29 protein-coding genes and 2 rRNA genes are annotated in these 41153 nt (G+C 63.6%); 13 read left to right on the forward strand and 18 right to left on the reverse strand.

The window, feature by feature from the left end; translation table 11 throughout:
* Window positions 1-110 precede the first annotated feature (110 nt).
* Window positions 111-1775: an ATP-dependent RNA helicase RhlB gene (gene rhlB / locus ACVOLL_RS17705; RefSeq protein WP_481514079.1), complete on the reverse strand. Its 1665-nt coding sequence runs from the start codon at window positions 1773-1775 to the stop codon at window positions 111-113.
* A 196-nt stretch (window positions 1776-1971) separates the two neighbouring features.
* On the opposite strand from rhlB, the gene trxA reads away from it, so the two are divergent.
* Complete coding sequence (gene trxA, locus ACVOLL_RS17710) at window positions 1972-2301, forward strand: thioredoxin TrxA (RefSeq protein ID WP_057628040.1); 330 nt, start codon at window positions 1972-1974, stop codon at window positions 2299-2301.
* A 255-nt stretch (window positions 2302-2556) separates the two neighbouring features.
* Window positions 2557-4317, forward strand: a complete 1761-nt coding sequence (gene rho / locus ACVOLL_RS17715) for a transcription termination factor Rho (RefSeq protein WP_481514080.1) — start codon at window positions 2557-2559, stop codon at window positions 4315-4317.
* A 178-nt stretch (window positions 4318-4495) separates the two neighbouring features.
* Here rho and ACVOLL_RS17720 read toward each other — a convergent pair whose 3' ends face one another.
* From ACVOLL_RS17720 to ACVOLL_RS17770, 11 genes are all read right to left on the reverse strand, one after another.
* Window positions 4496-5377 carry an energy transducer TonB gene (locus ACVOLL_RS17720; protein WP_481514081.1) on the reverse strand — a complete coding sequence of 294 codons (882 nt, stop codon included), beginning with the start codon at window positions 5375-5377 and terminating at the stop codon, window positions 4496-4498.
* Between the two features lie 60 nt (window positions 5378-5437).
* Complete coding sequence (aceK, locus tag ACVOLL_RS17725) at window positions 5438-7168, reverse strand: bifunctional isocitrate dehydrogenase kinase/phosphatase (RefSeq protein ID WP_481514082.1); 1731 nt, start codon at window positions 7166-7168, stop codon at window positions 5438-5440.
* Window positions 7169-7710: 542 nt separating this feature from the next.
* Window positions 7711-8127: a roadblock/LC7 domain-containing protein gene (locus ACVOLL_RS17730; protein ID WP_481514083.1), complete on the reverse strand. Its 417-nt coding sequence runs from the start codon at window positions 8125-8127 to the stop codon at window positions 7711-7713.
* Window positions 8120-8668: a GTP-binding protein gene (locus tag ACVOLL_RS17735; protein ID WP_481514084.1), complete on the reverse strand. Its 549-nt coding sequence runs from the start codon at window positions 8666-8668 to the stop codon at window positions 8120-8122. The genes ACVOLL_RS17730 and ACVOLL_RS17735 overlap by 8 nt, the downstream gene beginning before the upstream one ends.
* Complete coding sequence (locus ACVOLL_RS17740) at window positions 8665-9633, reverse strand: hypothetical protein (protein ID WP_481514085.1); 969 nt, start codon at window positions 9631-9633, stop codon at window positions 8665-8667. The genes ACVOLL_RS17735 and ACVOLL_RS17740 overlap by 4 nt, the downstream gene beginning before the upstream one ends.
* 305 nt (window positions 9634-9938) lie before the next feature.
* Window positions 9939-12170, reverse strand: a complete 2232-nt coding sequence (locus ACVOLL_RS17745; RefSeq protein WP_481514086.1) for an NADP-dependent isocitrate dehydrogenase — start codon at window positions 12168-12170, stop codon at window positions 9939-9941.
* Between the two features lie 571 nt (window positions 12171-12741).
* A complete protein-coding gene (locus ACVOLL_RS17750; protein WP_481514087.1) occupies window positions 12742-13224 on the reverse strand; it encodes a hypothetical protein in 483 nt (160 codons plus the stop codon).
* A 48-nt stretch (window positions 13225-13272) separates the two neighbouring features.
* Window positions 13273-13575: a LysM peptidoglycan-binding domain-containing protein gene (locus ACVOLL_RS17755; protein WP_481514088.1), complete on the reverse strand. Its 303-nt coding sequence runs from the start codon at window positions 13573-13575 to the stop codon at window positions 13273-13275.
* Window positions 13576-13674: 99 nt separating this feature from the next.
* Window positions 13675-14484: an NADPH-dependent 7-cyano-7-deazaguanine reductase QueF gene (gene queF, locus ACVOLL_RS17760; RefSeq protein ID WP_481514089.1), complete on the reverse strand. Its 810-nt coding sequence runs from the start codon at window positions 14482-14484 to the stop codon at window positions 13675-13677.
* Between the two features lie 82 nt (window positions 14485-14566).
* Window positions 14567-15427 carry a DUF4261 domain-containing protein gene (locus tag ACVOLL_RS17765; protein ID WP_481514090.1) on the reverse strand — a complete coding sequence of 287 codons (861 nt, stop codon included), beginning with the start codon at window positions 15425-15427 and terminating at the stop codon, window positions 14567-14569.
* 45 nt (window positions 15428-15472) lie between these two features.
* Window positions 15473-16792: an amidohydrolase gene (locus tag ACVOLL_RS17770; protein WP_481514091.1), complete on the reverse strand. Its 1320-nt coding sequence runs from the start codon at window positions 16790-16792 to the stop codon at window positions 15473-15475.
* A 471-nt stretch (window positions 16793-17263) separates the two neighbouring features.
* On the opposite strand from ACVOLL_RS17770, the gene ACVOLL_RS17775 reads away from it, so the two are divergent.
* From ACVOLL_RS17775 to ACVOLL_RS17795, 5 genes are all read left to right on the forward strand, one after another.
* Window positions 17264-18523 carry an efflux RND transporter periplasmic adaptor subunit gene (locus tag ACVOLL_RS17775; RefSeq protein ID WP_481514092.1) on the forward strand — a complete coding sequence of 420 codons (1260 nt, stop codon included), beginning with the start codon at window positions 17264-17266 and terminating at the stop codon, window positions 18521-18523.
* Window positions 18524-18570: 47 nt separating this feature from the next.
* Window positions 18571-21795, forward strand: coding sequence for an efflux RND transporter permease subunit (locus ACVOLL_RS17780; RefSeq protein WP_481514093.1), 3225 nt, complete (start codon window positions 18571-18573; stop codon window positions 21793-21795).
* Window positions 21796-21801: 6 nt separating this feature from the next.
* A complete protein-coding gene (locus ACVOLL_RS17785) occupies window positions 21802-24921 on the forward strand; it encodes an efflux RND transporter permease subunit (protein WP_481514094.1) in 3120 nt (1039 codons plus the stop codon).
* Window positions 24922-25338: 417 nt separating this feature from the next.
* Entirely contained in the window at window positions 25339-26448 is a 1110-nt protein-coding gene (locus ACVOLL_RS17790; protein WP_481514095.1) for a catalase family peroxidase, read from the forward strand.
* The gene (locus tag ACVOLL_RS17795) at window positions 26445-26975 is read left to right on the forward strand and encodes a cytochrome b (RefSeq protein ID WP_481514096.1); all 531 of its coding nucleotides are present in this window, start codon (window positions 26445-26447) and stop codon (window positions 26973-26975) included. Before ACVOLL_RS17790 ends, ACVOLL_RS17795 begins: the two co-directional genes overlap by 4 nt.
* A gap of 167 nt (window positions 26976-27142) precedes the next feature.
* Here ACVOLL_RS17795 and ACVOLL_RS17800 read toward each other — a convergent pair whose 3' ends face one another.
* The 4 genes from ACVOLL_RS17800 to ACVOLL_RS17815 are packed head-to-tail and all read right to left on the reverse strand — an operon-like array spanning window position 27143 to window position 30682.
* The gene (locus ACVOLL_RS17800) at window positions 27143-27745 is read right to left on the reverse strand and encodes a response regulator transcription factor (protein WP_481514097.1); all 603 of its coding nucleotides are present in this window, start codon (window positions 27743-27745) and stop codon (window positions 27143-27145) included.
* Window positions 27742-28947 (reverse strand): sensor histidine kinase, encoded by a 1206-nt coding sequence (locus ACVOLL_RS17805; protein ID WP_481514098.1) that lies wholly within the window; start codon window positions 28945-28947, stop codon window positions 27742-27744. The genes ACVOLL_RS17800 and ACVOLL_RS17805 overlap by 4 nt, the downstream gene beginning before the upstream one ends.
* 35 nt (window positions 28948-28982) lie before the next feature.
* Window positions 28983-29762 (reverse strand): ABC transporter permease, encoded by a 780-nt coding sequence (locus ACVOLL_RS17810; protein ID WP_481514099.1) that lies wholly within the window; start codon window positions 29760-29762, stop codon window positions 28983-28985.
* Window positions 29762-30682, reverse strand: coding sequence for an ABC transporter ATP-binding protein (locus ACVOLL_RS17815; protein ID WP_481514100.1), 921 nt, complete (start codon window positions 30680-30682; stop codon window positions 29762-29764). Before ACVOLL_RS17815 ends, ACVOLL_RS17810 begins: the two co-directional genes overlap by 1 nt.
* A 211-nt stretch (window positions 30683-30893) precedes the next feature.
* Here ACVOLL_RS17815 and ACVOLL_RS17820 point away from each other — a divergent pair, with 211 nt between their 5' ends.
* The 6 genes from ACVOLL_RS17820 (at window position 30894) to ACVOLL_RS17845 (ending at window position 40396) form a co-directional block, all read left to right on the forward strand.
* Window positions 30894-32144 (forward strand): efflux RND transporter periplasmic adaptor subunit, encoded by a 1251-nt coding sequence (locus ACVOLL_RS17820; protein WP_481514101.1) that lies wholly within the window; start codon window positions 30894-30896, stop codon window positions 32142-32144.
* 499 nt (window positions 32145-32643) lie between these two features.
* On the forward strand, window positions 32644-33330 hold the full coding sequence (locus tag ACVOLL_RS17825) for an ABC transporter ATP-binding protein (RefSeq protein ID WP_481508318.1): 687 nt from the start codon (window positions 32644-32646) through the stop codon (window positions 33328-33330).
* An 11-nt stretch (window positions 33331-33341) separates the two neighbouring features.
* Window positions 33342-34502, forward strand: coding sequence for an ABC transporter permease (locus tag ACVOLL_RS17830; RefSeq protein ID WP_481514102.1), 1161 nt, complete (start codon window positions 33342-33344; stop codon window positions 34500-34502).
* A gap of 10 nt (window positions 34503-34512) precedes the next feature.
* Window positions 34513-35820 carry an ABC transporter permease gene (locus ACVOLL_RS17835; protein WP_481514103.1) on the forward strand — a complete coding sequence of 436 codons (1308 nt, stop codon included), beginning with the start codon at window positions 34513-34515 and terminating at the stop codon, window positions 35818-35820.
* Between the two features lie 238 nt (window positions 35821-36058).
* Window positions 36059-38911 (forward strand): TonB-dependent receptor plug domain-containing protein, encoded by a 2853-nt coding sequence (locus tag ACVOLL_RS17840; protein ID WP_481514104.1) that lies wholly within the window; start codon window positions 36059-36061, stop codon window positions 38909-38911.
* Window positions 38912-39319: 408 nt separating this feature from the next.
* On the forward strand, window positions 39320-40396 hold the full coding sequence (locus tag ACVOLL_RS17845) for an alpha/beta fold hydrolase (RefSeq protein ID WP_481514105.1): 1077 nt from the start codon (window positions 39320-39322) through the stop codon (window positions 40394-40396).
* A 350-nt stretch (window positions 40397-40746) separates the two neighbouring features.
* Here ACVOLL_RS17845 and rrf (ACVOLL_RS17850) read toward each other — a convergent pair.
* A 5S ribosomal RNA gene (gene rrf, locus ACVOLL_RS17850) occupies window positions 40747-40861 on the reverse strand.
* 185 nt (window positions 40862-41046) lie between these two features.
* Window positions 41047-41153: ribosomal RNA gene (rrf, locus tag ACVOLL_RS17855) — 5S ribosomal RNA — on the reverse strand; the annotation flags it as partial.

Raw genomic sequence — 41153 nt, forward strand, 5'->3', positions numbered from 1 at the left:
GGGCGCCTGCCCCGCCCGCCGCGCGCCCCGCCCCCGCCCAGATTCTCGTGCGTCGCCGCCCGGCGGCCGCCGCCCCCCCCCCCCCCCCCCCCACTACAGGCTCGCGGCGATCAGCTACCGGACAGCATCCGGCGGATCTTGCGGCCCAGGCGGGTCAGGAACGAGTCGCTGTCGTTGCCAGCACGCATCGGCTTGGCCTGTACCTGCACCGGGCCGTTGTTGTTGGCCACTGCCGGTGCTGCACCCTCGGCACCCTCGACCGGGCGACCGTGACGACGGCGACGACGCTTGCGCGGTGCGCGCTCGCCTTCCACTGCCGGGCTGTTGGCGGCATTCGGCGCGCCTTCGGCGGCCGGACGCGGCGGCTTGGGCGTGCCTTCGGCATTGGCCGGGGTGCCTTCGACGCGCGGCTTGCGCGGCGGACGCGGCTTGCCGTCGGCGCTGCGCTCGCCACGGCGTTCACCGGGCTTGCCACCACTGCGGCCACCACCACGACGGGCTTCGTCAGCGGCCTTCTGCTCGCGGGCTTCGCGGAAGATGGCGCCAACGCTTTCACCTTCTTCGCCTTCCGGCAGCGGCGCACGTTCGGGACGCGGCAGCGCGGTCATCAGTTCGGTAGTGACGGCTTCGACCGGGATCTTCTGCTCGATGTAGGCCTCGATATCCGGCAGGCTCATCGCATAGCGCTCGCAGGCGAAGCTGATCGCATCGCCCTCTTCGCCCAGGCGTGCGGTGCGGCCGATGCGGTGCACGTAGTCTTCGGCGTCGAACGGCAGGTCGTAGTTGTAGACGTACTTGATGCCGTCGATGTGCAGGCCGCGCGCGGCCACGTCGGTGGCCACCAGGATTTCCAGCTGGCCCTTCTGGAAGCGGTTGAGCAGGCTCTCACGCTTCTTCTGCGGCACGTCGCCGGACAGCACGCCCACGCGGTAACCGGCACGTTCCAGCGCGCGCGCAACGCGTTCGACGAATACCTTGGTATTGACGAACACCATGGTGCGCGCGCCTTCGCTGCGCGACAGCAGGCCGATCAGCAGTGGCAGCTTCTCTTCGTCGGCCGGGAAGTAGATGCGCTGGCGGACGCGGTCGGCGGTGATGCTTTCGGTTTCCACCACCAGCTTCTGCGGCTCGTTCATGTGCTCATATGCCAGCTCCAGCACGCGGTGGCTGAGGGTGGCGCTGAACAGCAGGGTCTGGCGCGTGGTGCGCTCCGGCATACGCCGCAGCAGGAAGCGGATGTCCTTGATGAAGCCCAGGTCGAACATGCGGTCGGCTTCGTCCAGCACGCAGATTTCGCAGGCGTGCAGCGAAACCACCTTGTGCTGCTTGACGTAGTCGATCAGGCGGCCGGGGGTGGCGATGATCACGTCCACGCCCTGCTGCAGCAGTTCGCGCTGCTTGTCGTAGTCCACGCCGCCGTAGACCAGCGCGAAGCGCAGGCCGGTGTCGGCGGCGAACTTCATCGCGTCCTTGTGGATCTGGATGGCCAGCTCGCGGGTCGGTGCCAGGATCAGCGCGCGCGGATCTTCCGGCTTGCGGTCGGCCAGCGCCGGACGGGTCAACAGGCGGTTGGCGACGGCGACCAGGAAGGCCAACGTCTTGCCGGTGCCGGTCTGTGCCTGGCCGGCGACGTCGCCGCCCGGCAGAGCCACAGGCAGGGTCAGTGCCTGAATGGGGGTGCAGCGGGTGAAACCCGCGCCTTCGAGGCCCGCCAGCAACGCCGGCTGCAGGTCGAAGGAGGAAAATGTCACGTCGGTTAGCGGTTTGTCGCTCATTGGTTTCGTCTTTGTAGTGCCAGCCGGTCAGTGTGGCCGGGCAGCTTGCATCGATTCGGGCACCGTCGCACACTGCGGCCCCTGCGCCGGGTCGCGCGACACCTGGGCCCTGCCCACTGTCCGCGCAATGCCCCAGTTTACCGCAATGCGACCGCCAACCCGGCATGGGCAGTCGCATTGCACCAGGAGACTCCAAGTGAGCGATAAGGTTTTACACGTCGGCGACGCCGACTTCGACAGCGCCGTCCTGCAATCGAGCGAACCGGTCCTGGTGGATTTCTGGGCTGAATGGTGCGGCCCGTGCAAGATGATTTCCCCGGTTCTGGACGAATTGGCTGATGCCTATGACGGCAAGCTGAAGATCGCCAAGGTCAATGTGGACGAGAACCGCGCCACCGCGATCAAGTACCACGTGCGCTCGATCCCGATGCTGCTGCTGTTCAAGGATGGCCAGATCCAGGCCACCCAGATCGGCGCAGTCGGCAAGGGCCAGCTGAGCCAGATGATCGACAAGGCACTGGTCTGATCAAGCAAGGCCCGGCGGCGTCCTGCCGCCGGCCATTGCGCCGCCAGGCGCGGCCAGCCCAGGGTATTTGGCCGCCATACCGCGGCCCAACAGGGTTTTGCGGGCGCTTGCACCGCCGCGCTTGGCGGTGTTAGTGTCGCTACATCCGGCAGCATTCGCGTGCCGCACCCTCTGGACGGGTTCTCGTCCGGACCATCCCAACCAATTCGCAGCCCCGCAGGGCGCTCGCACATCCAAGCGAGAGGAATCAAGCACTTGTCCGAGAACACTCCTTCCGAAACCGGGAGCACCGACGCTCCTGTCGAGAAGCGCGTGCGCAAGCCGCGTGTTGCCAAAGCAGTTGAAAGCGCCGACAGCGGTGCCTCTGCCCCCGCCCAGCCGGCCCTGCCGTTGCCAGCTGCTCCGGCCGCCCCGGCGCCGGTAGCCGCCGCACCGGCACCTGCCCCGGTTGCTCCGCCCCCCGCGCCCGCCGCGACGGCGTCCAGCAATGAAGGCCAGGCCCCGGCCGCGACCTCTGCCGGTGACAACGCCGCGCAGGGTGGCCAGGACGGCGGCGAAGGCAACAACCAGCAGCGCTACGGCCAGAACAATCAGCAGGGCCAGGGCCAAGGTCAGGGCAACCGCCGCGACCGCTTCCGCAACCGTCGCGACCGTGACCGCAACCGTCCGCGTGACGACAACGGCATGGGCAACGAAGGCGGCAATGACAATTTCGTGCCGCGCTCGATGCCGAGCGTGCCGGAAGGCTTCCCGGTCTATTCGCTCAGCGACCTGAAGCGGATGCCGGCGCAGAAGCTGCTGGAAATCGCCGAGCAACTGCAGATCTCCGAAGGCGTCGCCCGTGCCCGCAAGCAGGATGTGATCTTCGCCCTGCTCAAGGTGCTGACCCGCCATGGCGACGGCGTTGCCGCCGACGGCGTGCTGGAAATCCTGCCGGACGGCTTCGGCTTCCTGCGCGCGGCCGAAGCCAGCTATCTGGCCGGCCCGGACGACACCTACATTTCGCCCAGCCAGATCCGTCGTTTCAACCTGCGTACCGGCGACCACCTGTCGGGCCGCATCCGCTTCCCGAAGGACGGCGAGCGCTACTTCGCGCTGTCGATCGTCGACACCATCAACGGTGAGCCGATCGAAGCCTCGAAGAACAAGGTGCTGTTCGAGAACCTGACCCCGCTGTTCCCGCGCAAGCGTTTCACGCTTGAGCGCGGCAACGGTTCCTCGGAAGACATCACCGGTCGCATCCTCGACCTGATGGCACCGCAGGGCAAGGGCCAGCGCGCCCTGATCGTCTCGCCGCCGAAGGCCGGCAAGACGATGATGATGCAGCAGATCGCCACCGCCATCACCACCAACCACCCGGAAGTGCACATGATCGTGCTGCTGGTGGATGAGCGCCCGGAAGAAGTGACCGAAATGCAGCGCACCGTGCGCGGCGAAGTGGTCTCCTCGACCTTCGACGAGCCGGCCGCGCGCCACGTGCAGGTTGCCGAAATGGTGATCGAGCGCGCCAAGCGCCTGGTCGAACACAAGAAGGACGTGGTGATCCTGCTCGACTCGATCACCCGTCTGGCCCGCGCCTACAACAACGTCGTGCCCAGCTCCGGCAAGGTGCTGACCGGCGGCGTGGACGCCAACGCCCTGCACCGCCCGAAGCGTTTCTTCGGTGCCGCACGTAACGTTGAAGAAGGCGGCTCGCTGACCATCATCGCCACCGCGCTGGTTGAAACCGGCTCGAAGATGGACGAAGTGATCTACGAAGAGTTCAAGGGCACCGGCAACAGCGAAGTGCATTTGAACCGTCGCATCACCGAGAAGCGCGTCTACCCGGCCATCGACATCAACCGTTCCGGCACCCGCCGCGAAGACCTGTTGATCGAGCCGGAGCTGCTGCAGAAGATCTGGATCCTGCGCAAGCTGCTGCACCCGATGGACGAAATCGCCGCGATGGAATTCCTGCTGGACAAGATGAAGAACACCAAGTCCAACGACGAGTTCTTCGGTTCGATGAAGCGCTGATTCCGGTTGGAGTTGGCCGCAGGCAAAAACCCCGCGAAAGCGGGGTTTTTGTTGTGTTTTGATTGGGACGACGATGCCAGCTTCGGGGTGTCAGCCCTACCTGTAGAGCCGAGCCATGCTCGGCTGGGGCTTTACCGGTGAAGCCCTGCCGAGCATGGCTCGGCACTACCCGTAAGGGTCAGCTGCCTTGCAGCGGGGTCAGCAGGTGCGGGCCATTGTTGTCGACCAGATTGACGCTGCCATCGACAAGCGCATCCGGTGAGAAGCCAAGCTGCTCGCTACCCTCGCGCCACGGTGCACGCTCACGCGGGCCGGGCACATAGCTCACCCAGCGTCCCTGCTCCTGGCCCTCGGCACCACCGTTGTCCAGCGAATAGCTGACCGGCACGCGCACGTTCCAGAACGGTTGAGCGGCACCAGGACCTTGCGTCGGAACCCGGAAGGTCCACTGCCGGGCGCCGGCCAGCGCACTCTTGGCCAACAGCTCGCGGGCACGTCGCTGATCGTTCTCCCTGCTGAGGAAGGTAAGGTTCACCTGTTCGGCAAAAGCATCTTCGACCTTGCCGTCCCTGCCGACCTTGACCAGTAGATAGACGCTGCCGGAAACCCCTGCACGGAAGGCTTGCTCGGGATAGCGCGGCGGTTTCAGCGAAATACGCGCGATGTTCTCCGGATCGTCGGCGTCGAGCCGCGCGAAATTGATGCCGCGCAGACTGATTTCATAGCGATCACCATCCAGTTTGCGGGCGATGACACGCAGGCTCATCGGCGCCAGCGCGCGGACTGCGACGCCATCCCTGAGCACAGGCTCGAAGCGCCATTTCAACCCCGCTTCGCGCACCATGCTCACCACGCCAGCGGGCAGCTTGTCCTCTTTGTCCAACTGCACTGCAGATACCGACCCGTCGGTTTCGATGCTGACGTCGCCGCGGACCACCAAACTGCTTTCAATCCGCTCGCGTACCGCCGCGATACCGCCACCACTCTCTGCCCTGGCAATCACCGGCATCGTAGTCATAAGCACCGCGCCAAACGCCATGGCCGCAAATACCTGTCGCATCCCACTTCTCCTTGTGTCCGGAAAGCGGATTAAAGCGTAGCCCGAGGGCCGCGACAAGGCTCACGCCAGTCGCAGCCCACGCGGATACGGCGGAGTGTCCGGGTACAGCCCTTGCTGGAATCCAGCCTGCAGCCCCCGCCACCAGTTCGGATCAAACAGCTCGCCGAATTTCTCCTGCACCACCTCCAGCGACGAACGCGGCAAACCCATGAACAATCCGAAACGCTCAGGGAATACATCGTTCGCCGCGACATGGAACCACGGCTCAGCGGCCATCGCTTCTTCCTCGCTGCGCGGCTGTGGCCACTGGCGGAAGTTGCACTCGGTCACCAGGCACAGTTCGTCATAGTCGTAGAACACCGCGCGACCATGCCGCGACACGCCGAAATTCTTCAGCAGCATGTCGCCAGGGAAGATGTTGTTGCAGGCCATGTCGCGGATCGCCTGCGCGTAATCCAGCGCGGCAGCGCGCGCTGCCTCTGTCCCCTGCTCGCGTAGATAGAGATTCAATGGCCGGAAGCGCCGCTGCACATAACAAAGCGCGATCTCGACCTCATCGCCATCGACACGCACGCTCTGGCTGCACCCATTTACCAGCTCCTGCAGCAAGGCCGGCGCGAAACGCTGGCGTGGGAAGCGCAGATGGCGATACGGCTGTGCATCCAACAGGCGACCGATGCGATCCAGGTTGAACACCAGCGCGTACTTGTCCTCCACGTCCTGCCTGCTCATCGTCTTGGGCCAGGCAAAACGATCACGGATCAGCTTGAACACCAGCGGATAGCTGGGCAGGGTGAATACCGTCATCACCATGCCGGGCGTGCCATCAGCGTGTACCAGCTGCTCGTTGTCGTGCTGCTGGAAATGACTGAAGAAGGTGCGGTAACGCTCGGTCTTGCCCTGTTTGGCCCGGCCCAGCACCGTATATATCTCATCCACCGGTTTGCCCGGCAGAATGCTGCGCAGGAACACCACCGCATCGGCCACGGTTGGCAGATCGGCCTGGAAGTAGCTGCGCGAGACGCCGAACAGATGCGCCACATCGCGGCGGCGACTCAGCACCGCCTCCACGCGGATGCCGTTCTCATCATTGACCAGCGCAATCACACACGGCGAGAACCGATGCTCGCCGAACACACGGCCAACCAGATAGGCACGGCGCTCGCGGTAGAACACCGTCTGCAACAACTCGATCGCGCGTACCGGGTACGGCCCCCAATGGGCGAGATCATCCTGCAGCCGCACCGCGATGGCGGCTGCACAACGCAGCTGATGCGCGTACGCAAGGTCGAACGCATAGTCAGCCAACAAGCGCGAGAACGCTTCGGCCGGACGCGCCTCGGACACCGCGTACACGTGCCGCGCGACCGGATGGGTGATGGCATCGGACGGCTCGATATCCAGTGCCATGAACTCGATGCTGTCATCCACACCGTGGGTGGAAAACAGGCGGCGGGTGAGCGTGTTGTAGAAGGTCTTGTAGAGCTCGCCGTCGATGCGACCTTCGATCAATGCGGCGAAGCCCTGTTTGACCTGCCGCCACAACAGCTGCAACTCGCTACTGCCCTGCAGCAGCTGATCCAGCTGAGCGCGACACTGCGCGACACAGACGTCATACAGCTCGATGCGCTCTACCGCATCTGCTTTTGCTGCAGGCCAATCACGACTCTGGAAGCGCTCGCGTGCACGCCGGCTGATCTGCGCGAAGTCGCGATGGTAGTCCTCGAAACCCTGCGCGATGCAGCTGGCGATGCTGGCGGCCAACGTGCTGTCGGTAGCCGACTCGGTCATGAAGGCATGACCTGACGTTGCCGAGGTGCTGGGTCAATGCAGATACGGGGCAATCGCATGCGGATGAACACCGGGGAGTTGCGCTGACCATACGCCACTGGCCGCTGTTCGGGACAGGCTTGGGCGCTGGGTTGGTTCTGGATTGTGGGTTTGGGCCAATCCTGGATCGTGAGTTTCGCGCCAAAGGCACCCCTCCCCAACCCTCCCCTTTGCTACGCAAAAGGGAGGGAGTGAAGCAGGCGCCCGCGCCCAGTTAGCTGCTAGCTGTTGGTAGACGGCCATGAGCCCCCTCCCTTGCGCGCAGCACAGGGGAGGGTTGGGGAGGGGTGCTTTGGCTTTGGCTTTGGCTTTGGCTTTTGATTTAGCCCTTCTCCCGCCCGCGGGAGAAGGGTTGGGATGAGGGTAGCTTTGGCTTTGGCTTTGGCTTTTGATTTAGCCCTTCTCCCGCCCGCGGGAGAAGGGTTGGGATGAGGGTAGCTTTGGCTTTGGCTTTGGCTTTGGCTTTGGCTTTGGCTCCAATGCAGCCACAGCTACCGCCACCCTCACTCCCCAGACAACTCTGCCTGGATCTTGCGCCCGCACTCGCGCGCGCTCCACAGCACATGGCCGATCACGCTGCGCTGGCCGCAAGCAGCCATCAGCAGCAGCGAACCACGCGGCAGCTGGATCGATTGCATCAACACCTTGCCTTCGCTGGCCTCCAGCATCAGCACGTCCATCGTGCCCAACGCCAATTCACGGCCAACCGCAGAGGCCAGCGCCAGCATTGCGCTGGTCATCGCCGCCAGTCGCTCACCGCTGGACGTCTCCGCGGCCGTCTGCGCCAATACAAAACCGTCCACACTGGCAACCACCGCTGCGCGCACGCCATCCACCGAGCTGGTGAACTCCTGCAGTCGTTGATCAATCGCGGCAACTTCCCAGTCTTCCAACAGTGCTATCGCCTTGGCCTCAGTCATGAGCATCCACCAACGCCGCGGCCTCGACTTCGCCCATCAGCACGTCCATCAACAGCATCACCCCATCTTCCGAGCGCGCGTCGAATGGCACCAATGGCAACGGCCTGCCAGCGGTCTTCTGTGCCTGCAACACGCAGGCATCAAGATCAACATCCGGTACAAGATCAAATTTGGATACGCCAATCACCGCTGGAACCGTCGCGGCGTGTTCGCGCAGCGCCAGCAGATAACGCTCCATTTCCTGCGCCACGTCGGGGCTGGAGGCATCCGCCAGAATTACCACGCCACGCGCGCCCTGCAGCAGCACTGGCCAGATGAAGGAAAAGCGCTCTTGGCCTGGGGTGCCATACAGCCGCAGGCGATCGCCATTTGGCAGATTCACATCGGCGTAGTCCATCGCCACCGTGGTCGCCAGCTTGGGCGAATTGACATCGGTGTTGAGCACATCGGTATCAATCACGGTGCCGCCCGCAACAGCGCGCACCAAGGTCGACTTACCCGCCCCCATGGCACCCAGAATCACTACCTTGTGCTCGATCATGCATGGGTACCCGTGCGTTGACGGACGCTGCGCCACATCCGTGCCAGCAATGCACTGGCACCAACCTTGGCCGGCGCAGGTGGCGGTCCAGCCAAGGGCTCCGGCACCTGCACCCTGGCATAGCCGCACAGGTAGGCCGAGCGCATGAAGGCACGGGTCGCGTTGCTATCAAGCTCCAGCAACTCGGTGCACTCGGCCAGGGTGCAGGGCTTTTTCAACAGCAGTGAGCACAGCCGGAAACCATCGTGTTGATGGGCAAGCACGCGGAAGTCCGGCCAGCGCAACAGGCTTACCCGTGCGTTCTGTTGCAGGCGGCGATCGAAATCGGTCCAGTTGTCGCCAAACTGCGCCATCTGCCAGAGCAGCGGCCGCAGCGGTTGCCGCGACAGGTTCTCCGCCAAGGCCTGGAAGCGCACCAGCGACAGCTCCTGCAAGGCAAGCAACTCAAATACGTCACCCAGCTGCTGGGCCAGGCTGGGCCCCTGCACTGGGTGCACGTAGAGCGGCACCATCTGGTCGTGCTCGAAATCAATCAACAGTTGCGGCTGGCCCTGCAGTGACAGCACTGCGCGGCCTTGCTTTTCCTGCAAGCGTTGCCGTAGCAGGCGGGTGACCTGCTTGGCGCCGCTGGCCAGATACAGGCCATCAGTGGTTGTGGTGGCAGGAGGCGGTGCCAGCGCGTGCTGGATTTGCTTCTGATCCAGATGCAGCTCGCCGCTGCTGCGCCCATCGTGCACCGCACCGGCGTCATCATGCAGCCACAGTCGCATCGCCGGCCGCTTGCTGGCCATGTGCTGGGCGGCACTGCGCAGCGCCGGGGTATCGCGGACCAACAGCAGATCACACTGGTCCAGATCGACACAGCGTTGCAGACCTTCCGGTGGTAGTCCTGCAATCTCCCTCAATCGCCCGAGGAGCGTCTGCTCCTCCCGGGTGTCCGAGCCCACTACCAGCACCCTGGTCATGCCTCTTCCCCTTTTTGACGCGCTCGCGCCGTGCGATTCCCTGCGTGTCGAATGAGGCTATTCCAGATGCTGCATGTGAAAGGGTGATTGGACCCACAGTTCGATTTTTCAGTGGACCTTTCAGCACGCGACCTTGGTCGTATGTACACACCGTCATCACACCGAAACAAAAAAAAACTGCGCTTCGGCCGTACGTATACGCCGTCATCACACGGAAACAAAAAAGCCTGCGTCCATGGAGGACGCAGGCTTTCAATGTGTAACACCGACCATCAATAAAGCAGCGGTCGCTTTCCTCGTATCACTCAGCCCTTGAGGCTGGCGATGGCAGCATTGAGCGTAGCACTCGGACGCATTGCCGGGCCGGCCTTGGCCAGGTCCGGACGGTAGTAACCGCCGATGTCGACGGCCTTGCCCTGCACCGCTGCCAACTCGTCGACGATCTTCTGCTCGTTGCTGGTCAGCACCTCGGCCAGCGGTGCGAACTTTGCCTTCAACGCGGCATCCTCGTTCTGCTCGGCCAGCGCCTGTGCCCAGTACATGGCCAGGTAGAAGTGGCTGCCGCGGTTGTCGATGCCACCGAGCTTGCGCGAGGGCGACTTGTCGTTGTCGAGGAACTTGCCGTTGGCAGCATCCAGTGCGTTGGCCAGCACGGCAGCGCCCTTGTTGTCGTAACGCTGGCCCAGGTGTTCCAGCGACGCGGCAAGCGCCAGGAACTCACCCAACGAATCCCAACGCAGGTAATCCTCTTCGACGAACTGCTGCACGTGCTTGGGTGCCGAACCGCCGGCACCGGTTTCGAACAAGCCGCCACCGGCCATCAGCGGCACGATCGACAGCATCTTGGCGCTGGTGCCCAGCTCCAGGATCGGGAACAGGTCGGTGAGGTAGTCACGCAGCACGTTGCCGGTCACCGAGATGGTGTCCTCGCCCTTGCGGATGCGCTCCAGCGACACGGCGGTGGCTTCTTCCGGCGACAGGATGCGGATGTCCAGGCCGTTGGTGTCGTGGTCCTTGAGGTAGGTCTCGACCTTGGCGATGACCTGCGCATCGTGGGCGCGCTTGGCATCCAGCCAGAACAGCGCCGGGGTGCTGCTCAGGCGGGCGCGGCTGACGGCCAGCTTCACCCAGTCCTGGATCGGCGCGTCCTTGGTCTGGCACATGCGCCAGATGTCACCGGCTTCGACGGCGTGTTCGAACACCACGTTGCCGGCTTCGTCGGTGACCTTGACCACGCCATCGGCGGCAATCTGGAAGGTCTTGTCATGCGAGCCGTATTCCTCGGCCTTCTGCGCCATCAGGCCGACGTTCGGCACCGAGCCCATGGTCGCCGGGTTGAACGCGCCATGCGCCTTGCAGTCTTCGATAACGGCCTGATACACGCCGGCGTAGCAGCGGTCGGGGATGACCGCCTTGGTGTCCTGCAGCTTGCCTTCGGCGTTCCACATCTTGCCGGAGTCGCGGATCATCGCCGGCATCGAGGCGTCGACGATCACGTCCGACGGCACGTGCAGGTTGGTGATGCCCTTGTCCGAGTTGACCATGGCCACGGCCGGACGCTTGGCGTATTCGGCGGCGATGTCGGCCTTGATCGCGGTCTGCTCGGCTTCCGGCAGCTGCGCCAGGCGCGCGTACAGGTCACCGATGCCGTTGTTGGAATCGAAGCCAATCTGCGCGAGGCTGGCGGCGTGCTTGCTCAGCACGTCCTTGTAGAACTCATCGACCACGACACCGAACATGATCGGGTCGGAGACCTTCATCATCGTCGCCTTCAGGTGCAGCGAGAACAGCACGCCCTGCTCCTTGGCATCGGCAATCTGTGCATCAACGAACGCAGCCAGCGCCTTGCGGTTCATCACCGAGGCGTCGACGATTTCGCCGGCCTTGACTGCGGTCTTGGCCTTCAGCACAACGGTGTTGCCGTCGTTCTGCACCAGCTCGATCTTCAGGCTGCCGGCGGTGGCGACGGTGGCCGACTTTTCGCTACCGTAGAAATCACCGCCGTCCATGTGCGCGACGTGCGACTTGGAGTCGGCCGTCCAGGCGCCCATGCGGTGCGGGTGCTTGCGGGCGTAGTTCTTCACCGACAGCGGTGCACGGCGATCGGAGTTGCCTTCGCGCAGCACCGGGTTGACCGCACTGCCCTTGATCTTGTCGTAGCGCGCCTGGATGTCGCGCGACACTTCATCGGTCGGCGCGTCCGGGTAGTTCGGCAGGATGAAACCCTGGTCCTGCAGTTCCTTGATCGCGGCCTTGAGCTGCGGCACCGAGGCCGACACGTTCGGCAGCTTGATGATGTTGGCTTCCGGCTTGGTGGCCAGCTCGCCCAGTTCGGCCAGATCATCGCTGATCTTCTGCTCGTCCTTCAGGAAATCCGGGAACTGCGACAGGATGCGGCCGGACAGCGAGATGTCGCGGGTTTCGACGGCAATGCCGGCGGTCGCGGTAAAGGCATCGACGATGGGCAGCAGCGACTGCGTGGCCAGGAACGGAGCTTCGTCGGTGAGCGTGTAGATGATCTTCGGCGTATTCGACATGGGGGCAAAAACTCTCTTGCTGACGGATGCGGTGCGTGGAATGGCAGCGGCGATGAGGCGGGCGCACGGCCATCCAGTGGGCCTGCGCGCAATCCCTACCCGGCTGCCGGATGAGGAAACCCTCGCATTGTCGCGTTTTCGACCGGAGCGGGCAAAGCAAACCCATACGCCAAGGTAGGGAGCGGCTCGCCATCTGCACTGCGAGGTGGCGCAGGCCTTGTGCCGTCTTGGCTCGCACTGATTGCGGCGGTGGTGGTCTCAGCTGCAACCACCCGGGCTATACATGGACAGCGGCAGACAGTGCGCAAATAAAGGTTCGCGCGACAGTCAGTTCACGGGAGCGGAACAGTATTGCGTTGTCTGTGGGAGCGGCGTCAGCCGCGAAGCTGGGAATGCTAAAACCCCTTCATCTGAGCCCGCCCTGCTTCGCGGCTGACACCGCTCCCACAAGAAAAACCAGTTGCCCAAGGATGAAACGACCGAGGTTCATACAGACAAAAAAAGGCGCAGCCTGGCGGCTGCGCCCATGCGTATCACCGGCGGGAGAGAGTTGCGCCGGCTAACGCCTTACTCACTTCACCTCGAACTGCTGCGGCGTTCCGGCAGCCTTGCCATCGACGGTGACGTCGGCGGTGTACTTGCCAGCCGGCCACGGCTTGCTGTTGGCGAATTCGATGTTGGTGGTACCGGTATCGGTGGCATTGAGCGTGGCGCTCTGCTCACCGGCGGTCTGGCCATCCTGATAGACCAACTTGGCTGCCACCGGCACATTGTTGGCGGTGCCACTGGTCTTGATCGAAACAATGATCTTGTCCTTGGCAGCCAATACAGCAACCGGCGCCACCGACATATCAGCCGCCGCAGCGTTACCTACAGTCACTGCGGTAACCGCGAGAACCGGGGCGGCAGGTGCTGCCTCAACCATCGGAGCCGGGGCGGTTGCAGCCGGCGGCGGCGGGGTGGGCGCAGCTTCTTCTTTCTTCTTGCAGCCAACCAGTGCCACGGCACCTACCACGGCGATCATCAGGGCACTGCTAAGCGAAGTCTTCTTCATGAATTGCTCCGAATCTGGTTTGAAGGTACGTACGTATTGGTGCGGAGATCAGCCCTGGCGCGCCGGAATTTTCAGCGTCTGCCCGGGGCGGATTTTGTCCGGGTCATCGAGGACATCACGGTTGGCATCGAAGATTTTCTTCCATGCATTGCCATCGCCGAGCAGGTTCTTGGCGATCTTGGAGAGGTTGTCACCACTCTGCACCGTATATTCCTGCCCACCAACGATCTCTTCGGTGCTGGTTACTGTTGCCGTGACACCAGAGAAATCCGCCTTCTCCACCAACTGTTCGGTGCTGGTGACGGTCCCGGTGACACCAGAAAAATCGGCTTTCTTATCAGTACTGCTCATCCAGGCTGCTCCTCCGTAACTGACTGGAAGCAACGATTGCACGACGCCTGTTAAGGTTTCATCGTGCCAACGTAAAAACCAGCGTACGCAGCTGAATGTTTATTGACGCAGGTCGCGGATCGGGGCGCTGGCGGGCAAGCCGGGGCTGGACCGGCGCGGGTTGATGTCCAGGCCGCCACGGCGGGTATAGCGTGCCTCCACTTCCAGCAAGGTCGGCTGGCAGCGCTGGCTCAGCTCCAGGAAGATCCGTTCCACGCACTGTTCGTGGAACTCTGCATGGTCGCGGTAGCTGACCAGGTAGCGCAGCAGACCTTCGCGGTCGATGCGTGGGCCCTGGTAGCGGATGCTGACGCTGGCCCAGTCCGGCTGGCCGGTCACCGGGCAGTTGGACTTGAGCAGGGCCGACACCAGCGTCTCACTGACCACGGTGCTGGCATCGGCCAGCAGCAGGTTCGCATCGGGTGGGCCATAGCTGTCGATGGCGACATCCAGGTGATCGATGCTCTCACCCGGCGCCTGGGCCACCGCTGGCAGGCCGAACTCGACCCGGACATCGGCACCGGCGCAGGCTGAAAGATCGGTGGCGATGCGCTCGCGCACCGCTTCGGCACGGTTGAAGCGCGCCCCGTTGAGCGAGTTCAGGTACAGCTTGAGCGACTTGGATTCGATCAGGTTCGGCGAGGTCGCCGGCACGTACAGGGTGGCGGTTTCCACGCAGGGCTTGCCGCGCGCGTCCAGCCAGCCCAGCTCATAGATATGCCAGCGGTCCTCGCCAACGAACGGCAGTTCGCTGCCCAGGCCAATCTCGGCACGGGCGCCGGCGCGCGGGATCGGGAACAGCAGACTGGCGTCGTACTGACGGGGGTAATCGACCTCACGGCCGAGGCTGGAATCTTGGGGAGTGTTCATCGGCCCCATTGTAGTTGCGCCAGCTTGAGCGCCGGATATACCGAGGCGCTCATTCGCAGGAAAGCCGGTACCTGGCGCGGGCTCAGTTCAGCAGCCGCGCCCACCACGATTTGCTGGACTTGGCCTGCGGGATCTCCTCGCTCACCAGCCGCATCACCTCCCGCTCCGGGTCCAGCGCCGAGGGGCCGTAGACCACGCGGATACGCTCCTCCTCGGTCGCCCCGAGGGTATCGCCATTGCTGATGACCATGCCGTTCTCGATCAGGTAATCGACAATGCCGGTAAGCCGGCCGAACACGCCTTCGGCAGTCTCTCTGGTCTCGGGAATTTCGACGTCCATCAAGCCCAGCATGTCCATGCCGCGGGTATGGCCGGTCATCACCCCGTCCGGGCGCTGGCCAACATTGATCGCCACCCAGGCAATCGGCAGCGGCTCGGGCAGGGTGGCCTGGGTCAGTTCGCGGAACAGGCCCGGCACCACCACGTGGTTGGCGCTGCCGAAGTACACCGCTTGAATGCTGTCGGACACGGCAACGGCCGAGGCCAGCACGCGGCTGAGCAATGCGGCCTGCGCGACAAGATTCGGCTCCTGCCCATCGTCGCCGAAGCGCATCACGGTGACGATGGTGTGTGCGGCGTAATCCACCGGCGCCGGCGTTGCATCCGGCCACAGTCGGCTGTGTGCGCAGATCTGCGCTATGTCATCACCGATCTGCACCGGGATCGGCATCAGCGCGATCAGATGGTCCGCATATTCCAGACATAGCATCGGCGAATCTTCGTCGACCTCCTTGTCCGCGTCGCCATCAGCCGGGACTTCACCAAGCCGCAGCAGCGACTGGTCCAGATCTGGCCAATCGCTGCGCATCTGCGCAAGCAGGGCTTCGGCGGTGAGCTGAGGGTCGAGCTGCGACTGCAGCAGCATGGCCAGGCTGGCTGTCATGGAGCGCCTTCTTCCTTGTAGGTGAGCCCCCGACACTACCCGGACTCAGCCAGCCTTGTCACCGTGCAGGTAATCCAGCGACACCTGCAACAGCGCGCGCAGACCAACGTCCAGTGCCTTTTCGTCGAGCAGGAACTTGGGCGAGTGGTTGCTCGGTGCGGTGGCCGGGTCGATGCCGGCACCAGTGGAACCGACGAAGAAGAACATCGACGGCACCTGCTGGGCGTACAGCGAGAAGTCCTCCGAGCCCATCTGCAGTGGCGGCTCGTAGACGTTGGCCTTGCCCACAACCGCCTGCAGGCTGGGCAGCATGCGCGCGGTCAGTGCCGGATCGTTGACCGTGGCCGGGTTGCCGTCCTTCTCGTAGATGTCGGTGACAGCCGTTGCACCATGCGCGGCGGCAGTGTGCTCGGCGACATTGCGCAGGTCGGCGAAGATCTGCTTGCGCATGTCGGGGTCGAAGGTGCGGATGGTGCCCACCATTTCCACCGAGTCGGGGATGATGTTGTAGCGGATGCCGCCCTTGATCGCGCCGAAGGTAACCACCGCCGGCTGCTTGGACAGATTGACGCGGCGGCTGACGATGGTCTGCGCGGTGCCGATCAGATCGGATGCGGCAACAATCGGATCAACCCCGTTCCACGGCGCCGAACCGTGGGTCTGGCGGCCATTGACGGTGATGCCGAAACGATCGGAAGCCGCCATCAGCGGGCCGCCGCGCACGGCGATCTGGCCCGCCTGCACGCTCGAGAACACATGCAGGCCGAATACTGCCTCCGGCTTGAAGTCCTTGAACAGGCCTTCCTTCAGCATCAGGTCGGCACCGCCCTGCTCCGGCGGTGGCGCGCCTTCCTCGGCGGGCTGGAAGATCAACATCACTTCGCCCGGCAACTTGTCGCGCATGGCGACCAGCGCGTCGGCCACGCCCAGCAACGTGGCGGTGTGCGCGTCATGGCCGCAGGCATGCATCACCCCGACCTGCTCGCCGCGGTACTCGGCGGTGGCCTTGGAGGCGAACGGAAGACCGGTCTGCTCGGTGACCGGCAGCGCGTCCATGTCGGCGCGCAAGGCGATCTTCGGGCCGGGCAAGCCACCCTTGATGATGGCGACCACGCCATGCACGGCGACGCCGGTCTTCGGATTCAGGCCCATCGCACGCAGGCGCTCGGCGACCTTGGCGGCGGTGCGCTGTTCGCGATTGGAGAGCTCCGGATGGGCGTGGAAGTCGCGCCGCCAATCCACCACTTGTTGCTGCAGGCGAGTTGCGGCGGCCGCCACCTCCGGCCGCTGGGCAGCATCCTGGGCCTGTGCCAGCGGGGCAAGGGCGCATAGCAAGGCGGACAGCAACACGATCTTACGGGCCATCAGCAACTCTCCTTCCAATCGGGGACAGGGTGAATGTAGGCCAATCATGGGCCAAGCGCCTGTCGGCAGGGAACCGACACGATGTAAGTAATCCACTGTAGTGCCGAGCCATGCTCGGCAAGGGCCTTCCCCGCAACCCATCAGCACGACCCATCAGACTGTGGGAGCAGCGTCAGCCGCGAAGCTGGTGATCCGTCAGGTCACAAACCAGTTGGTGGTTCCTGCGGTGCCTGCTTCGCGGCTCACGCCGCTCCCACAACCGTCCTGCAGGTTGATGCGGCGCCGGGAAGGCTCCTGCCGAGCATGGCTCGGCACTACAACATCAGGTCAACCGATGCTGCGATGGAACGTTCATCACCTGCACGGGTCTGTATGCGTGGCCCATCGGTCATGCCTCCATGGCTACGGGCGCAGCGGTATCCTCTGCGCCTTGTTCGTTCTCCCCCTATTCGGTTGCTCAGGAGTTTTCGCATGTCGCGTTTCTGGAAGATCGTACTGCTGGTCATTGCAGTGCTGCTGGTGGCCGGTATCGGCTATCGGGTGATGGGGGGCGGCAAGCAGAAGGCCGGTGCGGCGGCAGACGGTAGCGGCCAAAGCGGCCAGGGTGGCCGTGGCGGCACCAGCGACAAGGATCCAGTGCCGGTCACCGCGGTCAGCGCGGAGAAGAAGGACGTGCCGGTCTACCTGACCGCGCAGGGCACGGTGACCGCATTCAACACCGTCACCGTCAGCCCACAGGTCGGCGGCCAGCTGCTCAGCGTCAACTTCCGCGAAGGCCAAGCGGTCAAGAAAGGCGAGCTGCTGGCACAGATCGACCCGCGCACCTTCCAGGCCCAGTACGACCAGGCCGTCGCCAGCAAGCGCCAGAACGAGGCCCTGCTGGCCACCGCGCAGTCCAACTACGCGCGCTCCAACTCACCGGAGTACCGCCAGTTTGTCGCCCAGACCGACCTGACCACGCTGCGCAACCAGGTCACCCAATACCAGGCCGCCGTCGCCGCCTCGCAGGCCTCGGCCGCACAGGCCAAGGTGCAGCTGGACTACACCCGCATCACCTCGCCGATCAACGGCATCGCCGGTATCCGCGCGGTCGACCCGGGCAATGTGGTCAGCGCCGGCAGCCAGATCGTCACCGTCACCCAGCTGCAGCCAGCCTATGTGCTGTTCAACCTGCCCGAGCAGCAGCTCGACGCGGTGCGCAGTGCGCAGGCCGCCGGCCCCTTGCAGACCGCCACCATGGACCGCGAGGGCGGCAGCGTGGTCAACGCCGACGGCGTGCTGCAGGTGGTGGACAACCAGATCAGCAGCAGCAGCGGCACTTTCCGCCTGCGCGCGCAGTTCCCCAATGCCAACGATGCGCTGTGGCCGGGACAGTTCGTCAACGTGCAGATGAAGCTCAATGTGCTGCCGGGCGCGATCGTGGTACCGGCCGAAGCGGTGCAACGCAGCAGCACCAGCGACTTCGTCTATCTGATCAAGCCCGACAACACCGTCACCCTGCGCAATGTGGTGCAGGGCGGCCAGGTCGATGACAGCCACGTAGTGATCAGCAGCGGCCTGCAGGCGGGCGACAAGGTGGTCACCGAAGGCCAGTTCCGTTTGAAGGAAGGCAGCAAGGTCAACGCACTGGCGCCGGGTCAGGCGCCGCCAGCGCCGACTGAAGCGCAGCTCAAGGCAGCCGCCCAGAAGGGCAGTGGCAGCCGTGGTGGACGGGGTGGCCCGCCGCGCTGACGCGCTGGCCGGCACCCGCCTCCCCTCCCCCGCACCAGGAACCGACCGTGGGCTTTTCGACTATTTTCATCCGGCGCCCGATCGCCACCTCCCTGTTGATGATCGGGCTGATGCTGCTGGGCATCCTCGGCTACCAGCGCCTGCCGGTTGCGGCCCTGCCCGAGATCGAAGCGCCCAGTCTGGTGGTGACCACCCAGTACCCAGGTGCCAGCGCGCAGACCATGGCCTCGCTGGTGACCACGCCGCTGGAGCGGCAGCTGGGGCAGATTTCCGGGCTGGACATGATGACCTCCGATTCGTCGGCCGGCCTGTCCAGCATCGTGCTGCAGTTCTCGATGGAACGCGATCTGGATACCGCCGCGCAGGACGTGCAGGCGGCGATCCGCCAGGCCACCCTGCCCAGCTCGCTGCCCTACCAACCGGTCTACAACCGGGTGAATCCGGCCGATGCGCCGATCCTGACCCTGAAACTGGCCTCGGACACGCGACCGCTGCGTGAGGTCAACGATCTGGCCGACTCCATCCTCGCCCAGCGCCTGTCACAGACCGACGGCGTCGGCCTGGTCTCCATCGCCGGCAACGTACGGCCGGCGGTGCGCATCCAGGTCAACCCGGCGCAGCTGTCCAACATGGGCATGACCCTGGAAGACCTGCGCAGTGCGCTGACCCAGGCCAACGTCAACGCACCCAAGGGCTCGCTCAACGGCAAGACGCAGAGCTATACGCTGTCCACCAACGACCAGCTCAGCGACGCGGCCGACTACAACGACATCATCATCCGTTACCAGAACGGCGCGCCGGTACGCCTGCGCGACGTCGCCAAGGTGGTCGATGGCGTCGAAAACGACCAGCTCGCCGCCTGGGCCGATGGCAAGCCAGCGGTACTGCTGGAAGTGCGCCGCCAGCCCGGTGCCAACATCGTCAAGACGGTGGAGAACATCCGCCAGATCCTGCCCAACCTGCAGGGCATGCTGCCGGCCGACGTCAAGCTCGATGTGTTCTCCGACCGCACCGTCACCATCCGCGCTTCGGTGCATGACGTGCAGTTCACCCTGATCCTCACCATCTGTCTGGTGGTGGCGGTGATCTTCGTGTTCCTGCGTAGGCTGTGGGCCACGGTAATCCCGTCGGTGGCAGTGCCGCTGTCCCTGCTTGGCACGTTCGGGGTGATGGCCTTCGCCGGCATGTCGCTGGACAACCTGTCGCTGATGGCGCTGACCGTTGCCACCGGTTTCGTGGTCGACGATGCGATCGTGATGATCGAGAACATCGTGCGCTACATCGAGAAAGGCAAGGACGGCCAGGAAGCAGCGGAAATTGGCTCCAAGGAAATTGGCTTCACCGTGCTGTCGTTGACGGTGTCGCTGATCGCCGTGTTCCTGCCGCTGATCCTGATGCCGGGCGTCACCGGCCGCCTGTTCCATGAGTTCGCCTGGGTGTTGTCGATTGCGGTCGCGATCTCGATGGTGATCTCGCTGACGCTGACGCCGATGATGTGCGCCTACCTGCTCAAGCCCGATGCTTTGCCGGAAGGCGACGACGCGCACGAGCGGACCGCAGCGGAAGGCAAGGTCACCGCCTGGTCGCGTCTGGTCGGCGTGTACGAGCGCACGTTGGACTGGGTGCTGCACCACCAGCCGCTGACCCTGGGCATCGCCCTGGCATCGGTCGCGCTGACCGTGCTGCTGTACATGGTGATCCCCAAGGGCCTGCTGCCCGACCAGGACACCGGCATGATCACCGGCGTGGTCATCGCCGACCAGAACGTCGCCTTCGAGCAGATGCAGCAGCGCACCCAGGCTGTGGCTGCTGCGTTGCAGAGCGATGAGTCCGTTACCGGCGTCGCCGCCTACATTGGCGCAGGCAGCATGAATCCCACCCTCAACCAAGGCCAGCTGAGCATCGTGCTCAAGGACCGTGGTGATCGTGATGGCTTGGATGTGATCCTGCCGCGCCTGCAGGCTGCAGCCGCGCATATCCCCGGCGTTGCGCTGTACCTGAAACCGGTGCAGGACGTGACCCTGGATACACGTGTGGCCGCCACCGCCTACCAGTTCTCGCTGTCGGACATGGACAGCGCCGAACTGGCCAAGCAGACCGAGCGCGTCACCGACGCATTGCGCCGGCTACCGGAACTGGCCGACGTCGACGACAACCTCGCCAACCACGGCCGTGCGCTGCATGTGGAAGTGGACCGCGACAAGGCCAGCCGCTACGGCGTGCCGATGCAGACCATCGACGACACGCTGTACGACGCCTACGGCCAGCGCCAGATCTCGACCATCTTCACCCAGCTCAACCAGTACCGCGTGGTGCTGGAAGTGGCGCCGGAGTTCCGCACCAGCGATGCGCTGATGAACCAGCTGGCCATCGGCAGCAACGGCAGCGGCACGCTCAGCGGCAGCAATGCCACCACCCTGGGTCAGGTGACGTCGAGCAACTCGTCCACCGCCACCGGCATCGGCAGTGCCAATACCGGCATCGCGCTTGGCGCAGGCGGCAGCATCCCGCTGTCGGCGATTGCCACTGCCACACCAGGCAGCGCACCGCTGATCGTCAGCCACCAGCAACAGCTGCCGTCGGCGACGATCTCGTTCAATCTAGCACCGGGCTATTCGCTATCCGAAGGCGTGGATGCGATCAACAAAGCGGTGGCCGAGCTGGAGCTTCCGCAGCAGATGCAGGCGCAGTTCGTCGGCACTGCCGCCGAGTTCTCCAGCAGCCAGACCGATGTCATCCTGTTGCTGCTGGCGGCCATCGCGGTGATCTACATCGTGCTTGGTGTGCTGTACGAAAGCTGGATCCACCCGCTGACCATCATCTCGACCCTGCCGCCAGCAGGCGTCGGCGCGCTGCTGGCCTTGTACCTGTGCGGCATGAGCCTGTCGGTGGACGGCATCGTCGGCATCGTGCTGCTGATCGGCATCGTCAAGAAGAACGCGATCATGATGATCGACTTCGCGCTGGACGCGCAGCGTTCCGGTGCCAATGCCTATGACGCGATCCGGCGCGCCTGCCTGCTGCGTTTCCGCCCGATCATGATGACCACCGCCGCCGCCATGCTCGGCGCCTTGCCGCTGGCCTTGGGCACAGGTATTGGCTCCGAACTGCGGCGTCCGCTGGGTGTGGCCATCGTCGGTGGCCTGTTGCTGTCGCAGCTGGTCACGCTGTACACCACGCCGGTGATCTACCTGTACTTCGAGCGTCTGTCCGAGTGGGCGGCCAAGCGCCGCGAGCAACGCGCCGCTGCACGCCTGCAGACGGCACGGTAAGCGCGGATGAACATCTCCGCGCCTTTCATCTCGCGTCCGATCGGCATCACCTTGCTGGCCATCGGCCTGTTCTTCGCCGGTCTGGTCTGCTACCTGCGGCTGGGCGTTGCCGCCCTGCCCAATCTGGCAATCCCGGTGATCTTCGTGCAGGCCTCCAACACCGGTGCCGACGCCAATACCATGGCAGCCACGGTCACCGCGCCATTGGAACGTCACCTGGGCCAGGTACCGGGCATCGACACCATGCGCTCCAGCAGCAGTGATGGCCGCAGCATGGTGTTCCTGATGTTCAACACCAGCCGCAACATCGACTCCGCTGCGCAGGACGTGCAGGCCGCGATCAATGCGGCCATGGCTGACCTGCCGGCGGGCATCAATACGCCCACCTACCAGAAAGCCAATCCGAACGACGATCCGGTGATCGCCTTGGCGCTGACCTCGGACACCCAGTCGGTGGCCGAGCTGTACAACACCGCCGACTCGCTGCTGGCACAGCGCCTGCGTCAGCTGCCCGGTGTATCGCAGGTGGATATCGCTGGCGCCTCCACGCCGGCGGTGCGTGTTGACCTCAACCTGCGCGCAATGACCGCGCTGGGTTTGAGCCCGGATGACCTGCGCAATGCGATGCGCGCGGCCAACGTCGCCTCGCCGCTGGGCTTCCTCAGCGACGGCAGCAGCCAGACCGCGATCATCCTCAACGACCAGATCCGCAAGGCCTCGGATTTCGCCAACGTCGCCATCTCCACCCATGACGGAGCAGTCGTGCGGCTGAAGGACGTTGCCACGGTCTACGACGGCCAGCAGGACGCATATCAAGCCGCATGGTTCAACGGCAAGCGCGGCGTGCTGATGTATGTCTACCTGCGCAGCGGTGACAACCTGGTCGCTACCGTCGACCGGGTAAAAGCGTCCATTCCATCGCTCACCGGCTATCTGGATGCCGGCACCACGCTGACCCCCTACTTCGACCGCACGCCGACCATCCGCGCCTCGCTGGCCGAAGTGCAGATCACCTTGATGATCAGCCTGCTGATGGTGATCCTGACCATGGCGCTGTTCCTGCGCCGGCTGGCGCCGACGCTGATTGCCGCAGTGACCGTCCCGCTGTCGCTGGCCGGTGCCGCGCTGGTGATGTATGCGCTGGACTTCACCCTCAACAACCTCACCCTGCTGGCGCTGGTGATCGCGATTGGCTTCGTCGTCGACGACGCCATTGTGGTGATCGAGAACGTCATGCGCCATCTCGACGAGGGCATGCCGCGACGTGAAGCGGCGATGGCGGGTGCGCGCGAGATAGGTTTCACCATCGTCTCGATCACCGCCTCGCTGATCGCGGTGTTCCTGCCGATCATCTTCGCCCAGGGCATGATCGGCGCGTTCTTCCGCGAGTTCACCCTCACCCTGGTTGCGGCGATCCTGGTCTCGGCGGTGGTCTCGCTGACCCTGACCCCGGCACTGTGCGCACGCTTCCTGCACCCGCATGCCGAAGGCGCGCGCGATACCCCCACCAACCGCATGCTGGACCGCGTGCATGAGAGCATGATCAAGGTCTATACCGTCGCGCTGGACTTCTCGCTGCGCCACGCCCTGCTGTTGTCGCTGACGCCCTTGCTGCTGATCGCGGCCACGTTCTACCTGGCCGGTGCAGTCAGCAAGGGTCAGTTCCCCGAGCAGGACACCGGCCTGATCTGGGGCCGCGCCAGCTCCAGCGCCACCGTCTCGTTCCAGGAGATGGCCGAACGCCAGCGCCGGCTCAGCGATACCTTCCTGGCCGACCCGGCGGTGAAGATGGTTGGCTCGCGACTGGGCTCCAGCCGCCAGGGCAGCAGCGCACAGTTCAACATCGAGCTGCATACCGAGAAGGAAGGCCGCAAGGAGCCCACCAACGTGGTGGTCAGCCGGCTCAGTGCCAAAGCCGCGCAGTTCCCGGATCTGGATGTGCGTCTGCGGGCAATCCAGGACCTTCCCTCCGACGGCGGCGGTGGCGGTTCACAGGGCGCGCAGAACCGCGTGACCCTGCAGGGCAACGACGCCGAACAGCTGGCCGAATGGCTGCCCAAGCTGGTGACCGCGTTGAAGCAGCATCCGCAACTGCGTGATGTCGGCTCCGACGTGGACAAGGGCGGGCTGATGCAGAAGATCGTCATCGACCGCGAGAAGGCCTCGCGCCTTGGCGTGACCATCGGCGCCATCGACGGTGCGCTGTACGGCGCCTTCGGCCAACGCCAGATCTCCACCATCTATGCCGACCTCAATCAGTACGGTGTAGTGGTCAATGCACTGCCCAGCCAGACCGGCAGCCCGGCCGCGATTGAAGACCTGTACGTGCCGTCCAAGAGTGGGCAGATGATTCCGCTGACCGCACTGGCCCATCAGGAACCCGGCCTTGCGCCGTCGCAGGTGACCCACCAGAACCAGTACACAGTGATGGACCTGAGCTACAACCTGGCGCCAGGCGTAAGCAGCGGCGAAGGCGATGCCATCGTCAAATCGGTGATCGCCGGCCTACGTATGCCTGGCGACATCCGCCAGGCTGCACCCGGCGGTTTCCGCCAGGCCATGGACCCGGTGGCGATGCTGATGCTGATCATCGCCGCCATCGCCACGGTCTACATCGTGCTCGGCATGCTCTACGAGAATCTGGTGCATCCGGTGACGATTCTGTCGACGTTGCCGGCCGCTGGCATGGGTGCTTTGTTGGCCTTGTGGATCACCAATACCGACCTGTCGATCATCTCGATGATCGCGCTGGTATTGCTGATCGGCATCGTCAAGAAGAACGCGATCATGATGATCGACTTCGCCCTGGTCGCGCAGCGCGTGCACGGAAAGTCGCCGGCCGACGCGGTACGCGAAGCCAGCATCGTGCGTTTCCGCCCGATCATGATGACCACGATGGTCGCGATCCTCGCAGCACTGCCACTGGCGATTGGCCTGGGTGAAGGCTCCGAGCTGCGCCGCCCGCTGGGCATAGCGATGATCGGCGGTTTGCTGATCTCACAGAGCCTGACCTTGCTGAGCACACCGGCCCTGTATGTGATTTTCTCCTGCCTGCAGCAGCACTGGCGCAACTGGCGTGCGCGCAGCAAGGAGCGCAAGCGCCTACGCAAGCTCGCACGCGCCTGATGATCCACCCCCTCCCTTACACGCAACGTAGGGAAGGGGTGCTTTGGCTTTGGCTTTGGCTTTGGCTTTGGCTTTGGCTTTGGCTTTGGCTTTGGCTTTGGCCTTGGCTGTTGCTTTGGCTTCAGCCGTTGCCTTAGCCCTTCTCCCGCCTGCGGGAGAAGGGTTGGGATGAGGTGAGCTTTGGCATTGGCTTCGGATTTCTATTTACATGCGCGCCGCGGTCCATGCGAGCAAAGCCAGCAGCCAAAGCAACAGCAACAACGCAAAAGCTCACCCCTCCCCAACCCTCCCCTGCACTGCGTGCAAGGGAGGGAGCAAAGCACAAAGCAGGGAGCAAAGCGCAAAGCTGGCCCTCCGCAGCCACTTCTGCCACCGTATAGCGGCACCACGCTCCCGTCGGTCAAGACTGGTATCGCAATGCCCCTATTCAAATTCACCCGCCACGGCGGGCAAGCACGCGGCAGCCAGCCGCACTCCCCCCTGCCCTGGATCGCATTGATCGCGCTGATCCTCGGCGCAGTAGCGCTCGGCTTTGCCTGGCTCGCAGGTTGGATCGGTCGCGATCGGCTGACTGCGCAGAACCTCACCAACGCCATCGAAGCCACCGGCGCCAACCACCCCGGCTTTCGTCGCGCCCACAGCAAGGGCGTTTGCGTAAGCGGCTGGTTCGAACCCAGCGCTCAGGCGTCACAGCTATCGCATGCCCGTATGTTCGAACAGCAACGCGTGCCGGTGCTCGGCCGCCTGTCGATAGGCGGCGGCAACCCGCATGGCGCCGACAACAGCGCGCGCGTGCGCAGCATCGCCGTGCAGCTGAGCAGCGACGACGGCCAGCAATGGCGCATGGCCATGAACAGCTTCCCGTTCCTCGCCGTGGCCACACCGGAAGCCTTCTACGAGCAGACCCGCGCACAGATTCCAGATCCCACCACCGGCAAGCCGGACCCGGCCAAGCTGGCCGCGATCCAGGAAAAGTACCCCAGCGCCCGCGCCTTCACCCAGTGGGCCAAGACCGCGCCGTGGACCGACAGCTGGGCCAGCACCGAGTTCAACAGCGTCAACAGCTTCTGGTTCACCAACGCACAGGGGCAACGCCGTGCAGTGCGTTGGCGCTGGCAGCCACAGGCCACGCCGCGCGAACTGGATGCTGCAAGCCGCGAACAGGCCGGTGTGGATTTCCTCAGCCAGGATCTGCAACACCGGCTCGCACAAGGCCCGGTTCGCTGGAACCTGGTGGTGACCCTGGCCAGTTCACAGGATGCGATCAATGACCCGTCGGTGCCATGGTCGGCCGAGCGCGAACAAGTGGTCGCCGGCGTCCTCAACATCGACCAGATGCAGCCGCAGGAACAAGGCAGCTGCAATGACCTCAACTTCGATCCGCTTATCCTGCCGGACGGTGTCGAAGGCAGCGACGACCCCATCCTGGCCGCCCGTTCGGCGGTGTACTCGCAATCCTTCAATCGCCGCGAGCGCGAGCGCGCCACCGGCGAAGCCGCACGCGACAACGCACAGGTGCAGCCATGAGCAGCAACGGACACTTCAACCTGCTGGCGCGCGTGCTGCACTGGAGCATGGCGCTGCTGATCCTGGCGATGCTGTTCATTGGCGTGACCATGGTTGCCTCGGTGCACCTGCGCCCCGACCTGATCACCCTGCACCGTCCGCTCGGCATCCTGATCTTCGTACTGGTCTTGTTGCGCCTGTACAACCGCCTGCGCCATCGGCCACCGCCGCTACCCGCCGACCTGCCGGCATGGCAGGCATGGGCTGCCACCGCCTCGCACTGGCTGTTGTATGCGTTGATGTTGGCGATGCCATTGATCGGCTGGGCGATGTTGTCGGCGGGCGGCTATCCCATCGTGCTGTGGGGCGGCATGCAGCTGCCGGCCATCGTGCCGCACACGCCATCGCTGTATGCGCTGCTGCGCAATGCACACAGCCTGCTCGCCTACCTGCTGTTCGCCACGGTGCTGGCGCATGTAGGCGCGGCCCTGTTCCATGCCTGGGTACGTCGTGATGGCGTGTTCCAGGCGATGGCGCGCGGAAAGTAGCAACGCAGGAGCGGTGGTAGTGCCGAGCCATGCTCGGCAGAAGCGTCACCAGCGATGCCGACTTGTCTGCAGGAGCAGCGTGAGCCGCGAAGCTGGCAATCTGTGAAGAGCTGAAAAGCTCTCCCCCTCCCCAACCCTCCCCTCCGCCTACGGCGCAAGGGAGGGAGCTACAACCAGCCCTTCTGCCGCGCCACCCGATACGCCTCAATCCGGTTGGCCACGCCCAGCTTGCCGATGCATTCGGAAAGGTAATTGCGCACGGTGCCATGCGACAGTCCGAGCTGCTCGGCAATCTCGTTGGCCGAGCGCCCATCACCAGCCAAACGCAGCACCTGCCGCTCGCGGTCATTGAGTGGATCGGCCTCCGACCATGCTTCCACCGCCAGCTGCGGATCAATCGCGCGACCGCCGCGATGTACCTGACGCAAGGCATCGGCCAGTTTTTCGGCTGGCGCATCTTTCAATAGATACCCCTGCACGCCGGCGTCCAACGCCCGACGGAGAAATCCGCTACGGGCGAACGTAGTAACGATCACCACCTTGATCGGTAACTGATGACGTTGCACGCGCTGCGCAAGTTCCAGCCCGGTCAGCAGTGGCATTTCAATATCGGTGACCAGCACATCCGGCTTCAGGCGCTGCAGTTCGCGCCACGCGATCTCACCGTCGGCGGCGGTACCGATCACTTCGATATCCGATTCCAGGTTGAGCAGTGCCGACAGCGCACCGCGTACCATCGCCTGGTCCTCGGCAAGCAGGATGCGAATCATGCGCGCGCCTCCTGTGCAGGCACGCTTCGTGCTTCGGCCTGCGGCGCGCCGGTGGCCAACGCCGATTGCCGGCTCTGCGCCTGCACTGGAATACGGATCTTCAAGCGTGTGCCCTGGCCCTTCGGCGACTCGATCTGCAGTTCACCGCCCAATGCCAAGACCCGCTCGCGCATTCCAGCCAAACCATTGCCATTGGCCGCAACGCCGCCGCAACCGTCGTCCACTACTTCCATCTGCACCGCCTCAGGCGAAACGTCGATGCTGATCAGCGCCTCATTGGCCTGGGCATGGCGAGCGATATTGGTCGCGGCCTCGCGCAACACCATCGACAAGCCAGCCTCGATCCACGCCGGCATTGCGGGCGGCGGTGAATAGCGCAGGTGCACGCGCGAGGACTCCAGCAATAGATGGGCCGAAGCCAACTCGGCAGCAAGGTCGGCAGCACGAAAACCAGTAACCGCACTGCGTACCTGGGCAAGTGCATCGCGCGCGATCTGCTCGGCCTCGGCCAGCTCACGCTGCGAACGCTGCGGGTCGCGCTCGAACAGCTTGCGTGACAATTCCATTTTCAGCGTGATCAACGACAGCGTGTGCCCGAGCAGATCGTGCAGATCACGGCCGATGCGCTCGCGCTCGGCAGTCGCGGCCAGGCGTCGCACTTCTTCATGCGAAAGTCGCAGCGCGGCATCCTTCTCGCTGCTGGTGCGCTCGACGTTGACGATCAATCCAATGATGACCGTCAGCGCAGGAATCCAAGCCACCACCTGCCACGGATAGCCTATCCACCATGCCAACGAGACGAAGGCGATATTCAACAAAACGAGTTCCAGCAGGTAGTGCCGCACGCTGATGCAGCGGTTGGTCCGCAGCATCACGCAGCCGAACACGAAGTAGTTCATGCCGGAGGGATAGATCGGCAGCAAGGCCATCGACAGCACGATCATCGCCAACGCGAAGATCGGTGCGTACCGCCGCGCGCTTATCAAGGTCATCAAGTAGAACGCGATGAACAGCGGAAACGACCACAGCGTTATCAGCGCCCAACCCAGGGTGTAGCCCGCACCAAACATCGGCGTGATGAATACCCATACCGTCCACAGCAGGTGCACGGCATCCACCCACGGCCATTTGCCGAGCTTGATGTTGTCGGCCACCACCGAATCCGGTGCTGGCTTCAACCATTCAGGGCGCTGCAATCCCATCGGCGTTCATCCTGTGCAATGCGGCAATGATGCCATCAGCCGTGGCGGCGCAGACGCCAGCCTGCCACCGCCGTGATGGCGACCGTGAATACGAGCAGCCACAGCACGTGCGGCCAGGCGCTGCCCACCTCGAAGTCCAATGCACCCTGCGCCAACATGTTCAGATGATGACTCGGCCAGATCACTGCCAGGTCACGCAACAGCGGCGGCAGCACCTTCAACGGAAACCACAGGCCCGACAACACCGCCATCGCCAGGTAGACCAGGTTGATCACCGCGGCCGCACCATTGCCCTTGGCCAGCGTACCCAGCAACAGGCCCAGTGCGCAGAACGGCAAGGTGCCCAGGGTTGCCACCGCAGTCAGCCGCAGCATCTGCGAAGCATTGAGCTGCACCCCGGCCACCGTGATGGCCAACAGCTGCAGGATCACCACGATGGCCAGCGCGGTCAGCATCGCCATCACCATCTTGCCGAGCAGATAGGCCAGCGGCGGCATCGGCATCGCGCGCTTGAGGGTGAGCAGGCCATTGTCACGTTCCAGTGCCAGCGCGATGCCAAAGCCGAACAGGCCCGGCGCCATCACCCCGAAGGTGACATAGCTGCCGAGCAGGAAGCGGGCGGCCTGGGCCGGCTGCGTGTGGCCGAGCAGCACCGCGAACAGCAGATAGAACACCGCCGGAAACAGCAGGGTCGGCAGCACGAAGCCCGGGTAGCGCAGATAGCGCAGGCATTCGGCACGGCTCTCCTGCAGATAGGCACCCAGCACTTGGCGGGACGACATCACAGGCAGCATCGGTTCGTATTGGGCGTTCATCAGGCTGCCTCGCGTTGTGTCTGTGCAGCATCTGCAGCGGTCAGATCGGTGAAGGCTTCGCCCAGGCCAGCCGGCTGCACCTCCAGTCCGGATAGCGCAGGGTCTGCCTGCAATAGTTGCCGCACCACGCTTTCGACGCGGTCGCTGCGCAGCTGCAGGTAGTCACCGTCCCGGCTGATCTGCACCACCCCCGGCCAGGACGCCAGCACCGCCGCATCCAAGGTGCTGACGCAGCGGATGCTGCGATGGATGACCCGTGCGCGCAGTGCATCCACGCTGCCATCGCTGACGATGCGTCCGCGCAACAGCACGCAGACACGATCGGCCAGGCGCTCGGCTTCCTCCAGATAATGGGTAGTCAGCACCACCGCGGTGCCTTCAGTGACCAATGCCCGCACTGTCGCCCACAACTGCTGCCGCGCCGGCATATCCAGACCAACCGTAGGTTCGTCCAGGAACAGCAGCCTTGGCCGCCCACATACGGCCAAGGCGAACTGCACGCGTCGCTGCTGACCACCGGACAACTTGCCGTAGCGACGCTTCAGCAGGTCCTGTATGCCGGCCAATGCAGCGGTTTCGTCGAGACTTCGAGGGACCGGGTAATAGCTGGCCGACAGCTGGATCAGCTCGGCCACATTCAAGGTTTCCGGCAGCGCGGCGCTCTGCAGCATCACCCCGATGCCACGCCGCGCCGCCAGCTGCTGCGGATCAAGGCCGAACAGCTGCACCCGGCCGGAATCGGCGCGCAGCAGGCCCAGCAGCAGACTGATGGCGGTGGTCTTGCCTGCGCCATTTGGGCCAAGCAGCGCCAGCACCTGCCCGGCCCGCAGCTCCAGATCAACGCCATCCAGGGCCCGCACTGCACCGTAGTGCTTGTGCACGCCTTGCAGGCTCGCCAGTACTTCACCGTGTGCCGCCATTGCCGCCGCCTTCTTCGGGGAATGCTGCAACCTTAGGTCGCCGATGTCTGCGTCCCCAGTGAATTCGATCAGGCAAAGCACATGACAGCCGTCACCTGCGCGGCGGGCACATCGGCACCTATGATTCGCTCATTCCGTCCCGTCACTGCCGGCCGCAGCGAATTGCGCTAAGTTGCTGTCACATTCCCCCTCTCACGCCGTCCTGCTACCCATGAATGCATCTGCTGAACTGCTGAAGGAACTCCGCATCGACCGCTCGGCCCCGCCACCGCGTGGCCCTGCGCCCTCGCGCCGCTGGTTGTGGATCGTGATCGGGCTGGTAGTGGCACTGCTGCTGGTATTGGGCATTGGTGCCTTGTTCGGCGGTAAAAAGCCCGTGACCGTGCAGACCGCACCGGTAGTGTCGATGAACCAGGCCGGTGCCGGCAACAGCTCGGTGCTGGACGCCAGCGGCTACGTGGTTGCCCGACGCATGGCGACGGTGTCGGCCAAGATCACCGGCAAGGTGCGCGAGGTGATGATCGAGGAAGGCATGCGAGTCGAAGAAGGCCAGGTGATGGCCACGCTGGACCCGATCGACGCCAACGCGCAGCGCAGCCTCAACGCCGCCCAGCTCGACGCCGCCCGCAGCCAGAGCGAAGGCCTGCAGGCGCAGCTGCGCCAGGCCGAAGCCGAAGCGGGCCGCCTGCAGTCGCTGGTAGGCCAGCAGCTGGTCTCGCGTTCGCAGTACGACCAGGCCGTGGCCGCACGCGACAGCCTGCGCGCGCAGCTGGCAACTTCACGCCACAACAGCAAGGTCGCCCAGGACGCGCTGGCCATCGCCGACCTTGGCGTGGACAACAACGTGGTACGCGCACCGTTCTCCGGCGTGGTCACAGCCAAGGCTGCACAGCCGGGCGAAATCGTCTCGCCGCTGTCGGCCGGTGGTGGCTTCACCCGTACCGGCATCGGCACCATCGTCGATATGGAATCACTGGAAGTGGAAGTGGAAGTAGGCGAAGCCTTCATCGGACGCGTACAGCCGAAGATGCCGGTGGAAATCGTGCTGAATGCCTATCCGGACTGGAAGATCCCAGGCCACGTGATCGCCATCATTCCCACCGCTGATCGCGGCAAGGCCACGGTGAAGGTACGCGTGGCCCTGGAAGCCAAAGACCCTCGCATCGTGCCGGAGATGGGCGTGCGCGTGAGCTTCCTTGAAAAAGCCGCTGCCGCTGGCGCCGAGGCACCCAAGGGCGTGCGCGTACCCGCTGCCGCCATCGTCGAGCGCGACGGCAAGCCGGTCGCCTTCGTGGTGCAGGCCGACGACAAGGTGAAACAGCAGGTGCTGGAAGTGGGCCAGGTTTTGGCCAAGGACAAACAGGTGCTGTCGGGATTGAGTGCCGGGCAGACGGTGGTGCTTAGTCCTGCGGCGGAGTTGAAGGATGGCGACAAGGTGGCATTGGAAGGCGCAGAGAAGTAAGTGCCGGCTTGTGATATTTGCTGCGCTGGTGCGAATCACTTGATGCATTGAAGTAGCGTTTCTGCTTTTGCTTTTGCTTCTACCCCCTCCCTTGCGCAAAGCGCAGGGGAGGGTTGGGGAGGGGGTGCTTTGGCTTTGGCTTTGGCTTTGGCTTGGAAAGCCACATGAAGCAGAGCTACTGCAGAGACCCAAAGCAAAGCAAAAGCTGCCCTCACCCCTACCCCTCTCCCGCTGGCGGGAGAGGGGAAAGCAACGGCAACGGCTGGAGCTGGAGCTGGAGCAAAGACAAGAGCCATAGCTAAAGCTAGAGCTAGAGCTAGAGCTAGAGCCAAAACCAAAACCAAAACCAAAGCCAAAGCACCCCCTCCCTAACCCTCCCCTTGCCTTCGGCAAAGGGAGGGGACCAGAAGCAAAGCGAAGCATTCGAACGTCCGGCATCAAACTTTCGACATTCGACATCCAACATCAAACACCACCGCGTCACTGCTGAGGATCATCCATGAGCACCCTCGTCTCCCTGCGCAATATCACCAAGACCTACCAGCGTGGCCCGGAAAAAGTGCAGGTCCTGCACGGCATCAACCTCGATATCGACCGCGGCGACTTCGTCGCGTTGATGGGTCCGTCCGGTTCCGGCAAGACCACCCTGCTCAACCTGATCGGCGGCCTGGATACCCCCAGCGGTGGCGAGATCAATATCGAAGACCAGCGCATCGACCAGCTCAGCGCCGGCCAGCTTTCCACCTGGCGCAGCCACCACGTTGGCTTCGTATTCCAGTTCTACAACCTGATGCCCATGCTCAGTGCGCAGAAGAACGTCGAACTGCCGCTGCTGCTGACCAACCTCAACGCAGCCGACCGCAAGCGCCGTGCGCAGATCGCACTGACCCTGGTCGGCCTCGCCGATCGTCGCGACCACCGTCCCAATGAGCTGTCCGGCGGCCAGCAGCAACGTGTGGCCATCGCTCGCGCCATCGTCTCCGACCCCACCTTCCTGATCTGCGACGAGCCCACCGGCGACCTCGACCGCCAGAGCGCGGAGGAAGTACTGGGCCTGCTGCAGTTGCTCAATCGCGAACACGGCAAGACCATCATCATGGTCACCCATGATCCCAAGGCCGCCGAGTACGCCACCCACACCGTGCATCTGGACAAGGGCGAGCTGGTCGACGCCCCGGTGCACTGAGGAGCACGGCCATGAAGTACTTCTCATTGATCTGGGCGCAGCTGTTCCGCAGCCGCACACGTACTTTGTTCACTCTACTTTCCATCATCACGGCCTTCCTGTTGTTCGGCATGCTCGATTCGGTGCGCGTGGCCTTCGCCAGCGGTGGCAGTACCGTGGCCGGTGCCAACCGTCTGGTGGTGGCCTCGCGTCTGTCCATCACCCAATCACTGCCGATCCGGCTGGAGTCACAGATACGGCAGATTGAAGGTGTCGACGACGTCACCTACGCCATGTGGTTCGGTGGCATCTACCAGGACCAGAAGAATTTCTTCCCGAACTTCTCGGTCGCACCCAACTACTTTGACCTGATGACCGAGTTCGAGATCTCCAAGGAGCAGGTGGACGCTTTCCGCAACACGCGTACCGGTGCAATCGTTGGTGAATCGCTGGCCAAGCAGTTCGGCTGGAAGATCGGCGACACCATTCCGCTGCAGGCCACCATCTTCCCGCGTGGTGGCAGCAATGATTGGCCGTTGCAGCTGGTTGGTACCTTCAAGTCCAAGAACACCGCTACCGCTGCCAACGAAGAACGCCAGTTGATGATGAACTGGAAGTACTTCGATGAATCCAACGACTACATCAAGAACCAGGTCAGTTGGTATACGGTGCGACTGGACAACCCCGATCATGCCTCACGCGTGGCCCAGGCCATCGACGCGATCTCGGCCAACTCCGATCACGAAACCAAGAGCCAGACCGAGTCGGCTTTCCAGCAGGCCTTCATCAAGCAGTTCGCCGACATCGGCATGATCGTCACCTCGATCATGGGTGCGGTGTTCTTCACCCTGCTGCTGCTCACCGGCAATACCATGGCCCAAGCCGTGCGTGAGCGCGTACCGGAGCTCGCCACACTGAAAACGCTGGGTTTCAAGGACGGCACCATGCTGATGCTGGTGATGGTGGAGTCGATCGTGCTGGTCGGCCTCGGCGGTGCGATTGGCTTGGGGCTGGCCGCGCTGGTACTGCCGGTATTGGCACCGCAGACCATGGGCATGCTGCCGCCGCATGTGCCGGTACAGACCTGGATCGTGGGACTGGTGTTGATCGTGGTGATCGGGCTGGTAGTGGGCGTGCTGCCGGCACTGCGGGCCAAACGCCTGAAGATCGTCGACGCACTGGCCGGGCGCTGAGGACAACGACATGAAGAATTTTCTTTCGAATGCGCTGGTAATCGTACTGTTGGTGGTTGGCCTTGGGGTGTGGATCGCGCTGCCATGGATAGGTGTGGCAGTGCTCGCCGTGGCGATCGCGCTGTGGCTGCTGCTCACCCGCACCGGGCGCTTGGCACTGGCCGCAACCCGGATTGGTCTCGCCAGCCTGCCGCAGCGCTGGGGTTCCTCATCGGTGATCGTGATTGGTATTGCCGGCGTGGTCGGCGTGCTGGTGGCGATGCTTGCGATGGGCCAGGGCTTCCAGGCCACGCTGGAAAGCACCGGTGACGACAGCACCGCAATTGTCCTGCGCGGTGGCTCGCAGGCCGAGACCAACTCGGTGATCACCCGCGATCAGGTGCCCTTGCTGGAAACCCTTCCAGGCGTGAAGCGTGGCGAAGATGGCCGGCCATTGGTGTCCGCCGAAGTCTCGCAGGTAGTCAACCTCACCTCGCGCGGCGACGGCACCGATGTCAACGCACAGTTCCGTGGTGTCGGTGAGCAGGCCTGGGCAGTGCACGACAAGGTCAAGCTGGTCGAAGGCCGCAAGTTCGGTGCAGGTCTGCGCGAGATCGTCGCCGGCCGTGGTGCGCAGAAGCAGTTCCAGGGCCTGGAAGTCGGCAAGGAACTGATGCTGGGCAATCAAGCGTGGACGGTGGTTGGCATCTTTGAATCCGGCGATGCGCATGATTCGGAGTTGTGGACCGATGCGCAGACGCTGGCAACCACCTATAACCGCAGCGCCTGGCAGTCGATCAGCGTGCGCACCGAGGGCAAGCAGGGCTTTGAGGCCTTCAAGGCAGCCGTCGGCAGCGATCCGCGGCTCAAACTGGATGTGGAGACCACGGCCGAGTATTACAGCAAGCAGGGCGGTGGTTTGAACAAGCTGCTCAAGATACTGGGCACGGTGATCGGCGCGATCATGGCGGTCGGTGCGGTATTCGGCGCACTCAACACCATGTATGCCGCCGTCGCCACGCGTGCGCGGGAGATCGCAACGCTGCGTGCAATTGGTTTCCGCGGCGTGCCGGTGGTGACCGCGGTGATGCTGGAAACCATGCTGCTCGCACTGCTTGGCGGCCTGCTCGGTGGTGTAGTCGCCTGGTTGGCATTCAACAACTTCACCGTTTCAACCCTGGGCAACAACTTCAGCCAGGTAGTGTTCCAGTTCAAGGTCTCGCCACCGCTGTTGTGGAGCGGATTGAAGTGGGCATTGGGAATAGGCCTGGTTGGCGGCCTGTTCCCGGCATTGCGTGCGGCGCGTTTGCCGATCACCACCGCATTGCGCGAGACCTGATTCAACACGGCGTAGCTCGCCAGCTCAGCAACCCACCTGCCCTCGTGCAGGTGGGTTGGCGGAAAGTCTACCTTCACGCATCTATCCGTTTAGGTCATCATGCGCGCCCGCCCAAGTCCCGGCGGCCAGCGGAGCTGTGATGGCAGATGCTGTGTCCCTCCCCCAACGGTGATGCATCTGTGACGGCGCCCCACAAGGGCGCTTTTTTTGTAGTTGGTATAAAGGAAAACCGAAAGCGATGTATTTGAAGTCCACCCCGCTGTGCTCCGCGATCACCCTCGCGTTGCTCGGCAGCTGCAGCCTCACCGCGTTCGCACAGGACGCAAACGAAACCACCACCACGCTGGACCGTGTCGAGATCACCGGTTCGCGTATCCGCCAAGCCAGCGTTGAAACCGCACAGCCGGTCATCGCCTTGAGCCGTGCGGAAATCGAGAAGAAGGGCTACGTCAACGTCGCCGACATCCTGCAGGACGTCACCGCTGCCGGCGCACCGTCGCTGAGCCGCGCCTCTGCACTGTCCTCTGGCCGCGACTACGGCGGCATGTACGTCAGCCTGCGCAGCCTCGGCCCGGAACGCACCCTGGTGCTGATCGACGGCCGCCGCATGGGCGTCAGCGCCGGCGGTTTCTCCGATGTAGGTTCAATTCCCTCGGCCATCGTCGAACGCGTTGAAGTGCTGACCGACGGTGCTTCGGCACTGTACGGCTCGGACGCCATTGCCGGCGTGGTCAACGTCATCACCCGCAAGAACTTCGACGGCGGCAACGCCAGCGCCTATGTTGGCCAGTACGGTGAAGGCGACGGGCAGAAGCGCTCCTACAGCGCCAACTTCGGCAAGACTTTCGACCGTGGCTGGTTCAGCATTGGCGCGGAGAAGTCCGAGGAAGACCCGGTACTGGGTGGCACGCGTGAGTTCACCGCCTATCCCAACGGTCCCTACCACCCCGGTGACGGTCTCAATGGCACCACCGAGTGGGGCTCGGTCACCGTCGACGGCAAGACGCTCAGCGTCGGCCCGGGCGGCGATCCCTCCAACGCGGCCAACTTCAAACCGCGCGACCCGGCGACCTACGCCAACACCAAGACCAACATGACCCTGCTCTCGTCGCTGGAGCGCAAGTCGGCCTTCGCCAATGGTGGTTTCCAGATCACCGACGATCTGCGCGTTGTCGCCGACGTTCTGTATAGCGAGCGCGAGTCGGTCAAGCAACTTGCCGGTTACCCGTACTCGGTGTCGGCTGCGCAGGCAGCCAGCGGCGCACGTGCCGCACTCTCAGCCGATAGCGCGTTCAACCATTGGGGCAAGGACGTGCTGTTCTCGCGCCGCACCGAGGAATACCCACGTGCGACCAACAACGCGCTGACCACCAAGCGCGCCAGCGTTGGCCTGGAAGGCAGCTTCGAGACCGGTTCGCGGTTCTGGGATTGGAACGTGAGCTACATGTTCAACCGCAATGAAGGCGAGCGTCGCACCCTTCAGAGCATGTACCAACCCAACGTCAATCTGGCCGTCGGCCCGTCCTTCATCGATGCAGGCGGCGTGGCCCGTTGCGGCAACGTCGGCAACGTGATCGAAGGTTGCGTGCCGTGGAATCCGCTGGCACCGGCAGGCAGCAACACCCCCGGCTCGCTCAGCGACAAGGCGGTGCGCGACTACATCTTCACCCGCTTCAGCGACGAGATCCGCAGCACCACCAAGGTGGTCAGCGCCAACATCTCCGGCTCGCTGGCATCCTTGCCGGCCGGCGACATCATGGCCGCGATGGGTGTTGAACATCGCAGCGAAGAAGCCAGCTACACCCCGGACCTGATGGTGCAGAACGGCCAGATCGCCGGCACCAGCGGCGCACCGACGCGTGGTGATTACAAGCTGGACGAGGTCTACCTGGAAGTGCAGGTGCCACTGCTGGCTGACCTGCCATTCGTGCGTGAACTGTCGCTGGACCTAGCTGGCCGTTACTCGGACTACAACAACTTCGGCGGCACCACCAATGGCAAGTTCGGCCTGAAGTGGAAGCCGATCGACACCTTGCTGGTCCGTGCCACCTACGGCACCGGCTTCCGTGCACCTACCGTTGATGACCTGTACGGCGGCACCGTCACCACCCGTGACCGCGTCACCGATCCCTGCGATCGCTCCTTCGGTGCAGCCGCACGCAATGCCGAAGTGGCAGCACGCTGCACCGCTGCTGGCATGGGCGCAGGCTTCCGCCAGAAGACCGGCGACGGCGAACTGGCCACTACCTCCGGCGTACAGGCCGTCACCGACTTCACCTCCGGCTCCAACGCCGCGCTGAAGCCGGAAACCGCCAAGACCTGGACCGTCGGCCTGGTCTACAGCCCGGACTTCGTCAGCGGCCTGGACCTGAGCCTGGACTGGTGGAAGATCCGCATCGACAACGTCATCGTTGGTGAGTCGGCCACCGACATCCTCAACCAGTGCTATGTGCAGGGCATTGCCTCTGCCTGCGACCGCTTCACCCGCTACAGCTCCGGCACCAACAAGGGCCAGGTCAGCGGCATGAACCGTTCGTTGAACAACGCCGGCTACCAGGAAACCGCTGGCTACGACCTCGGCGTTCGCTACCGCCTGCCGGAAATGGCCTACGGCCAGCTGTCGCTGCGTTGGAACACCACGTACGTGGATTACCTGTCGCGCAAGAGTGACAACGTAGCCACCACCCCGGTCGAAGAATTCACCGGTTGGGAAGGCAACTTCCGCGTGCGCTCCAACCTGACGCTGGACTGGCAGAACGGTAACTTCGGCGCGAGCTGGACCACCCGTTACTACTCCAGCATGAAGGAAAAGTGCTCCTACGATCTGGACGGTGGCCCGGAGTGCAACATCCCGGACTTCCAGTCGCCGTACACGGACATGCAGCCGAGCCGCAAGCTGGGCTCCAACACCTTCCACGACCTGCAGGTGCGTTATGCCCTGCCGTGGAACGGCACCGTGTCGCTGGGCCTCAACAACGTGTTCAAGCATGAAGGCCCGATCATGTACAGCCAGCCTAACAGCAGCTTCACCTACTACGGTGGCTTCGACATCGGTCGTTTCATGTACATGAAGTACCAGCAGCGCTTCTGATCCAGGTAACAACAGCGTCGGGTGCCGACAACAACGTCAAGCACCCGCAAAGCTGCGCTTGAAGCCCCTCTCCCGCGCGCGGGAGAGGGGTTGGGGTGAGGGCGGCTTTTCAAGCCCCACTATAGTCATGCTGCATTCGCCTCCCTACCGCGTTGCTCCGCCCACCCCAGAGACTGCGATTGCACAACTGTCTATCGCGGACCCAGCATCTGCTTCGCGGCTTACGCCGCTCCCACAAACAAGGGTGCTGGTCTGCCATAGCTCCCTTGGCTGGCTAGACTCCCAATCAGCAGCGGCACACCCAGCAACCCAAACACCACACAACGGTCATCTGCCTGTCATCGCCACGCGGTAGATGCAGCGCTGCATAGTGACTACCGTGGCAGGCTCCCCAAACCGGTTCCCGCCATGCTTCGTTCGCTGGCGCTGGCTGGCGTCTGCGTGATGCTGGCTGGCTTTGCCCTCTCCAATCCCGTTCCCCCGCTATCGCTCAGTGAGCGATTGGCGGCACCTGGCGGCACATCACCACTGGTCCCCACCGAGCGCATCGACGCCCTGCTCGCCCGCCTCCCGCATCAGCAAGGCAGCGTTACCGGCAGCGACGGCGTCGCCCTGCACTGGGTGTCATTCGAGCCAGGCGACTACCGGCTGGATTACCGCTATCTGGGCAAGGGCGAACGCTTTCCGGAGTTCTCGCTCGATGCCTCGGCACCCAACATCAAGAGCCATATTCAGCCACGCGGCACGGTGATCCTGCTGCATGGCTGGATGATGGATGGTGGTTCGCTGATGCCTTGGTCGCTCGAACTGGCTCAACAGGGCTACCGCACTATCGCCTTGGATCTGCGCAATCACGGTCGTTCCGGTCATGCCCTTTCCGGCTATGGCACCCGCGAAGGCGAAGATGTGGTCGCCGCATTGAAAGCTCTGAAGAGCGAAGGCCGGATCAGCGGCCCGGTGCATCTGCTCGGTGTCTCCTATGGCGCCGCTACCGCTATCTTCGCCGCACGCGAACTAGGCCCGCAGCTGCGCAGCGTCGTGGCGATGGAATCCTTCGACAATGCCGGCGAAGCAATCCGCACGATGGTGCCGCACATGCTGGCCAAGCCACCGGAACGCTGGAGCGACTATGTCGCCCTGCCGCTGGCACGTTGGCAATACGGTGGCCGTGGGTTGGATGAGGCTATTGCCACCACCGATCGCAAACTTGGCATCAATCTGGACAAAGTCGACGTTGGTCTGGCCTTGGCACACGTTCCAGCCTGCGTGCTTTTGATACATGGCCACGACGACGAACATATTCCGGTAGCACAGGGACGCGCGTTGGCCGCAGCGGCGCCGCGCGCGCATTATCTCGAGGTCGCAGCCGAAGATCATCTGAGCTTACCGATGCGCCTGGATCGACTATCGGGTGCAGTGAACACCTGGTTCGAGCAGGCCGATGACAATGGCCACTGTGCATCGACGGTAACAGCCAGCCTTTGAGCTTCCGACAGTTTTCGTGACGATTCACCAACAAAGCCCCGCGAAACCGTAGTGCCGAACCATGTTCGGCAGGGGCATTCCTCGTAGTTCCAGCAGTGCCCAACGCTTTGGCTTTGGCTGTGGCTTTGGCTGTGACCATTGCCCTGGCGGTTGCCTTAGCCCTTCTCCCGCCTGCGGGAGAAGGGTTGGGATGAGGGCAGCTTTTGGCTTCTGGCTTGGTTCAAGCCTTTCTGCGTCGTTGCTTCTACGAGCTTCGCGGCTTACGCCGCTCCCACAAAAAAAGAAGGTTTGCCGCGGTTTCGCGCAAAGAAAAACCCCGCTGCTTTTGGCAGCGGGGTTTTAGGTTTAAATCCTGACGATGACCTACTCTCGCACAGCTTAGGCTGCACTACCATCGGCGCGGCTACGTTTCACTTCCGAGTTCGGGATGGGATCGGGTGGTTCCATAGCGCTAATTTCATCAGGAAGACGGTTTGAGCAGCGCGTTGCGCCGGCTCCAATGCGTTTCCTTGCGGAGGTAAGCCTGGCTGTAAAACACCTGGCTTACATAAAGTTCTTCGTGAAGTTGTTGAACTAACCCAGGCTCAAAAACACCTGGCTTACATAAAAAGACAAACCCCGCTGCGTGAGCAGCGGGGTTTTAGATAAAACCCTGACGATGACCTACTCTCGCACAGCTTAGGCTGCACTACCATCGGCGCGGCTACGTTTCACTTCCGAGTTCGGGATGGGATCGGGTGGTTCCATAGCGCTAATT

Source organism: Stenotrophomonas sp. STEN035, from assembly GCF_056759935.1.

Bases quoted from the DNA above. Each gene is read 5' to 3' on its own strand.
- ACVOLL_RS17720 (WP_481514081.1), bottom strand. From the start codon at position 5,377: ATGCGACAGGTATTTGCGGCCATGGCGTTTGGCGCGGTGCTTATGACT.
- ACVOLL_RS17735 (WP_481514084.1), bottom strand. From the start codon at position 8,668: ATGATCGAGCACAAGGTAGTGATTCTGGGTGCCATGGGGGCGGGTAAG.
- ACVOLL_RS17755 (WP_481514088.1), bottom strand. From the start codon at position 13,575: ATGAGCAGTACTGATAAGAAAGCCGATTTTTCTGGTGTCACCGGGACC.
- ACVOLL_RS17740 (WP_481514085.1), bottom strand. From the start codon at position 9,633: ATGACCAGGGTGCTGGTAGTGGGCTCGGACACCCGGGAGGAGCAGACG.
- ACVOLL_RS17820 (WP_481514101.1), top strand. From the start codon at position 30,894: ATGAATGCATCTGCTGAACTGCTGAAGGAACTCCGCATCGACCGCTCG.
- queF (WP_481514089.1), bottom strand. From the start codon at position 14,484: ATGAACACTCCCCAAGATTCCAGCCTCGGCCGTGAGGTCGATTACCCC.
- ACVOLL_RS17815 (WP_481514100.1), bottom strand. From the start codon at position 30,682: ATGGCGGCACACGGTGAAGTACTGGCGAGCCTGCAAGGCGTGCACAAG.
- ACVOLL_RS17840 (WP_481514104.1), top strand. From the start codon at position 36,059: ATGTATTTGAAGTCCACCCCGCTGTGCTCCGCGATCACCCTCGCGTTG.
- ACVOLL_RS17765 (WP_481514090.1), bottom strand. From the start codon at position 15,427: ATGACAGCCAGCCTGGCCATGCTGCTGCAGTCGCAGCTCGACCCTCAG.
- ACVOLL_RS17770 (WP_481514091.1), bottom strand. From the start codon at position 16,792: ATGGCCCGTAAGATCGTGTTGCTGTCCGCCTTGCTATGCGCCCTTGCC.
- aceK (WP_481514082.1), bottom strand. From the start codon at position 7,168: ATGACCGAGTCGGCTACCGACAGCACGTTGGCCGCCAGCATCGCCAGC.
- ACVOLL_RS17750 (WP_481514087.1), bottom strand. From the start codon at position 13,224: ATGAAGAAGACTTCGCTTAGCAGTGCCCTGATGATCGCCGTGGTAGGT.
- ACVOLL_RS17825 (WP_481508318.1), top strand. From the start codon at position 32,644: ATGAGCACCCTCGTCTCCCTGCGCAATATCACCAAGACCTACCAGCGT.
- ACVOLL_RS17730 (WP_481514083.1), bottom strand. From the start codon at position 8,127: ATGACTGAGGCCAAGGCGATAGCACTGTTGGAAGACTGGGAAGTTGCC.
- ACVOLL_RS17790 (WP_481514095.1), top strand. From the start codon at position 25,339: ATGCCCCTATTCAAATTCACCCGCCACGGCGGGCAAGCACGCGGCAGC.
- ACVOLL_RS17785 (WP_481514094.1), top strand. From the start codon at position 21,802: ATGAACATCTCCGCGCCTTTCATCTCGCGTCCGATCGGCATCACCTTG.
- ACVOLL_RS17775 (WP_481514092.1), top strand. From the start codon at position 17,264: ATGTCGCGTTTCTGGAAGATCGTACTGCTGGTCATTGCAGTGCTGCTG.
- ACVOLL_RS17830 (WP_481514102.1), top strand. From the start codon at position 33,342: ATGAAGTACTTCTCATTGATCTGGGCGCAGCTGTTCCGCAGCCGCACA.
- ACVOLL_RS17835 (WP_481514103.1), top strand. From the start codon at position 34,513: ATGAAGAATTTTCTTTCGAATGCGCTGGTAATCGTACTGTTGGTGGTT.
- ACVOLL_RS17805 (WP_481514098.1), bottom strand. From the start codon at position 28,947: ATGGGATTGCAGCGCCCTGAATGGTTGAAGCCAGCACCGGATTCGGTG.
- ACVOLL_RS17845 (WP_481514105.1), top strand. From the start codon at position 39,320: ATGCTTCGTTCGCTGGCGCTGGCTGGCGTCTGCGTGATGCTGGCTGGC.
- ACVOLL_RS17795 (WP_481514096.1), top strand. From the start codon at position 26,445: ATGAGCAGCAACGGACACTTCAACCTGCTGGCGCGCGTGCTGCACTGG.
- ACVOLL_RS17745 (WP_481514086.1), bottom strand. From the start codon at position 12,170: ATGTCGAATACGCCGAAGATCATCTACACGCTCACCGACGAAGCTCCG.
- ACVOLL_RS17800 (WP_481514097.1), bottom strand. From the start codon at position 27,745: ATGATTCGCATCCTGCTTGCCGAGGACCAGGCGATGGTACGCGGTGCG.
- ACVOLL_RS17810 (WP_481514099.1), bottom strand. From the start codon at position 29,762: ATGAACGCCCAATACGAACCGATGCTGCCTGTGATGTCGTCCCGCCAA.
- rhlB (WP_481514079.1), bottom strand. From the start codon at position 1,775: ATGAGCGACAAACCGCTAACCGACGTGACATTTTCCTCCTTCGACCTG.